Source organism: Parapedobacter tibetensis, from assembly GCF_024704835.1.
Taxonomy (GTDB): Bacteria; Bacteroidota; Bacteroidia; order Sphingobacteriales; family Sphingobacteriaceae; genus Parapedobacter; species Parapedobacter tibetensis.
In genome coordinates this window covers 456,697-514,367 of sequence record NZ_JAMXBE010000003.1, presented here as the reverse complement: position 1 = coordinate 514,367, position 57,671 = coordinate 456,697, and the positions used below count along the sequence as shown (strand labels likewise).

Here is a 57,671-nt window from a genome sequence, read left to right as displayed (position 1 = left end):
GCGCACGTCACATAGCGCGTTCACCTTTAGGCCTTCAATGAAATTGGCCCGCCGCACCGCCGATGTACCCCTGCTTCCCACACCGATGTACCCTGTCCGCACCGTTTCCAAGGGAGGGGCGCAATACCCGCTCATATTGAATTGTTGCCTGTGGTTTTTTGCCGCGTCTATCATAGAAGCAAAGCCCGAAAGGGAGGCTCCCAACATACCGGCACCGACAAGCCCGGATTGCTTCAAAAAAGTCCTTCGATCGTTGTTCATGTCTTTAGGTGGTTTCAAAATCAAAAGCGATACATCAACGCTTCCATAGCATGTAGTATCTGATGCCTTTCTGTAAGTAGATACAGTCAAGGGGCAGGCAGGGGGTAAAACAAAATAAAAAAACTTTTTAACCTAAAATATGCGACCATCATATTCGTTTTTCCAATGTTGGAGCGTTCCGGATCGCATCGATTCATTGGCCATGTGTACACTTATCGCAGTTTCTTTTCCTGATTTGGCACCGGAAAAGGGATTTTTTCCCTGTACGATGGAATCCACAAAAGCCTGTAAAGCATGGTAGGTTGGTTCCCTCCCATCATCAGCGTATTCCAGTTTCTCACCCTCTTTAAAGTCCATATCCGTGGACATCGTCGCTCCGGTTACGCCATCTACGGTACCCAGTTTGCGCTGTACAGGCTCCCGGAATATCTTGGCACCTTCTCTTTCTACTACTATGGTGCCTTTTGTACCTAATATACGGATCGTATAGCCATTGAATTGGTTGCTCAATATGCTACTCACACTTGATTTAACGCCTCCAGGATATTCAAATATAACCCTTACGTTATCATAGGTTTCCCGTCCATCTTTCCAGTAATCGATACCGCCCAACCCTGTTACCTTCAGCGGATGCGAATCCTCCATCCAGTTGACCACGTCAATTTGATGCGCACAAAGCTCCGCCATCAACCCTCCCGAATATTCACGGTACATCCTCCAGTTAATTTGTCTTTCTGTCTCTGTTGATGCCTGTTTTCTCCAATCCGAATTCCGGTGGTACTGACACTCATAATGATATACCCTTCCGATCCATCCTTTATCGATCGCCTCTTTGATTTTACGGTACATTTCGTAGTGCCTATACTGGTGCCCTACCTGAAAAACCTGCCGGGGTCGTTGATTAACCTTGGATTCCAATTCAATGGCCTGGGGAATATCATAAGTCATCGTTTTCTCCAGATAAATATGCTTCCCGGCATCCAGGGCATCCACAGCCATTTGGTAATGCCAGTTTAACGGCGTGGCAATGAATACAGCTTTTATATCATTTCTTTCCAATAATTTCAGGTAATCGGTATAGCCTTTGCCTTTAATGGACTGACTTGCCAAACTAAGATGGTCTGTATTGATATCACAATAAGCCACTAATGCTGTTGATTTCACCTCTTTTAATACGTTGGCTAACCCCATACCCCTACTGCCGCAGCCAATCAATGCGGACCTAATCGGTTCTATCCCGACGTTGTTTTCCATAAAAAAAGTATATGGAACCACTGTTATTCCGGCCAAAGCCATCCCGCCTTTCACAACAAATTTTCTTCTATTCATTATTCATACTGATTTTAAAATTTCATTTCCCAGCCGTTTTCATAATCCCTGCGCCAGAGCGCAGCGGCCGTCTGGTTGCCTATGATATGCCCGTTTTCCGGATCGCAATGCAGTGCCGAACCTGTCCGCTGGGCAATGTTGGCAAGGTGGCAAAGCAATACGCTTTTGTGCGCTTCTTCTATAGGCGCGGTCACGTTGGCGTCACCCCGGATACCTTCCACAAAGTTTTTCAGGTGGTACGTATCCGCTTCACCGCTGGCACTTACCGGATCGTTTGGATCGATCTCAAGACCGGGTTTTATTTCCTTTACCAATTTGTTGGTAGTATCGTAGACCTTATAATCGCCGCCGCCGAGGTTCACCAGGGTGCCCTTGGTGCCATACACGATGAAGCCCCTGCCGCTCCCCTCCACTCCGAAAGAATTACAGCTACGCCCTTCCCAAGTAATGACCTTTTTATCGCCGAACTCGAAGGAAGCGATCTGCGTATCGGGTGTCTCCCAATCGTCGGTATAGGCGTACCTGCCTCCAGCCGAAGTGACTTTTGTCGGAAAGTCCACCCCCAGAAACCAGCGGCAGCAATCGATCTCATGGTTGCCGTTATTGCATGATTCGCCTGTTCCCCAGTGCCAGAACCAGTGCCAGTTGTAATGTACCAGGTTATCCCGGTACGCTTTCCGCGGGGCCGGTCCCTGCCACAGCTCAAAGTTAAGGGTAGACGGAATGGGAACAGATTTACCGTTTCCTATCGGTTTTCGGGCATTCGTATACCACGATTTGGCCATGTATGGATCACCGATGAGTCCGGCTCGCACTTCCTTTACAGCTTGGATCAGCGTAGGGAAGGACCGGCGCTGACTGCCAACCTGGATGATCCTTCCATACCGGGCCTGCGCCTCGATCAATAACTCGCTTTCGTAGGGATTATGGCTGCACGGTTTTTCAACATATACATGCTTGCCATTCGCCAGTCCAAGCAGCGTAGCAGGTGCATGCCAATGGTCCGGAGCGGCGATCACCAAAGCGTCGAAATCGGTCCGCGTCACCAGCTTGCGGATATCTTTTTCCACTGTGGGCTTCCGCGGCCTTCCTTTCAGGGCATCCTGCCCTTTCTTGAGCGCTCCTTCCTCCACGTCGCACAGATAAGCCACTTCGACACCCTCGATCCCGGCAAATTTGGCGGCATGGTAGCCCCCCCGGCCGTTCAACCCCATTACGGCGATAACGACCTTGTTGCTGGGCGCATTTTTCCCGGAAAGGGGGAAGTCGAGGATCGTCAATCCGGCCGCTGCCGTGGAAGTTCGTTTGATAAAATCTCTCCGGTTCATGCTATATCAGATTTAATTTCAGTGATTTGTCGTTTTTTCCAGTTTTTCCGCCGTCTCATTCCACGCAGCCCGGAGCTCCTCAAATACGGCGGTGTCTGTTCCTGAAAGGTCGGTCTGTTCCGAAATATCCCGCGAAAGATCATACAGCTCATCATTCTTCATCTTCCAGTTACCGCGCCGGAAGGCCTTCTGGTCATGGTATTTCCAGAAGATATCCCTTTCCGGTTTTTTATCGTTCAAAAGGACCTGAGCCAGCGATATGCCGTCGAGGGAAGTTTCTTTCGGCCCCGTACCCGCAATATCGAGCAGCGTGGGTAACAGGTCTATATTGGCGTACGGCTGTGAAACCACCTGCCCTGGCTTGATTTTGTCTTTCCAGCAGACCAGAGCGGGAACCCGGATACCGCCCTCGTCGAGCTGTCCCTTTTGGCCTTTAAGCATTCCATTGCTTGCATGCCGGAACAGCGTTTCGGAATAGCCTCCGTTGTCAGAAATGAACCAGATGATGGTATTTTCCAGCTGGCCAGATTCCTCCAGAAAATCGAGCAACCGCCCGATGTTGTCGTCCAGGCTGGAAACCATAGCCGAATAATACTTCCGATAGGGATCTGCTACATGTGCAAACCGATCTATGTATGCCTCAGGTGCCTGAAGGGTATTGGCGTAGGAAACTCCCTGACGGACGCCCTCCTGGAGTACAAGGGTATTGCCCGGGAGGTTGGACGGGTCCGATTTTCCATAATGCGGAGCATTATAGGCCATAAACACAAAGAACGGAGCATCGTCCCTGCCGGAAAGATATTCAATGGCATGATTGGTAATCAGATCGGTTGTGTAGCCATCTTCGTAAAGTGGTTCGCTGCCCCGGTACCAGTCATTTCCCAGGGAACCGTACACGTGGCTAAAGAAATCGATGCAGCCATGAGTATGCCCAATAAACTCATCAAAGCCGTAAAAATTGGGAAAATACTCGGGCCGGCTGTTGCCAAGATGCCACTTCCCGAAGAGCGCGGTCCTGTAGCCGACGTCTTTCAAATAGGCCGGCATGATTTTTTCGGTTTTGTCCAAATGGCCTGTCTGTTCGGGCATTAACGCACTGGTAAGTCCGTGAAGGGAGCGCTGCGGATAGTTGCCCGTCAGCAGGCCGTACCTCGATACGGTACAGACAGGTCCCGATACATAGAAATCAGTAAACTTGATACCGGCATCGGCTATCCGCTGGATATTTGGGCTGGGGATATCGCCGCAGTAGGTAGAAAGATCGCCGTAACCAAGATCATCGGCATAGATGATGATGATATTAGGTTTGCCCGAATGCTCCTGCGAACCGTTGCAGGTAACGCCCAATAAGACAACCGGAAGAATGAAGAATACAATCGGTTTCAATTTTATTGCTTTTTTTAGAATCCAAGACTGGCTGCCAGTTCTTCGGCGATCCGAAGATGGTCGGCATGCGTTCGCATTTCAAATTCACGGAGAATATCCGCCACTTTCACCTCCGGCGTCAAGCTTTCGAGGATGGTGTAATGTTCTTCTCCCATGGTGTGCAATGCTATTTTCGTTCCGTACTTTTTACGGATTTCAGGGAATTTCACAGCCACGGTTCCCGCCCCGTGGGTATGCAAAACAGCCCGCTCCAGGTTGACGGACGCGAAGACTCCCCATTCATTTGACGGATGACCTCCGCTCACCGCCAGTTCGCCCGTCACGTCGCAGATCCTGGAACATGTGTCGCGGATACTCGAAACCACGTAGTATTTGTTGTCAAGCGCCTTTGCACGGATGCGCTTGCCGCCTGAAAAAGCGGAGGGGAAGAATACGATCTCAGCCCCTTTTTCCCCGAGTTGATTCCAACCATCCGGCCATTCGATGTCAAAGCATATTTGGACACCGATCCGGCCGAAATCGGTATCGAACACCGGGATGTCTGATGGTCCGGGTGTGAGCCCTTTTCGAAGTTCCCCTTCTGTAAGCCTTACTTTTCGGTATTCTCCGAGGTATTCCCCCCGCCGGTCGATCAGTACAGCGGCGTTGTAATATTTTCCGTCTGCCGTCGTGTAAATGGGACATACGATGTAACAGTTGTTGGCCTTTGCAAACGCCTGAAACGGGGCAATGATGTTTCCCGAACCGTCTTCCGCCGAAACAGGCAAAGGCGGTCTGCCGCCTTTCACAGCGGCCGCGTGGAACACTTCCGGCAGGCAATAGATATCGGGCGACATGGGTAAGGCTATCTCCATACGCTTCAAGGCAGCGGCGACGACCTGTTCGATGGTTTCCCTGCTGATGCCGCCCATAGTCAGCGTAGCAATATTGACGTGTCGCGGATGCCGACCGGTCTGCGGTGCATGTACCTGCTCCTGCCCGATTCCTTGGGGCATCAGCCCTACACCGGCTAAACCTACCGATGCACGTTTAACGAAATTTCTTCTGGAAAGATGACTCATCATGGTGATTTTTAAATCAAAACCTCATAAAAAACCGTTCAGGTCTGCAACGAAAACCTGCCTGACACCACCTGGGGCACCGTTAAAGCAAACCCTTTTGTAATCCCTGCTCCATACCGGGTGGGGGTCTATCCGGAACGTGCTCTCGCGGATGTCCAGATCGGTGAAAACCTCGCAGATAGCCACTTCCTCACCCGTGCTGAGATGGATTAACCGGATCGGGCAATCCTTGTAACCAAGCTTCCGGTATTCTCCGACATAATAGTCCGAGAGGAGGTAAGAGGAGGTGGCATCGACACTGGGATGCCCGCTTCCGGTGTACTTGGTTGACAGGATCTTGAAATCGGCGCCTGTGTAATGGAAGCTGCAGAAACGCATCTGTTTTTCACCCAGCCAGGCGGGCGTCACGTTCATGATAATCCGTTCGCCGTCCGGATGCCAGTTGGGGTGGTTGCCTCCATGTGCCCATTGTTCCCGGCTCAGCGGCTTGTGCAGGTCCGTTCCATCGGATGTAAACGACAGGAGCGTGGGGTGATATTTGGCCGATCCCGGAAAAACACCGCGGAACACCTGAAATATCCGCGTGCCCTGCATGTTGTATTTGGAATGAAAGAAATAACAGTTTGCCCCTTGGTAAAACGGATCATCGATAAAACTAAACGCTTCTTTCAGGTTGAGCAGCAGCCCAGTTTGGTTGGTTGCCAGGTCCGTTTGCCAAAGGCCCTGGTCGGCCGGAGCCCCGGTTATATCCTTGCGGTCGCCGAATGGCGGGACGCCATATCCCACTTGCGTCGCGTTGCCGTCCTGGTATCCATCGATCATTTCCAGCGGGAAGCCGATGACTGCCGACTCATCGGGCGCCATGTGATACATGGGGCCGGCGAAAGCTTTGATCGCTTTTGTCTCCAAATCGATCCGGACACAAACGGCCTGATTAGCTATGATGTCGTTTGTATACAGGTACCGGTCAGTACTTCCCCAGTTTATATTGGCACCAAGCTGGTACCCCCATCCCTTCGTCGAATAGACCGTTTCGATGGTCTCGTTCTCCAGGTCAATGATACAGACATCAGCGGTATCGCCATAGGTTGCATGCCTATCCTGATAGGGAAGCTTGTTTACCGCGAGGAATTTCTGGCTGGGGCTGAACGGGCAGACGTCGAAAAAGGTGTGAATGTAATAGCCATCGTCCGGGGTGACTATCTTTACGTTGCCAACGCTGGCTTTCTCCTGGTAATTCCGGAAAGCGAATTTGCGCGGGGAAGCCTGCATTCTCTGGATTGAAAAGCCCTTCGCGAATGTCCCCACCGCCAGCAGTCCGGCAGATGTTCTCAGAAAATTCCTTCGTTTCATATCGCCTGCTGATCGGTTTAATTATCCCCCGGATTCTGTACCAGGCTGCCGCTCACATTCATCCGGTGTGGAATCGGCCGTTCTTCTTCCGTACCAGTTACCAACCAGGTATTTTTCAGGAGTTCTTTTGCCTTGTGCGCTTCCACAGTATGTAGCATCTGATGTCCTTTTGTAAGTAAATACAGTCAAGGGGCAGGCAGGGGGTAAAAGAAAAATGAAAAAATTTTTTAGAGCCTCGTCAGGAAATAGAATAAGAGGTAAAGACCCAACCTGAAACGCAGGATTTTTAGTGCATGCTGGATATGTTTACGAACGGTTTGCTCGGAAATATCCAGTGTTTCGGAGATTTCTTTATGGCTTAGGTTTTCCTTTCGACTCAGCTGGAAGACTTTACGCATTTTGGGTGGCATAGACGCAAGCTCGTATTCAATCATTTCCACCAGCTGTCTTTCCCTGACGAGATGGTCGGTCATGCATTCACCCTGATTGATAAAACCACCGAGGGAGATAAGATATTCGGATTCAATGCGTTTTCGGGACAGAAGGTTGAATATCATGTTTCTTACCGAGGTATATAAATAGCCGGGAAGACCGTGTTCAAGGGAGAGAAACTCCCGTTTTTCCCATAATCTTAGAAATATTTCATGAATGACATCCCTGGTTTCTTCACGGTTGCGCAACCATTTATAAGCGTGGGTATGTAATAGCCGGAAATATCTGTCGTAAATCGCAGTGAACGCTTCGCGGTCCCCCTCTTTTAACAAGGAAGTTAATTCGCCATCGCTCAAATCGCTATATTTAGCCATCGATTTATTACAATCCAAACCAAAAGTAATAAATTTAACATAAATTCAAAATTTAGTTAATAAAAAGCTGTATAGTCCAGTTAATTTACAGGTACGTATCCCGTAATTGTAAAAAAACAGACTCGCCAGACTACTGCAAATGCCCAATAATTCGTGATTAGAATTGTTAACTAAGTAACGTACCCGCTAATTACTTCCGTCAGTTCTTGTAAAAAAGGTAGTTCTCCTTGGTGATGATGTCCATCGGCATAAACTGTTCCTTTTCCACACTACTTCCGGTCACTACATGCCGGAACAGCGCCATGATGCCCTTATATCCCTGTTCTTCCGGTCGTTAAGCCTAGTGTTTCGATGGCCCATTCCATCGAAACACAGATTTTCGGGATACATCTAACCAATAATTTTACTTTTTTCTTCAATGCTTTTCAAAAAGCGTCTTCAATAATGGCTGAAAACATCGATAAAGTACACTATTTTGTCGATAACGGACAAGAGCTTATATGAAAATATATGTAGTTTTGAACAATGCTGTGAAGCCAAATTATAAGCCACTAACACGCAAAGTTTTAGATTGATTTCATCTCCATGCTAATTCAAATAAGTTAAGAAGAAAATTAATGGAAAGAAGAACCGTAATAAAAGCCCTAGGAATGGCTATCCCGTCGCTTTGGTTAAGTAACTCGATAGCGGGCTCAAAGATGCTCGCCAATGCGCCTATCGCTAAAGTGGACTTTAAGCCCGACTGGAAATCGTTGGAGCAATACCAAGTTCCCAAGTGGTTCCGCGATGCAAAATTTGGCCTTTGGGCACATTGGGGGCCTCAATGTCAACCAGAAAGAGGTGACTGGTACGCAAGAGGGATGTATCAGGAAGGGAGCGACCAGTACAACTACCATGTGCAGAAGTACGGTCACCCCTCCAAATTTGGTTTCAAAGATGTGATCAATGAGTGGGAAGCGGATAAATGGGATGCGGAAGCACTGTTGGATCTATACAAACGGGCAGGCGCTCAATATTTTGTTGCGCTGGCCAATCACCACGATAATTTGGATCTCTACGACAGTAGTCATCAGCCATGGAACTCCACGAAGGTAGGGCCAAAAAAAGATTTAATGGCTGGCTGGGCAGAAGCCGCGAAGAGGCGTGGACTGCGTTTCGGTGTGAGTGTACATGCCGCCCACGCATGGACTTGGTATGAAACGGCTCAACGTGCAGATAAAAAAGGACCATTGCAAGGAATTCCCTATGATGGAAAAATTACAAAGGCGGATGGAAAGGGCAAATGGTGGGATGGGCTTGATCCCCAAGACCTTTATGCACAAAACCATCCGTTGAGCGAAAATAGTGAAGACGATGGCATGATACATCGCCAATGGCATTGGGGCAACGGAGTTAATGTGCCTACCAAGAAATATTGCAACAATTTTCACGACCGGACGATCGAACTTATTGATAAGTATGAACCGGATTTAGTTTATTTCGATGACACAGCGCTTCCTTTATGGCCAATTGATGATGCCGGATTACAGATAGCAGCACATTATTATAACGTTAATCAGCAAAAACGTAACGGCAGTTTAGAAGCGGTCATTAATGGGAAGATCTTGGATGAGCAGCAGCGAAAATGCATGGTTTGGGATATAGAACGAGGGCAAAGTAATCAGATAGAAAAAGAACCTTGGCAAACGTGCACCTGCATCGGTTCCTGGCATTACGACCGGCGAATCTATGAAAATAAAAGCTATAAAAGCGCAAAGACGGTTATTCATATGTTAGCCGATGTTGTAAGTAAAAATGGCAATCTATTGCTAAGCGTACCGCTTCGTGGGGATGGGTCTATTGATTCGGAGGCACTGAAGACGGTTGAGGGGATTGCCTCCTGGATGAGTGTAAATAGCGAGAGCATAATTGGTACAAGACCCTGGGAGGTGTTTGGCGAGGGGCCTGCGATGGAAGGTGCCGCTCCTTTATCTGCTCAAGGCTTTAATGAGGGGAAAAATAAACCCTTTACCGCCGAAGATATTCGATTTACAAGGAAGGGAAAAGATTTGTACGCCATCGTTATGGGTTGGCCGGTAAATGGAAGGGTTACGATTAAAAGCGTTACACCAAATGCTGTTACTGTTAAGCGAGTGGTTTTATTGGGACAAAAGAAAAAGGTTGAATTCATACAATCAGACGAAGGGCTGCAGCTTAGTTTGCCGGCCGGCAATGATGAAAACCAACCAGCCTATGTATTCAAGATCAACTAAAAACTAACAAGGAGCATGTTCCTTGTTTCAAGGAATGTTTTTGTGGAAATATAATTGGTTTTATTAGTGAAAGGGCACTATTTAATCAACGTCAACCTTGCTTTTTAGTTGAAGGTTCTTTCATCGCTAACATTTTACGCTGCATCTTGCCAGGGTTTTCGCCCGATATTTTCTTGAAGAGGCGGTTAAAATAGGATATGTTTTCAAAACCTAATCTGTAAGCCAGTTCCTTGATGGTCACATTTTTGACAAGCATCATCAATTGTGCCTGCTCGATTTTTTTTTGGTTGATGTATTTGCCTGGAGTACATTGCATCTGCTTTTTGAAAAGGCGGATAAAATGGTCCTCCGTTAGACAAGATGTTTGTGCTAATTCCTCAATTTTTATAGGCTTATCGATATTACTATGAATGTAGTGAATGGCCTGCAATATGCGTTCATCAAGCCCTAAATTTTTGTCGGAAGCCTGTGCTAAAAAGCGTGAAATAATCAGTTTCAGGATGCCTTCATTTTCCATGTCCATGGCAGGACGCGCATGCTTATGCTGGCTGATATTCTTGATTAAAGTTGGCGAGTTATCGTAGTCTTTTGGATCGTAGAATTGTAATTCAAGCTCAGGATTGACAGCAACAAGGCGTTTGATAAGTGCTTCAACAATTTCATCAGCTTTTATCTCTACTGGAAAATCGAGAATATCGAAGATACTTAACTGCTTACCCAGCGCCTCGTAAATATGGATGTAATACAGTGATAGGTCTCCCGTACATGCATAGCTATGTTTTGTGTAAGGTGGTGTTAGGTATAAGTAGCCCTTTTTCAATGGATATCGAAGATCGTCATGAACGATTTCGGCGAATCCACTTTCTACTAAATGAATACGGGCGAAAGGACTATATATGTTCTTCCAATTCCAATCCGCGTGATGAACTGCACGGCCAACATTCAATAAGATGAATTCCCGCTTGACTCTGTTTTCGTTCATATCACAACTACTCTTGGTTAAAAGTAGAAAGAAAAGTTGATAATGGAAAAGCATACAACGTTTAAATGTCGGCTATATTGACCTCATCAATGTCCATGATATCGAGTTTGCTGACCTCGATCAGATAGTTATATTTACCGATACCCATTCCCTTACTCCGTTAAGCCAATTATAGCTTTCGTTAAGCCCGCCATACCTTTCATTAAGTCACGTATCCAAAGCTTGTCTTTGATCATCATCTTTACACCATAATCAATTCATTTAATTCTTAAAACAACGATTATGAGAACTATTGAAAGCCAGTTAGTGCAACCGATCGAATTTCTTCAAAAGATAGTTAGCAAAGGTGGCCCTGAGCCACATGAGTATGATCAGCTTACTAGGATCGCGGATAAGTTGGGCAGGGAGTATAAGGCAGGTAATATTGCTGATATTGATTTGAAACTAATGCAAAACAGTTTTGGGGAGGAATGTCTTCAGGCCACCCTTCATGGCCATTCCATTACAAAACCTTATGGTTACGCTGGAGACTTTATGATTATCGACAAGATATATAGAAAATATACAACGTCGGATAAGCGCTTTGAAAAATGGGATAGATTCTGGCAAAGCAGTGCCGCTACTCAGGCAGTGCGTAATCGGAAGACCTATTTTATCAAAACAATCACAAACCGACTTGAAGGAAAAGAGAAACTTAATTTGCTAAATGTGGCCAGCGGTCCTGCTAGAGACCTGACAGATTTATATGCAAGGATAGGTAAGGGGCGGGTAAGCACCTTATGCATTGAAGCCGATAGCCGCGCCATCGCCTACGCAAATGAGTTGAACAAAGCATACAGCGAAGAAATCAATTTCATGGAAAAGAATATATTCCGGTATGAAGCGGACAGAATGTTTGATATAGTTTGGAGTGCGGGCTTATTCGATTATTTTAATGATAGTGTGTTCGTAAAGATTGTCAGAAGATTTGTGAGCTGGACGAACCCAGGCGGAGAAGTTATTATTGGTAACTTCAGCACCCACAATCCTACACGTGCTTTTATGGAACTTTTCGGCGATTGGTATTTGCATCACCGCTCAGAAGAGCACCTAATTAAACTTGCGATGCAGGCAGGCTTAAGAAAAGAGAACATTAAGGTCGAAAGGGAGCCCGAAGGAGTTAATTTATTTCTGCATATACTTGTATAGTCAAACGCCTCAGGCCACCCATAAAATGGGGTCTGATCGTCTGGGGCTATTTAGGCGTGAAGTTTGTCACGATTTGCTATAAACATGTACATCGCGCTGCGGGAAAGGTATTTCGATACCTGCCTTATCCAGGGCTTCTTTACAGTCGATGATCAGCTGCTCATGCATGACCCAAAAATTCTCGTTGCTTGTAGTGACTCGTACAGATAAGTTTACCGCGCTATCGCCCAATTCAGTAACCATGATCTGCGGCGCCGGTTCTTTGAAAGCAAATTCATTGTTTGTAACGACTTTGGTCAATATTTCCTTTGCCTCCTTCAAATTAGCACCATAGGAAACTCCTATATCAAACCAAGTTCTACGTGTTCCCAATGCCGTGAAATTGGTGATGCTGCTATTGGATAGCTCGCCGTTTGGTATAACAATTCGTTGGTTTTGGGGGGTATTTAATTTCGTGCTGAAAATATCAATCGCGACGACCGAGCCGGAGGTTCCGCTGCTCGTGGAAATAAAATCACCAACCCTAAATGGTCTCAGTGTTAATATCAATACACCGCCAGCAAAATTTGCAAGGGAGCCCTGTAATGCCAAGCCAATGGCCAATCCACCGGCGCCGATAAGGGCAATAAAAGCAGAGGTTTGTACCCCTAGTTGGGAGACAACGACTATAAACAATAATATCTTAAGGGTCCAATTAATCAGGTTGCTTAAAAACGTTCGTAGGGAACGATCTAGATTTCGCTTTTCGAATATTTTGTTAGTCAACCGGCGAATCAAACTAATTACCCAAAGGCCAATTAGAAGAATGATAATAGCTGAGAGAACGGCGGTAGCAATTCTAGGGGCAAATTCAATGGCTGCTTCGGCAAATTTGTTCCAATGCCCTTGTAGGTTGTCTATGTTTGTGCTTGATAAATCTTGCATAACTAAAAAACTTTTGGGGAGTAAATATTGTGATTCATCCAAAAATATAGTTAATATGAGATTAATCAAAATAATTCTTCATGAATCTCGCTTGCGTAGCCCATGGCCTGACTCAATGTTTGGGTTGAGCTACGGAGCCTCTTGCTCTATCGTATCCTTTTTTATCGTTACGAAAGAAGAAGGCGATAATCATGGTTAGCACGGTGGAACCTATCGCCAGAACGCCCAAGGTCTTCAACGATTTGCTCATGTGCTCGGGGGCAATGACATCAATATCCCAAATCCTCAAAACAACGTATGTCAAAAGAGCAAGCACAATCAGCATGGCTAGGAAACCTATAATGAATTTCATTTTAATTGATTTTAAAGGTTAGACAATAGTTCCTTCTTTTTAGCTTCAAACTCCTCCGGTGTGATGATATTTTCATTGAGCAGAAGTTGGAGCTTCCGAAGTTTTTCTACCGTATCGGCGTTTCCTGATTGGAGTACTTCATCCGTTTTCTCGTTGAACTTTTTGCCAAGTTCCATCCCTACCCCCATTTGTAGTCCGGCTCCTGCCAGACCACCTTCGTTTCGGGCGGCATCGCGCAGGGCACGGAGTTTTTCCAAATCGGCATAATCAAGGCCAGCCTGTTTTGCGGCCGTCACATCCGCCGTGATGTCAGCCACCTTGGCGATACGTGCTTTTGTTGCCTCGTCAAACTGGTTGCCGATGATCTTAAAATCAGAGAGTGTGAGTCCCAGTTGGGCAAACTCATCATTCAGCCCTTGCATCACCTCCCGAGCAATATTCGTCAGATTCGCATCGATTTCCTGAAATGAATACTTCTTTTCTGCCAAATGTGTGGCAATGAACTGTGGAATCCTATTGATGATGACATGCTGCATATCCAGTATAGTATAATGCTCCTTGCTTCCCATGATGTTGGTAAAAAGGAATGCAATATCACTGATGTGATAGGAGAAATTGCCGTTGGCGCCCATTTCCACGGGAATGTTGTAAACCGCATCGACATACTTGATAGGTGTTGCCGTGCCCCAACCCTGGTTAAGCACCTCGGCCTTGCGGTAGAAATACACAAACAGCTTATGCTCACTCTCAAAGTTCTTCCGGATGTTGATCAGCGAGGTGATAAAGGGATGGTTATCCGTCTTGAGGTTGAAGATGCCTTCCCCCTCGATGATGTCTACCACCTTGCCCTCATACACGAGCACACATCCTTGTCCGGGTGCAACGATGAGCTTACTGGCATTTTTTATCTCGTTCCTTTTCGATGGGAATTTATACCAAAGCAGGTTCGGATCCTGGTTTTCCCATTGGATGACTTGGGAAAGCTGAGTTTTAAAGATATTGAGTATGCTCATAACCTTATCATTTTGGGTTTATTTAATCGGGTGCTTTAAACCGGTGTTTTAACTTTCCATCAAGCCCCAGTAGAAACTCCTTTACAAAGTAGCCGGCACTCACTATCCGGCCGGAAGCGATGTACTTCTCTTCAGTAGGATATGTCCACCGTATCGTACCTGTTTTGGCATCCATCAATTGGACGGAATAGGTAGCATCATCAGCCGGGGTAGGTTTAAATGCGATGAGCACCGACTCCTCATTATAGTCAAGCACTTCAGGCTTGAAATAAAGCCTGTCTGGCGTGAAATCCTCATAAGAAAGCACCCGTGCGTCGTTCATATTCCGTTTGCTGATAAATTCCTTTTTATAAGGATCTGCTCCAGTAAAGACTCCTGCACCACCATAATTCCGCGACCAACTGAAGCGCGGGCTAGTTTTGGGATAGCCAATGGGTATTTTATATTGATATTTGACCAGCTGGATTTTTTCATCGGGATAAAATATACTCTCAGATGAAAAGGCAAAACCCGTCCGTACCGGTGTGTTGGCCGGAATATTGTCAAATCCTCGCTGGGATTTATATAGGTCGTCTTTGGTGTAGACTTTTTGAATGATGGGGTAGTAAAATACCTGCTTACCTTCATTGGTCATAACTCTAAATCCGTCGCCATCACTATTATAAATAAACTCGATTTTGGCGAATCCGGCCTGTAGTTCAGGTAGGTTGCTGTATGTATCGGGCGAAACTTCTGCCACCGCCTTATCTCGCTTATCCACCTGAAAAAGTTTGGTGTCGTCAATGATAAAATAAAGCTTGCCATTTTCAAATTCACGGAATCTGACACTGATGGAGCCAGGATTAGCGGGCAATTCGGTCCGCGTCACTTCCTTATTGTTTAGAGCATCATAAAAAACAGCCATTACCTTGCCTTCTTCGATGCCCCCTCCCCTTTTGCGTTGGGATCCCACTAGCATGAATAGGGGCTTCTTTACGGTATCTTCAAAAAATGAAATAGATTTGCTATACCAATAATATTGTTCCATTTGTCCGGCGGCAGAAGCGATGTGTCCCGTTGTATGCTTGCCGTTTGATTTTTTTGAAAAGACCGAACTCAGGATGTTGATCAATATAACGAGGCCAAATACGATTCCTACCCCGATAAATATAATCCGGTTAACGCCTCCTGTACTCGCCGGTTGAAGGGTGTCATAGCGGTAATTATGGTTGATGTTTACATCATCGCTATCCAAAAAATATTCGGTACCACAGCTATTGCATTTATAATAGTCTGCCTTGAGCAGTGTGTTTTCCACACTGCCACACTGCGGACATTTAATCGCCTTTATTCTTTTCGCCATCTAGTTCTTAAATGGAAACCGTAGGTAAGCGTCCGTGCCGTCAATCTTTCTCATAGACGGGCCTTTTCCGTTTACTAGCTGTTCGGCTTCAATAATGACATCGTCTAAGTCAAACCCCTGGATGGTTCTGCCTAACAGGAAGGATACCGTGTAATCCGTCCAGTTTTCGCCCAGTTCACTCCCCTTGTCCGCGGCTTGGTTGATATAATCCCAAGCCTCCTGCTCGGTGATATGCCCAACCCAATAGCACCATTTGGCGAGTGATACCGCCCTGCAGGTATCCCAGGCATAGGCAGACTTCGTTTGCGCCACCGTGGATAAATCCAGTTTTAGTCCCTTGGCTATCCTTTCTTGGATTTGGCTAAGCTCCGGCGAAGAAAGTCTCAGTACGACTTCAAATTCCATGCTTCTCTTCAGGTTAAGCAGGTTGGCAATGGTCTGTTTTGCCTCCTCAGTATTGGTAACCTCCCATTGCCGGCTCAGTCCATATGCATACTCATCGAGCCTCCTATCGGGAATGGTGTCTAATATCTTTTCGCCCCGCGTATAAGATAATATGGCCCCAAATACCAATGCTCTTTTCTGCTCATCCGTTAAAGGTGTTTTTGAACTGAATTTTGCCAACTGTTGTTGTTTTCTTTTTTTCATCATTGACTGTAAAACAATCATATACACAATGAAAACAACGGCTATCGCGCCAATAATAAAATAAATATTAATGTTCATTATAAAATTAAATTAGTTAATTATTCGTCGTCGTATATACTTCTCAATAGCATTTATAAGCTCACTTTGCAGGATTAATTTTCAATAGTCAACGGCAGCATAAACAAAAATACTAGGATGGATCTACCAATCTATACGTCTTTTTTATTTGTTGGCGCTTTTTAAATATCCGTGCATATAATCTTTGTAAATGTTTTTTTAGCTAGGATCTAGGAAAACAAGTGTTTTCAACCCTGTGCTACAAGACAACAAGATGCACGAAGACAATAAGAAAAGGAAACAACGGCATAGACTTGCCCATGAACTGTACATTATTCTATTTTTCTGGTGCCCCCCTTTACATACTCTGTGGGAAAGCCTGCATCAATATAATCACCAGTATGAAGAGGCTAATGCCTCCTATATAAATCCGCTTCATCGTCATGTATTTTTTATGTTTGCCCAAACAGCAGGCCATATAAGCTATACAGGTACAGTAAGCCCGTAAGCGGGAACATCACCAAGGAAAAAAACATCAGCCATCGAAAATTGGCCTCATCGTAATTGCGATCATACAATTTTCACTGAAAACATGTTATTCTACCAAAATCATAATGCTGACAACCAAAAGATGAATTTAGAATGTACAACCACTAAAAAAATACTTGTCATTTTTTCGGTTGCAGACCGAGCGCTTCATCCCTACTTTTGTTTTACATAATTTTTCAGGTACGCTGATATGCAACTCACCATAGACATCATGTATAAAGCCATTGTAGCGAAAGACACCTTTTTTGAAGGCGTTTTCTTTACGGCAGTAAAAACAACGGGTATTTTTTGTAGACCCTCATGTACAGCCCGAAAACCAAAAAAAGAAAATGTTGAATTCTTTCGAACCGCTAAAGAAGCTATCTTAACAGGGTATCGGCCTTGCAAAATCTGCCGTCCGCTGGAAAAATTAAACGAAACCCCTGGATATATCAGCAGCATTCTCAAAGAATTAACCGACAATCCATCTTTAAAGTTCAAAAATCAGGACCTGATACAGAAAGGAATAGATCCCACTAAAGTAAGGAGATGGTTTATGAAAAACCATGGCATCACGTTTCATGCGTATCAAAGAATGTTTCGGATTAATACCGCATTTAAAAAAATACAGACGGGGGAGTCCATTTCTTCCATTGCGTTTGATTCTGGTTACGAATCATTAAGTGGTTTTACAGAATCGTTTAAAAACATTTTCGGTGTTTCACCCCAACATAGTAAATCACAGCGAGTAATCGACCTGAAAAGAATAGAAACGCCGTTAGGTACGATGTATGCCTGCGCAGTGAAAGAAGGGGTCTGTTTGCTTGAATTTACGGATCGAAAGATGTTAGAGACCGAATTGAAGACCTTGGCTAAAAAACTAAATGCGACCATTATTCAGGGCGACAATGAACACTTCCTGGTATTGGAACAACAATTAATCGAATATTTTGAAGGTAGGCGTAAAACTTTTTCAGTAAAACTTTTTACGATAGGTTCTGACTTTCAAAACGCCGTGTGGGAAACATTGCAGAGTATTCCGTATGGGCAAACCAAAAGTTATAAAGAGCAAGCCATTTCGATCGGAAAACCCGAATCTGTCAGGGCGGTGGCCAATGCGAATGGAATGAACCGTATAGCTATCCTTGTTCCTTGCCATCGCGTGATTGGATCCAATGGCAATCTGACAGGATATGGGGGTGGGATATGGCGAAAGCAACGTCTGCTTGAAATGGAAAAATCTAATGTACGACCTTAAAATGTATTAACTATTAAACCCGCCGTCTGTGGTTATGGTGGTTCCCGTAATAAACTGGCTTTCTTCACTTGCAAGGTATGCGACTAAGCCGGCTATTTCTCCTACTGTTCCATAACGGAAAATTGCCATCGCGTTTGTTATGAATCCTGCTATTTCGCTATCGGCTGGATTCATCTCGGTATCTACCGGACTAGGTTGTACCAAATTTACGTGATATTCCGAGAACCAAGCTCTCGCGCCATGCCTTTATTTAGCCCAATCAATGCTGATTTGCTCATTCCGTATAAACCCATGTTGCCATCGGAAACACGATCTGCTACGTTGCTTCCTATGGTAATGATCCTACCTCCCTCTGGCATCTGCTGGGCAACTTCCTGCATCGCAACAAAAACTGCCCGAACATTTACTGCTATCATTCTATCAAAATCTCCCAGTGTGCTCTCCTGAGTGGATTTGTATGAAAAGACTCCTGCATTGTTTATTAAAAGATCAATTTTCCCATAATCAGCAACTACTTGCCGGATTGCCCTGGTGATGTCTTCCGGGCGTTCATTGTTTGCTACAATAGCGGCTCCCTTACCTCCAAATTTTTCAACTTCGGCAATGACGAGTGCCGCCTTTTCAGGATTATTTCCGGAATGTGTAAAAATTGCATTCGCTCCTTCAGCAGCCAACCGCTTTACAATGGCGGCGCCCATTCCCCTGCTGCCCCCTGTTACAAATGCCACTTTACCTGTTAGGTGTCCATTTTGATTTTCCATGCGTAATTTATTCTTTTGATTATTTCTTTGCAAAAATAGCCAAGCAACTGTACTTTTGTAAGTACTGACAGAATTCTTAAGTACTAACAGAAAAGTAAGTTATGAGAAAAGAAGCCTCTTCTAACGCTTTGAACGAGAAAAAAATCAATGCTTCCTGTGGCATGGGTTATGCGCTATCCCTGATAGGAGGAAGATGGAAATCCAATATTCTATGGCGATTGCTGATTGATGGAAAATTGCGTTATAATGAATTGCGAAGATTGATTCCGGGCATCTCCGAGCGTATGCTGGTATCTCAGTTGAGGGAAATGGAAGCCGACAAACTGGTGCTGCGCATTGTATACCCTGAAGTGCCACCCAGAGTGGAATACGAATTAACGGAGCTCGGACAATCTATGCGTTCCATGCTCCAAAGCATTTCGGATTGGGGGGAAATGCATAGGCAAGTTACACGGGAAAACTAATAATTTGCTCGAAACTCCAAAGAAGGACTTCACAGCCATTATTGAACGTGTTATTTTTGTATTGACAGAACATATTACCTACGATTGTAAACCAACGCATCTAAAAAAAAGAGGCTACTTGTCCCCTTTCTATATGTTCAATCGTCATTAAGACAAAACATAAAATCTTATTAACAATGAAAGACTTCGTATTAATTTTCAGGTTGAGCAATAGCTCAGACACGAAACCGTCCCCTGAACAAATGCAAGAAAGAATGAATTGGTTGGCAGGTATTGCTGCGCAAAACAAATTGGCCGACAAGGGAAACACACTATCCCCAATTAGTGCAAAGACTGTGAAGCCGGACAATGTGGTAACTGATGGGCCATACACGGAAATCAAGGAATTTATCAGCGGTTATGTGATTGTAAAAGCCGATAGCATTGACGAGGCTGTTGAATTGGCAAAAGGTAATCCCATCTTTAAAATTGGCGGAAATATTGAAGTAAGAGAAGTGGTAAAACGTGACTAATGGAAGAAAAGGCTACAGCACATCAAGAGCTTTTGCCTCACTTATTCAGATTAGAGTATACTAAAATGACGGCTATACTATGCCGTCATTTTGGCCTTAAGCACATCGAAACAGCTGAAGACATTGCCAGCGAAACATTTTTGAAAGCGACAGAATTATGGGGTACCAATGGCATACCTGAAAACCCGACTGCCTGGCTTTATACCGTTGCCAAAAACAAAACAAAAGACCACCTCAGGCGACTTAATATTTTTGAAACACAAATTAAAGGAACAATTAGCGCGGACGGATTTCAAGCTGAACAGAACATTGATTTTACGCAGCAAACCATTGTTGACAGCCAATTGGCCATGATTTTTGCCGTTTGCAATCCAACAAACTCCATGGAGGCACAAATCTGTTTGTCACTTCAAATTCTCTGCGGTTTTAGTGTAGAAGAAATTGCCAATGCCTTCCTCACGAAGACAGAAACGATAAAAAAACGGTTGTTTAGGGCAAGGGCAAATCTTCGCAATGACAATTTTCAAATTAAGAAATTGCAGAAGGTAACTATACAATCAAGACTTGATACCGTTTTAAAGACCTTATATCTTTTGTTTAATGAAGGATACTTTTCTAAGTCAAATAATCAGTTAATCCGAAGGGACCTTTGTTCGGAAGCGATCAGACTTACGCTTATTTTGACCGAAAACCCATTGACAAATACACCCCAAACCAATGCGCTACTTTCTTTAATGTGTTTCCAAAGTTCAAGGCTCGATGCAAGAGTTAGCGACACAGGCGAGGCCATTTTATTTGAACAGCAGGATAAAAACTTATGGGATAAAGAGTTGATTGAAAAAGGGAATTATTACTTAATCAATGCCTGTGCAGGTTCCACCAACTGGCGGACAAAATACCATTTAGAGGCGGGCATTGCATACTGGCATACTACCCCTACAGACGAAAATAAATGGCAGTATATTTTACAATTATATGATCAGCTTATCCTCATAGCGTATTCACCCATAACAGCGCTAAACAGGGCATTTGCTTACGCGAAGGTTCACGGAAATAAACAGGCAATTAAGGAAACGGAAAACCTGAATCTCATTGAAAACAGCTATTACCATTCCTTATTGGGCTATTTGTATACAGATACGGACATTGATAAAGCCAATAAGCATTACAACAGGGCTATCGACCTGACAAAATCTAAAACTGAAAGAAAAACCCTAATAAGAGAAAGGGATCGGCTGAAAGAGTGACAGATCTAAGGTTCTTCACAATCGATGGTCTCTGTAGTGATGAATAGGTTGCCAAACTCCTTGTAGAAGGCCTCATCATGTTCCAAACGTTCAATGAGCCCATTGGAATGATTCCACCATCCAAATGTCAGCACATAGACTTTGGCGTACATTAGTCTATTTGTTGACTCGTATTGGCTGCGATACTCCTGCCAAACATATTCCGGATTTGCATTATTCGGTGCCCGTTGTGCAATCAAATCGTGCCATACTTCCAGTAAATCATCCCCTCCTGTGATGAGCGCATCGGCATACCTTGTCAGCACGCTATCCGGCTTGTCAAACTGCCTCAATGCGTTAGGCACACCGTCCATATAGGCCTGATAAGCGATGCGAGATTTGGTATAGTACTGATCTAGTTCATTCAATTTTGTTCGCTTTATCTGCTGCCATACTGCTGTTGGAGGCAAATCCAAGTCAACCAGTTTTGTTTTTAGCCGCATGTAATCATCCTCCAATTTGCTCAGGTCAAGCCGCTCGATATCTTCTGGCTTGAATACCGATACCGTATTGAGATGATACGAGTCTATCCACAAAAAGGCATGGGCGTTTTCAATCTGCGCACGGCTGTATGCCGCACTGTCATAAACGCTTTCATATGCGCACAATTCATCCTCCCATTTGAATACAGCTTCCTGGGTGAAGGACATACCCGGGATGAGAAAACAGGGTACAAATGCTTTTATTACTGAAGCATGCATGGCTCAAGATACGATATAAAAACATTTGCCGCAAATTAATTACCAACCATGTTGCCTATATAGACACATTGTGGAAGAAGATATTATCCAATACCATTACTTCCACAAACATTTATATCCGTTGGGATGTTATCTTTATATGTTTAATTACCATGTATCTTTAAGAAGTTTGTCATGCCATAACGTCGAATGAAACCGCTTATAATCTTATTGCTTACCCTTTGGATAGCCCCGCCGGTTATATCGCAAAATTATGGCGCATTGCGCAACAATATGGTACGTACCCAACTTGAAACACGCGGCATTAACCATCGCGCCACGCTTGAGGCCATGAGTAAGGTGGAGCGACATTTGTTTGTCCCGTCAGCGTACCAAAAACATGCTTATGACGATGCTCCTCTGCCAATAGGGTATGACCAGACCATCTCCCAGCCTTATATCGTGGCCTATATGACTCAGTTGCTTGCACCTAAGGCCGGCGATCGCGTGTTAGAAATTGGTACAGGGTCGGGGTATCAGGCAGCCATATTAGCCGAAATAGTAGACGAGGTTTATACCATTGAGATTGTTAAAGAATTGGGCGAGCGGAGCAAGAAACTAATGGGCAAGTTAGGCTATGACAACGTAGAGGTCATCATTGGTGATGGTTACAAGGGGCTTGCGGCAAAAGCGCCTTTCGATGGCATCATTGTCACAGCCGCTGCTGAAGAAATTCCACCTCCACTTATCGAACAATTGAGAGACGGAGGAAAAATGGTCATGCCTGTAGGTCCTTCAGCCTCGGTACAAACCTTGATGTTAGTCGAAAAACAGGATGGTAAAATTATCAAGACCAACCTGACACCCGTACGTTTTGTACCCTTTACACGGCAAAAAAAATAATTACAAACCACACATTATATAGATCATGGGCCACCACCATGTTGTTTTGTCAATAAAGGATGGTGAATTTGAAATCCAGCGGATTGAAATGGTGTATTAGCTCACTTATTAATTTATCCCCGTGTTTCACATAAAGCAATCCCATGTTTTCTGATCGTTCCTGCAACACACCTCCTGGGAAAAGTTTTTCCTTTATACGGTCAATCTGAATCAACGCATCCTCGTGGTTTCGTTTGTCTGCCTTAAGCAGTTTCTTCTCCAGGTTATTGATGGCTTTCTTAAGCCGAGCTTTTACTGCATCTGTACTTGGTCCCAAACTGGGATCTATTTTATGCGCACGCAACCTTAGCTTGCCGAATATGGCCTTCAGTTCCATCCATTCGTCATTAAGATTAAGCTTATGCTTAGTGTGTCGACGTACGTATTCTTTCTTCAGGTCATCGCTGTCCTTGAAAATGCTTTTGAATGTAAGGTCGAGTCGAAGAATCTTCACCGCCATAGTATCATCGGTCACCATAGCTGAGTTGCGTGGCACCAATATCGGAAATTCCACGCCATAATGTTGAAAGCTTCCTTTCAACTGAAGCCAATACACGATTTCTGCACCGCCTCCGATATAGGCTAGGTTCGGCAAGACCATTTCCTGGTATAGTGGACGCATGACCACATTGGGGCTAAACCTTTCGGGATGCTGGTGTATTTCGGCTTTCAATTCGCCTTCCGTGAAATAAATTCCTTGATGTAGCACCTCATACCGTCCATCGTCAAGCTTCACGATACGCTCCCTGAATACATCAGTGAGGTAGAAGAAATTGATTTCTCGGGCATGCACTTGGGTTGAAAACCCCGCAGCTTTAAGGGCTGCAGAGGTACGATCAATCTGCCTATGGCTGTATTCCCCGATAATATCTTGTTCGATAAGTGGGGCGAAGTGTTTCTTGAGCGAGGGGTCGTCTGCATCCATTATTACCAATCCGTATTGGCCAAACAGGCCATTGACCAAATACCTTGTGGCTGCCGCTAAGTTGTCTTGCCCGAGATAAGCCTCTTCCATCAGTTTTGCCAATTTGGAAGAGTTGCCGGAGAGACCAAGGAAATTCTGGTATTGACGTACGGCATCTCCTATACTTGCTGTTTTCATCCTGCCCGTAGCACCCTGAGTCTCTGCTTCCCAACTTATTTTCTTTCCCTGTAGTCGGGTATGATTGATTTCGGCAAAGTCGTGGTCCTCTGTAGCCATCCAGTACACGGGCACAAAGTTGTATCCTGGAAAAGCCTCCTTGAGATCTTGGGCAAGCCGGATAGCCGTTGCGATCTTAAAAATGAAATATAGCGGCCCGGTAAAGATGTTAAGCTGGTGGCCAGTGGTAACGGTGAATGTCTGTTCATGGTGTAGGGCGGTGATGTTAGCCGCTACTTCCGGTTGGCGTTCCAGCAAGTTGCCATACTGATGTTTTAGGCGCTCGACTAATAGCCCTCGATCGGTTTTCCCCGTCTTGCTTCGTAGTTGTTTCGCAAAGCCCTCCAAATCCGGCCTATTACCCGCAAAGGGAGCAAGTAAGGGATCATTGTCCACATACGCCAACAGCGTCTTCGAAAATCCGTTTGTGTCCTTGTAATCTATATAGGTTGCCTTCATCGATAAAACATGTTTGTCAGTCTCCCATCTGTCCTTGTGAGCTTACAATTATAGATGAAAAATAGCAGTTACAGGTAAAAGCGACGACGGATAACAATTATTTGACAATCTTTCCATATAAATCGAAGTCTTCCGCCCGTTCAATATACACTTGTGCAAAACGGCCTGTGGTAAGATACTTGTCGGAAGCAGGAATTAGCACCTCATTATCTACTTCGGGTGAATCGTATTCTGTACGTCCAATGAAATACGCTCCTTCCATCTTATCTACCAACACCTTGTAGGTGTTTCCTACCCGGGTTTGATTAATATCATACGAAATGTGTTGCTGAATTTCCATCAGCCGCTCCACACGTGAGGCTTTTTCTTCTTCAGGCACATCGTCTACTAAACTATGGGCATGGGTTTTTTCCTCATGGGAATAGGTGAAGCACCCCAACCGGTCAAAGCGTGTATCGGCTACCCATTGTTGTAATTCATCGAAGTCCCGTTCGGTTTCGCCGGGATACCCACAAATTAGCGTGGTCCGTAACGCAATTTCCGGTACCCGCGCGCGGATGGTGTCGACCAAATCCATCGTTTTCTGCTTGTTGATACCGCGACGCATGGATTTGAGCATGTTGTCGCTGATGTGCTGTAAGGGCATATCGAGGTAATTGCAGATATTGCTTCGCTCGTTCATCACATCGAGAATATCCAGCGGGAATCCAGCGGGGTATGCATATTGCAACCGAATCCATTCAATCCCTTCCACGTCCGAAAGCCGACGGAGCAAATCGGATAGGTTGCGCTTACCATATAGGTCGAGCCCATAATATGTAAGGTCTTGTGCAATAAGTATGATTTCTTTGGTGCCGTTTTTGGCCAAATGTTGGGCTTCCTTCACCAAATCTTCCATCGGCTTGGATACATGTTTGCCGCGCATGAGGGGGATGGCGCAGAATGAGCATGGCCGATTGCACCCTTCCGCGATTTTGAAATACGCGAAGTGGGAAGGTGTCGTGAGCATCCGCTCGCCCAGCAATTCATACTTATAGTCGGCACCGATGGTGCTCAATAAATCTTGTAAGTCGTTGGTGCCGAAATAAGCATCCACATTGGGTATTTCGGTTTGTAATTCGGGTTTATAGCGTTCGGAAAGGCAACCGGTCACGATGACTTTGCCCACCTTACCTTCATCTTTGAGTGCACTATATTGCAAGATGGTATCGATGGACTCCTGCTTGGCATTATCGATAAAACCGCAAGTATTGATAACCACGATGTCATCCGCCTGCACATTTTCTGCTTCGTGTACCACCTGCATGCTATTGCCTCGCAGTTGCCCCATTAACACCTCACTATCATGGATGTTTTTCGAGCAACCCAATGTCACTACATTGACTCGCGGACTCCGTTGGATAGGGGTCGGTTTTACTTGCTTCGTTTTCATAACACAATTCCATCACTTAAACAGCGAATCCACAAATTCTCTTTTGTTGAATAGCTGTAGGTCCCCCACTTTTTCGCCCACACCAATATATTTCACGGGGATTTTGAATTGGTCAGAGATGCCAATAACTACACCCCCCTTGGCCGTACCATCGAGTTTGGTCAATGCCAAGGCATTCACATCCGTCGCTTGGGTGAACTGCTTGCACTGCTCAATGGCATTCTGTCCTGTGGAAGCATCGAGCACCAGTAGGATTTCATGTGGTGCATCGGGGACGACTTTTTGCATCACATTCTTGATTTTGCTGAGTTCATTCATCAGGGCGACCTTGTTGTGCAATCTTCCGGCTGTATCGATGATGGCCACATCATCGCCATTGGCCACGGCAGATTTTATGGTATCGAAAGCCACAGATGCTGGATCAGAGCCCATAGCCTGCGCCACTACACGCACGCCCACCCGTTCACCCCAAAGTTTGATTTGATCTACGGCAGCGGCTCTGAATGTATCGGCAGCTCCCAACACCACCTTATTGCCGGCCTCCCTGAGTTGATAAGCCAATTTGCCTATGGTCGTAGTTTTACCCACACCGTTTACACCTACCACCATGATGACGTAAGGCTTGTGGTCGCCATATTCAAAATGCTCAAAATCCGAGCTGTTGTTTTCGGCAAGGAGTGCTTGGATTTCGTCTCTCAGGATCGCATTGAGTTCGGAAGTATTCACGTATTTATCGCGAGATACACGTGCTTCGATCCGCGCTATAATTTTAAGGGTAGTGTTTACACCCACGTCAGATGTAACCAATATTTCCTCCAAATCATCGAGAACCTCATCATCCACACTAGATTTACCTACAACGGCCTTGGTGATTTTGGAGAAAAATCCTTCCTTAGTTTTCTCAAGCCCTTTATCAAGCGCTTGCTGCGCTTCAGGAGTTTCTTGCTTCTTTTTGAAAAGATCAAACAATCCCATAGTTCATGCTGCTAAATTAATCACAACAAAAAAGCCCTTCCGGTTGACCTCCGAAACGGCTTCTAGCAATATCGTAACACACAAAAGCTATTGTGCGGCCGATTCTATAACGGCTTCTTTGGCCACTTCTATAGCGTCTTTGATATGGTCGTTGTGTGCAATCATTGCCTTAAAGGTGTATGCGCCGGTCTTCGGAGACCTTACGGCGGTGATTACCTTCGTGTAATCTTTCCCTTTACCGGTTTTGAGTGATGCTACTGCTTTCTTTGCCATGTCTTTCTAATTAGTTATGCAATTGCCCTTGAAAGCCAATCGCTGGATTTATTTAATTTCTTTGTGAACCGTCACACGCCTCAATACGGGATTGAATTTTTTCAACTCCAATCGTTCGGTGGTGTTTTTCTTGTTTTTGGTCGTGATGTAACGCGACATCCCTGGAAGACCACTCTCTTTGTGCTCAGTACATTCCAAGATAACCTGTACCCTATTTCCTTTTTTAGCCATTGTTGTAGTGTATTGTAATCCGTCGAATCGAACGGGTAAAATTCAAACTAAGTCGCTCAGCGAGCGCGCACTCCTTAAACGTATCCTTTTTTGATAAACTTATCGATGACAGCAGTGATGCCGTTTTTATTGATCGTTTTTATCGCCGAGGTGGATACTTTCAGGGTAATCCAACGGTTTTCTTCAGGTATGAAGAACCGCTTGGTCTGCAAATTGGGATAAAATTTACGTTTGGTTTTCGCATTGGAATTCGAAACGTTGAATCCGTTCATTGCCGTTTTTCCTGTTAAATCACAAACTCTTGACATGATTGTATGCTGTTTTTATCGTGTTAAATGCCTTTTTCGCAAAGAGCTTGCAAATATCAGCATTTGTTTTTTATTATACAATTATTTTTTTCTTTATCTTCGGGTGGTCTACCCATTTGTTTTTTCTATCATGCCCAGCTGCCACCGCTCAACAACTCATGGGTCTGGACTAAGCAACGGTCTCATACTTATTCGTCGGGAAAAATCATTACCTTTGCATTACAAGCAAAGGCTATACCCATCTCCTATACTTTGGTGCAAGACTTTGAAGACGACCTCGATTGTTCATCCAGATTTTGTGCTTTTGGTGATAACCTTGCTTTGAACGCATATTTTCAATTACTAAAGGCAATATCATGAGCAGCAAAGAAAGCAAGAGGCAACAACGATTTGCTGGGGTCATACAGCAGGATTTGGGCGAACTCTTCCAGCGAGAGGGCAACACATGGGCTCCGGGGGCGTTTATAACGGTGACCCGTGTAAGGGTTACCCCTGACCTAGCCATTGCACGTGTATACCTCAGTTTCCTTAACACGAAACAAGCCAAGGACGACATAATCAATATCAAATCGCATGCAGGCGAAATTCGCTATAAACTGGGTGCCCGCATAAAAAACCAAGCCCGGGTTGTACCACAACTGGAATTTTTTCTGGATGACACCAACGAATATGTTGAACATATGGATAAGCTCTTTGATGAAATCAGTAAAGAACCCAGGCAACCGGAATAAACATAGATGATCTTCCAACTGGACGATGACGATATCGGTTTCCCCAATCCGACGTTGGCCGAATCTGATGGACTACTCGCCATTGGGGGTGATTTACGCCCCGATAGACTCATTGCAGCTTACCAAAATGGTATTTTCCCATGGTATAGTGATGAAACTCCTATCCTCTGGTATTCACCGCATGAACGATTTGTCCTTTTTCCTGAAGAACTAAAAATAAGCAAGAGCATGCGGCGGATGAGGCGCTCTGGCGCGTTCGAAGTCACCCTTGACAAGGCTTTTGCCGAAGTCATCACCGCTTGCGCCCTCCAACCCCGCCGTGGACAGGAGGGCACGTGGATTACGGCCGACATGCAAAAAGCCTATACCAGCCTACATGTATTGGAGATAGCCCATTCCGTGGAAGTATGGCAAGAAGGGCAGTTGGTCGGTGGGCTATATGGTATAGCCCTTGGCGATGTGTTTTGTGGCGAGAGTATGTTCAGCCAAACCCCCAACGCATCCAAGGCAGCCTTGATCGGGTTGTGCCAAACCCAGCACTATCGCCTTATCGATTGCCAAGTATATACGGAACATTTGGCATCGATGGGAGCAAGGATGATCCCGCGCGAAGTATATATGGGTTTCTTAGCAGGTTTAGGCAAATGATATCATGCTTGCGTCGATTTCCACAAGGCTACGGCACCCCGCTAAACGCGCCGTGAGTTCAAAATCATTGAGGATATTCAAGATAACATCCTCCACCCCCTGTTGATGGCCTATGGCCAACCCATAGGCATAAGGCCTTCCCAACAATACAGCATCGGCACCTAAAGCCAGAGCCTTGAATAGGTCACTGCCGCTTCGTATCCCACTATCGAGTAATAAAGGGAACGGCTTCGGAACAGCCTTTCTGATTGCTACCAAGGCATCCAATGTAGGTATAGCCCCGTCCACCTGGCGTCCACCATGGTTGGATACCACAACGCCATCGACCCCAGCATCCAGCGCCTTTAGCGCGTCGTCGGCACGCAATATACCCTTAATAAGGATGGGTAGTTTGGTTTGCCGCCTCAGCCAGGTAACCTGCTCCCAACTCAATGCCGGATTGGAGTAAATATTGATGAACAATCGCACTGCCGCCAATGGCTCCTTGCGAAAAAGGTTTTTAAAGAACCCGCCAGGATAATTTGCTTTCAGTTGCAGCAGATTGGCAATGGTTTCAAGTGTCACCTTCGGTTTGGGTGCTCCGGTAATACCTCGTCCTTCTCCATCACCAAGCATCGCCTTGAACACGTTGTCCGATGTATATTGGGCGATTCCCATCCCCTTTAGAAAGGGTAAGTATCCCAAGGCTAAGTCGCGGTTACGCCAGCCCAACAATGTCGTGTCTACGGTGAGCACAATGGCTTTGCACCCACATGCCTCAGCCCGGTGTACGAATGAACGTACTAAATCGTCCGATCTGCTCCAATACAATTGGAACCATCTTGGGGTATCGCCCATATCGTGTGCGCAGATTTCCATGGGTGTGCCTGCCTGATTGGAAAACACAAATGGCACCCCTACATTTTGGCATGCACGGGCAACTACCCGGTCCGCCTGCGGGCAAACCAAATCCAGCACGCCTATTGGCGCCAATAACAAGGGAGCCGGTAAATTCATTCCTAATAAAGACGTGGAGAAATCTGCCGACTCATTGTTGTACATCATCCGTGGAAGTATACGCACATTGGAAAAGGCCGTTGCATTGGATATGATACTTTCCTCATTTCCAGCTCCCCCATCAATGTATGCCCATGCCCTTGTCGATAGGTTTTTCTTGGCAGCCATTCGGAGTTCGGTAGCATGAAAGGGGACGGCGGGCCGCTTTCCCGACATCCCATCCAGAAAAATGTTCTTCTGCCGTTGAAGTGCGTGGATATAGGGCATAAGCTTATCTTTGGTATAACAAAGGTAAAGGTAGGGAAATTTCCATTTGCAGAAAGCCCTGTCGCATTTCTGCAAGGTTACTTTTTTCGCTTCCCTACCCAAAAATTATTGAACCCCAATCCAGTTTGCAATTCCAACAATTGCTGTTGCAACATCTCCAGTATGGCCAGAAAATTATAGACAAACTGCACCTTATTTTCAGAGTTTTTGACAATGGCGCTAAAGTCCAACTTTTGGTTGATGGCCACCAGCGACTCAATCGCCTTTTTCTGTTGCTCGATGGTGTAGGGATATCTTACCACCGTATGCCGCACTTCTTTACTACGATTGGTGTAATTATATAGCTGCTTTTCGTATACCAACATCAGCTTATAGAGGTCGAAGGTGGTCAATTCCTCGCCCATCCCCGCGTGTTCAGCCGCCAAACGCAAATCCACGGTGATATTACCCCGTTTGGCCTGTTTTAACCGCTCTTCTTCAAGGGCCCGAAGTTCCTCGGATACTTCCTTAAATTGTTTATACAGCACCAATTTCTGTATAAGATCCTGTTTGGGGTCTATTTCATTGCCATCTTCATCCAACTCGGGCCTAGGAAGCAGCATTTTGGCCTTGATACGCATCAGCGTAGCAGCCACAAAAATAAATTCACTGGCCAGTTCCATGTTCAATGCCTGCATATGTTGGATGTAATCCAGGAAATCATTGGTAATTTTGGCTATTGGGATATCATGGATATTCAATTCGTCGCGTTCGATGAAAAACAGCAACAAATCAAATGGCCCCTCAAACTGGGCGAGTTTTATTTCATATCCTTCGGGCTGCATTTGGGTCAAACTTAGATAAACTTAGTTTTTCTCACAAGTATTAATTCTTTTGAGTATCCAAACAACCTTCGCCGGGATATGCTGCCCAAAGCGCTAGAAACAATCCCTGCTATTTCTTGTTTTCTCATTAGCACAAACTATTTACTTGTCTTAAACGATACTTAAGGGAAGTTTAAAGTTTAAATGGATGATGGGGTCATTCGCTTCCACAGGATGCTTGACCTATCATTGCCCTGCCGTACTTGGCGGCCGTGAAAATTATAAGCCATGGTATCAATAATTATTAGTTACTTTGTATCGATTTTCCAAACCTGGCAACTATGGAGATTGAAGCCGGAGAACTACTTAAAAAAATAAATGCGCCTGCAGACCTGAAACAGCTTCGCAAAGCTGATCTGGTAAAACTGTGTGGTGAATTGCGCCAATACATTATAGACACCGTCTCGGTCCACGGCGGCCATTTTGCGGCAAGCCTTGGCGTGGTGGAACTTACTGTGGCCTTACATTATGTGCTCAACACACCTTATGACCAATTGGTCTGGGATGTAGGCCATCAGGCCTATGGCCACAAAATCATCACGGGCAGGCGTGAAGTATTCCACACCAATCGTGTATTGGATGGTATCAGCGGATTCCCTAAGCGAAGTGAGAGTGAATACGATACTTTTGGTGTGGGGCATTCCTCAACGTCCATTTCCGCTGCATTAGGCATGGCTGTGGCTTCGCATTACAAGGGTGAAACCGATCGTCAACATATAGCGGTTATCGGGGATGGGGCCATGACCGCCGGAATGGCTTTCGAGGCGCTCAACCATGCCGGCATTGAAAAATCCAACCTATTGGTCATCCTCAATGACAATTGCATGTCTATTGACCCCAATGTGGGGGCATTGAAGGAATACCTCACCAGCATCACCACATCCAAGTCATGGAACCGGTTCAGGGATGATATTGCACATGTACTTGCCAAAATATCGGAAATAGGCCCCGATGCGCTTGGTGTAGCGAAAAAAATTGAAAAAAGCATAAAAGGGACGTTGCTCAAGAACAGCAACCTATTCGAATCGCTTAATTTCCGTTATTTCGGGCCCGTTGACGGGCATGATGTGAAACGGCTTATCCATACATTGGACGATCTGCGTGATATCCCTGGACCTAAGCTTTTACATTGCATCACGGTAAAGGGCAAGGGTTATACATTGGCCGAAAGGGACCAAACCACGTGGCATGCTCCCGGGCTGTTCGATAAGATTACCGGGGAAATCAAAAAATCTAAAAAAGACATTCCAGTTGCCCCGAAATATCAAGATGTTTTTGGGCACACACTTGTGGAATTGGCCGAAAAGAACGATAAAATCATGGGCATCACTCCGGCGATGCCTTCTGGTTCGTCCATGAACATCATGATGAAAGCCATGCCCGATAGGGCTTTTGATGTGGGTATTGCCGAGCAACATGCCGTGACCTTTTCGGCAGGATTAGCTACCCAAGGGATGGTGCCGTTTTGCAACATTTATTCCAGCTTCATGCAACGCGCTTATGATCAGGTGATACACGATGTGGCTATCCAAAAGCTCCATGTGGTTTTCTGCCTTGATCGTGCAGGTATCGCCGGAGCGGATGGCCCCACACACCATGGGGCTTATGACATTGCCTTCATGCGGTGCATTCCCAACCTTACCGTAGCAGCGCCCATGAACGAAGAAGAGCTGCGCAATCTCATGTACACCGCCCAACAGGACGGTATGGGTCCGTTTGTAATCCGGTATCCACGAGGACAGGGTGTGATGCCCGATTGGCGGAGGCCTCTCAAGGCTTTAGAAGTGGGTAAAGGCCATAAAATATGTGATGGTGAAGAGCTGGCTTTCCTCAGCATCGGACATATCGGTAATGAGGCGGTGAAAGCTTGTATTGAGCTTAATCAAGAAGGGATATTCCCTGCACATTATGACCTACGTTTCGCCAAGCCATTGGACGAAACCCTCTTGCATGAGGTTTTCGGCAAATTCAAAAAAATCATCACCATTGAAGACGGTTGCCTACATGGAGGCATGGGAAGTGCCGTGCTGGAATTCATGGCAGACCATAGCTACCAAGCAACGGTGGTGCGCTTAGGCATACCGGATGAAGTGATAGAACATGGTGAGCAGCATGAACTTTGGGCCATGTGTGGATATAATAGTCAATCAATCGCCAACGCGGCCAGAAAAATCGCTGTCGGCCGTAAAACCGATACCTTGGCGGGATAACTTCTGCATTGCTGACCATTCACTCATGAAGCCCATTCTATTAACCATTAAATCAGGCATCCAATATTCCGTTCTTCTTTTATTGTTGGTATTGCCTGCACTGCTTTTTGCCCAATTAGACAGGACCAAGCACGCGCTTTCGATTAAGGCTAATTATGGCTTGGATGTTTCCGCCGAAAGCGCCAACCACTCTAAAAATTATTTATATGGATTGCACATAAGTTATGACAAAAACATTGCGTCAAGCTCCGACGAATGGGTAAGGTTTTTTAACGCTAAAAACCTATCTTTTGGTTTGACATGGAATAACTTGGACCACATGATGGAAATCGTTGATGGAAAAGCATACCCTGCTGGGCAAGCACTTGGTGCGCTAGCCGAAGTCGATTTTCAGCTGTTTAAAATCGGCAACGCCAAGATACTCCTTACCCCCGGCATCGGCCTTTCATACCTCACCCAAAACGTCTTCACCCAACCGGAGACCTCTACCATCGGAAGCCACATCAATTTAACCTTGACAGGCGAATTGAGTGCCGAAATCCCGATTAGCCAAAATACAAGCCTAGTAGCGGGCGCCAATATTCTGCATTATTCCAATGGCGCCGTCGTCGTGCCAAACGGAGGGATTAATGCCATGACTGGCTCAGTCGGGGTGAAAACTGCTTTGAGCAAACCAACAGACCTTACTTCCGCTCCTGAAACCTACCACCATATAGAAGGGAACAACGCCGAAGTATGGATTGGAGCTGGCGTACGAGGCAAATACCGCGACAAGCGGAAGAAATTTTATCGTTCAGGCGTATATGCAGGCTATAACTTTTACATAAACCGGGCCTTATCCTTAAAGTCAGGCACGCACATGGTCTATTATCATAGTGTATTTGATATCGACCGGTTTGATGAAACCTTCCAGTATTATGGGTCTTCTTATGATCATATTCGCTTAGGAATCGCTGCAGGCGCAGATTTTACTATGGGGCGTCTCGTAGTTAATGCCATGTATGGTAAATATTTGCATTACAACAGCTATCATGATATTGGCTGGTATTGGGTCCTTGGTTTGCGTTATTTCTTCACCCCTAATATTGGCGTCCAATCTACCCTTAATCTCCATGGCGTCCAAGCGGATTACGTGAATTGGGGATTAATTTTCAGGATTTAACTTGGCCGCTATCGTTCCATGTCCGCGATGCTTCCTGCAACCGGCTTGTTACATACACGCTTTATAATCCTGCATGGATTTACTAACTTAGCCGACCATATTAACTTAATAAATTGTCTCATTTTCATTCCAATCCTTAATCATATGAAGCTGAAAGCGGTTTTTTTATTATCCCTTGTTACCATCCTCTTTTTTATTCATGTCAGGGGTCAAGAATCCATTCCAAGGCCTAAATTGGTCGTGGGCCTGATGGTCGACCAAATGCGTTGGGACTATCTATACCGCTTTTACGATCGCTACGGGGAAAATGGGTTCAAGCGCTTATTAAGTGAGGGATTTTCCTGCGAAAACACCTATATTGATTATGTACCTACCTACACAGCCATTGGCCACAGTACAGTATATACCGGTAGTGTGCCGGCCATACACGGCATTGCTGGCAATGATTTCATGATCCAAAAGACCGGACAACGAATGTACTGCACACAGGACGATAATGTCAACGGAGTAGGAACCGATGGGAGTGAGGGTAAGCAATCGCCACGGAACCTTCTTTCTTCCACCATTACCGATCAACTCAAACTGGCTACCAATTTCCGGTCTAAGGTGATTGGCATTGCGATCAAAGACCGCGGGGGCATTTTGCCCGCTGGGCATTTCGCCGATGCGGCCTATTGGTTTGAAGGGAAGTCTGGCAACTGGATTTCAAGCACGTTCTATATGCAGGAGTTACCCGATTGGGTGCAGGCATTCAATGCGCAAAAGCTTGCTGAAAAATACCTCCAACAGGATTGGAATACATTATATCCCATAGAAACCTATACGCAGAGTATCGAGGATGACAACCACTATGAAGGAAAATTCAGGGGGGAAGATCGCCCTGTACTGCCTAAAAAACTTTCCGAATTGGTAAAAAATGAAGGGCTAGGTTTAATCCGTACCACCCCATTTGGCAACTCGCTTACCCTTGATTTGGCCAAGGCGGCCATTTCAAATGAGCAGCTAGGGCACAATCCCAGCGGGTTTACTGATTTTCTGTGCGTAAGCCTCTCCTCCGCAGATTACGTAGGCCACCAATTCTCCGTGGATGGTGTTGAAACAGAAGACATGTATTTACGATTAGATGCTGAATTGGAAGCGTTTTTCAATTATTTGGATGAAACCGTGGGAAAAGGGGAATACACCTTGTTTCTTACAGCCGATCATGGTGCCGCCCACAATCCGCTTTTCTTTATGGACAAAAAGGGTAATGCAGGGTACTTTGATGAACGAAATACGCTTTCGGATCTCAATACATTATTGGCTGAAAAATTCGGACAGGAAAAAATTGTGCGTAGCCTGATGAACTATCAGGTACATTTGAACTATGACCTTATCCAGACCAATGACTTGGATGAAGATGACATTAAGAAGGAAGCCATTAGATACCTTCGCCAGGTGGAGGGTGTTGCATTTGTGACCGACATGTTTGAAGCGGGGCAGGCCAGCATCCCATCAAGGATCCGCGAGCGCATCGTCAATGGGTTTAACTCAAAACGTAGTGGTGCCATCCAAATCATATTGGATCCGCAATGGTACAGTGGCTCGCCGCGTTCCATTGGCACCACACACGGCACTTGGGCTTCGTACGACGCCCATATTCCCATGATATGGATGGGCTGGGGAATCAAACAAGGAAAGACCCATCGTGAATTGCATATGACAGATATCGCCTCCACCATTGCTGCCCTACTCCATATTGAGGAACCAAATGGTAATATTGGTAGCCCCATTGTGGAGGTGTTGGGCCAGTAGTCCTTTGAGAACCCATTGGGTCTAAAATGCAAAGAAATATCCGTATTTTTGCCCTCCGCTCCGCAGGATGTCGAAACATAGGGCTGTGGATCGCTTATCCATATGAATGAAGTAACAACACCCAATCCAAAGACTCATATCATCATCAAGGGCGCACGTGTGCACAACCTGAAAAATGTGGATGTGGCCATACCCAAAAACAAACTCGTAGTCATCACAGGCATGTCGGGTTCTGGCAAATCCTCACTCGCCTTTGACACACTCTATGCCGAGGGGCAGCGCCGCTACGTGGAAAGCCTCTCGTCCTATGCCCGGCAGTTTATGGGGCGGATGAGCAAACCCGAGGTGGATTACATCAAGGGTATCGCTCCTGCCATAGCCATCGAGCAACGGGTCATCACCAGCAACCCACGCTCTACGGTAGGCACTTCCACCGAAATCTACGATTACCTCAAGCTGCTTTATGCGCGTATTGGCAAAACATATTCGCCTGTTTCCGGAGAGGAGGTGAAGAAAGATACCGTGAGCACCGTGACCCGCTTCATTACCGGGTTGCCCCAAGGTACCGTGGCCACCATTAGCGCCCCCCTGCATCCCAGCAACAATAGGAAACTGAAGGAAGAACTAGCTATCTTGCTGCAAAAGGGATTTGTGCGTGTGATCTACGAGGAAACCATATGGAAAATCGAATCCATTTTGGAAGACAACACCGTTGAAAATCGTACTGCCAAAGCCGGTAGCCTATATATTGTCGTAGACCGCATTGCTGTAGACGGGGAGGAAGATACTGAAGCCCGTATAGCTGATTCCATCCAAACGGCCTTTTTTGAGGGCAAAGGCGACTGCTATATTGGGGTAAATGAGCAGATGCATGCATTTTCAGACCGCTTCGAGCTCGATGGCATCACCTTTGAAGAGCCAAGCCCCAATTTCTTCAGTTTCAACAATCCTTACGGGGCCTGCAAACGCTGCGAGGGGTATGGCCGCATCATTGGTATAGACCCAGATCTAGTCATCCCTGACAAAAGCCGCTCGGTATACGACGGAGCCATTGCCCCTTGGCGGGGCGAAAAAATGGGCGATTGGCTGCAACAATTAGTGCGTAATTCCATTAAATTTGATTTCCCTATCCACCGCTCCTATGCCGACCTGACCACGGCGCAGCAAGAATTACTCTGGACAGGCAATCAATATTTTAATGGGCTAAATAAATTTTTTGAGGAACTCGAAGAACAGACTTACAAAATCCAATACCGGGTGATGCTCTCGCGTTACCGAGGCAAAACGGATTGTCCCGAATGCAAAGGTACACGTCTCCGCAAGGATGCCTCCTATGTGAAGGTAAATGACAAGGCCATCGCTGACGTGGTATTGATGCCATTGGACACTGCTTTGGCGTTTTTTCAAAGTCTCCAATTATCGGAGAATGATGCAAAAATTGCCAAACGTCTCCTTACCGAAATCTGCAACCGCCTACAATTCCTCACCGATGTGGGTTTGGGTTACCTCACACTGAACCGCCTCTCCAACACATTATCTGGTGGGGAATCCCAACGTATCAATTTGGCCACTTCCCTTGGCAGCTCGCTGGTTGGCTCCATCTATGTCCTTGATGAACCGAGTATCGGCTTGCATCCTCGCGATACCCAACGCCTTATTGGTGTGTTGAAAGCCCTACGCAACGTGGGCAATACCGTGCTGGTGGTGGAGCATGAACAGGAAATGATGCAAGCAGCCGACTACTTGATAGACATTGGACCCGAGGCGGGAATAAATGGCGGTCAGTTGGTATTTGATGGTACTTATGATGAAATCTTGCGTGATACCAATAGCCTTACCGGCAAATACCTAAGTGGCAAAGACCGTATCCATGTGCCAACAAGCCGTCGTAAATGGCACGATACAATAATCATCAAGGGAGCCCGTGAAAACAACTTGAAAGGCATTGATGTACATTTTCCCCTGAACGTATTCACCGTCATAACTGGCGTTTCTGGTTCCGGTAAAACATCGTTGGTGAAACGCATCTTATACCCAGCCTTACAGAAAGCCATCGGCAACTATTCCGGTGAGCAAACCGGTCTCTATGATGGTATCGATGGCGATATCCAACGTGTGGAGCAGATCGAGCTGGTGGACCAGAACCCCATTGGCCGCTCATCGCGCTCCAACCCTGTAACTTATGTGAAAGCCTGGGATGAAATCAGGGCATTGTACAGTGCTCAATCCGCTGCCAAAGCTGCCGGGTTGAAACCCGCAGCCTTTTCCTTCAACGTGGAAGGTGGCCGCTGTGATGTATGCCAAGGTGAAGGAGAGGTGAAAATCGAGATGCAATTCATGGCTGACATCATACTTCCTTGTGAAGCATGTGGAGGCAAGCGCTTCAAGCAGCATGTGCTTGACATCACTTGGGGCGAAAAAAATGTCGCGGATATCTTGGCGCTAAGCGTGGATGAAGCGTTAGGCTTTTTTGCCAGCCAACCTAAAATCATGGCTAAGCTGCAACCACTGGCCGATGTTGGCCTCGGATATGTGAAGTTGGGTCAATCATCGAGCACCTTATCTGGTGGAGAAGCCCAGCGCATCAAACTTGCTTCTTTCCTTATAAAAGGGAACAACAGCAAAAACACCCTGTTTATCTTTGACGAGCCAACCACCGGATTACATTTTCACGACATCAAGAAATTACTTAAATCATTTGACGCCCTCATTGCACAAGGCAACAGTATCATCGTTATCGAGCATAACATGGACATGATTAAGAGTGCTGATTGGGTCATCGACATTGGCCCTGAAGGTGGCGAAAAGGGCGGTAATTTAGTCTTTGCCGGAACCCCTGAGGAAATGATAAAAAAATCAGATATGCATACCGCCAAATTTTTAAAAGGATACCTGTCGTCGTAGGAACTATTTATGGAGATCGAAGCTTGAAAGTGGGGTGAAGCCTAAGTACCTACTTAGCCTAAACATTAACTAACAATTTACAAACGCAGCGCGTTGATTTTCACAGATAAACTTTACCTTTATCCATAAGGACTGTTTTCACAACATGCCCCTCTTTCTTTTGCCAACTATCCATTAGTATAACTATCCATTGAAAAAATGAAACGTTATTTGATTCCATCTGTATTGTGCTTGGTATTAAGCATGCATACTATTGCTCAACCCACCCAAAAACCACCCCTCCATGGCAAGCATTGGATGGCTATCACAGGCAAGCCCTTGGCAGCAACTGCCGGAGCCTTGGTGTTTGAGCGGGGAGGCAATGCTGTGGATGCCGCCTGCGCCATGTTGGCCGCCACCTGTACCATGTGGGATGTGCTGAGTTGGGGTGGCGAAACCCAAGCACTCATTTACAACCCCAATACTGGAAAGGTCATCGCTATCAATGCATTGGGTGTGGCCCCCACGGGAGCCACACCTTCGTTTTTTAAGGAAAAAGGTTTTGCATTTCCTCCAGAATATGGCCCACTGGCCGCTGTAACACCCGGCACTCCCGGCGGGATCTGCTACATGTTGGCTGAATACGGCAAACTGAGCCTCAAAGAAGTCCTTAGTCCTGCTATGGAGCTGGCTGCTGGATACCCCATCGATGCACAAACGGCCAATAGCATGGAACGCGGCAAAGATCGCATCAAACAGTGGCCCTATAGTAAGGCGGTGTTCCTCCCCCATGAAGGTGAAGAGCGGGAGGCTCCGGTGCCGGGCGAAATCTTCGTACAAAAAGACCTGCTGGCCACGCTTGAAAAAATGGTGGCAGCCGAACAACATGCCCTTAAACAAGGCAAAACCCGCAAGGAAGCCATTATGGCCGCCTATGACCGATTCTATAAAGGAGACATTGCCGAAGAAATTGTAAGGAGCAGTAGCGAACAAGGAGGGCTATTCACGATGGAGGATCTGGCCAATTGGAAGCCCATCGAAGAAGAACCACTGATGACCAACTATAAAGGGATAGACGTATACAAATTACAGGAGTGGACACAGGGGCCAGCAATGTTACAGGCGCTTAACCTCCTTGAGGATTTCGACCTGAAAGCCATGGGTTATAATTCTGCCGAATATATCCATACGGTATACCAAAGCATGAACTTGGCTTTTGCTGACCGCGACTTTTACTATGGCGACCCTTATTTTTCACCCCGGCCACCCATAAAGGGATTGCTGAGCAAGGGATATGCCAAGGAACGGGCCAAACTGATTGACCCCAACCGTAACGACCCCAATCCGCAACCCGGTGACCCGTATCCCTATGAAGGTAAAACTAACCCGTTCAAAGCCCTGTTGACTCAACGCCAGAAACTGTTGGCCGATACCTCCGGCCTGGAAGAACTGGAAAATTTTGTGCCCAAGCACGATGCTGCCGGAGCGCTGAGTGGCGAGCTCGAATTTGACTATGCATCATCTGTCAATGCAGATAGTCTATATAACGACCGACTATTACGCGGTACGACCAGCGTGGAAGCGGCGGATGCCGAAGGATGGGTGGTATCCATTACGCCGAGTGGCGGGTGGCTCCCCGCCTGTATTGCCGGTCGCACGGGCATTGGTTTAAGCCAACGTATGCAAAGTTTTGTGCTCGACTCCATCATCGATCCATTCAATGTGGTGGCTCCGGGTAAGCGGCCTCGGGTGACCTTGACGCCGTCCATGGCCCTCAAGGAAGGCAAACCATATTTGTCCTTTGCCGTTCAAGGAGGCGATACACAAGATCAAAACCTCCTGCAATTCTTCCTCAATATGGTGGAGTTTGATATGACCGTACAACAGGCCACGGAGGCGGCCAACATCAACAGCAACCAATTATGGTTGTCTCTTGGTGGCACACAATTCAAGGATAGAATGCCGCGACCCGGAAGCATCTTAGTAGGCAGAGACACTCCGCAGGAAATAGTAGATAAACTGAAAACTATGGGCTATCAGGTAAGGCTCGGCAATCGCACAAGCGGACCAATCAATGCGATTTTCATTGATCATAAACATGGCTCACTGTGGGGCGGAAGCAGCAATAATGGAGAGGATTATGGGATTGGATGGTAACCGAAAGCGATTCATCCAAGCATACGATAACATTAAATTTTATGTAGCTTTGTAATAGGGTTATATTATCCTTTAGTGGCATTTAAAGCGCTCAAAAAAAGATATTTTTTTAATTTAGCGTTATCATAAGATTGGAGAAGAAATCGATTCGATGGACAAACGAATAAATAGACGGACAGCACTTCGCAACTTACTCATCATTGCTGGTGGTGCCATGGTGTTGCCGGCTTGCTATCGGCAGTCGGGTAGCGCCACAGTTGCCCTGAATAACTTGGATATCAGTGAGGCCGATGAAAATTTGTTGGCCGAATTAGTGGAAGCGCTCATTCCGGCGACGGACACACCTGGGGGCAAAGAACTGCTCCTTCACCTGTTTGTGCTGAAGATGGTAGACGATTGCCATAGTCCGGAAGACCAGCAAGCATTTTCCGCTGGGCTCAATGCGTTTGCCAAGTGGGCGCCGAATGAGCTAGGCAGCTCCTTTGCTGATGCCGACCCTGCCAAAAAGGAAGCTCTATTGCAATCCGTACAGGATGGCAACGCTCCAGATGAATCCATCGGTAAATTTTATGGTATAACGAAAAGAAGAGCCATCCAAGGGTATATGAACTCTGAGTATGTGATGACCAATCTGGTGAAGTACGAGCTGGTGCCGGGGCGGTATGATGGATATGCTAAGGCATGATTGAACTCATAAAAAAACAACAATGTCAAACATAACGATAGACAGCATTAAAGAACGCACCTTTGATGCCATCGTAATCGGATCGGGAATCAGCGGAGGCTGGGCGGCCAAGGAACTGACGGAAAAAGGACTCAAAACACTGGTACTGGAGCGAGGTAGGGACGTGAAACACGTAAAAGACTATCCCACTACCAATATGTATCCCTATGAGTTCGAACACCGCAACGAAATACCACTTGAAGATCGGAAGAAGAACCCTGTCATCAACCGCTGTTATGCCTACCATGAAGATTCCCAACATTTTTTTGTGAAGGATGTAGATCATCCGTATGTGCAACAGAAACCGTTTGACTGGATACGTGGGTATCAAGTGGGGGGCAAGTCGCTCACTTGGGCCCGTCAAACACAACGTTGGAGCGACTTCGATTTCGAGGGCCCTGCCCGTGATGGCTTTGCGGTCGACTGGCCCATCCGTTACCGGGACATTGCACCTTGGTATAGCCATGTGGAGCGATTTGCCGGTATCTCTGGTAATAAGGACGGTGTGGCGGCACTGCCCGATGGGGAATTTCTACCCGGATATCAACTCAACGCTGTAGAAGATCACTTTAAACAGGTATTGGGAAAGCAATACCCCGATAGGCACCTTATCAGTGCACGTTGCGCGCACCTCTCCAGCCCCCAGCCTATCCATATCGAGCAGGGCCGGGTAAAATGCCAACACCGGACGCTATGCCAGCGTGGGTGCCCATTCGGTGGTTATTTCAGCAGCAATGCTTCCACTTTACCTTGGGCCGAAAAAACAGGGAACCTTACATTGCGGCCTTTTTCGGTGGTACACTCCATTATTTATGATGAGGGAAAAGGGAAAGCCACAGGGGTAAAAGTAATCGACGCCAATACCAAGGAAGAAATCGATTTTTTCGCTCCGGTGATCTTTGTCAATGCCTCGGCGCTCAATACCAACCTGATCCTGCTCAATTCCAAATCCAACCGCTTTCCGGAGGGGTTGGGCAATGACTACGGACTGATGGGCAAGTATGTGGCTTTCCACAACTATAGCGCGGTCATCAGTGCGGATTATGAAGGCTTACTGGAATACAAAACCGACGGGCGGAATCCGGCAGGAGGGGGATACATTCCCCGTTTCCGAAATCTCCATAAACAAGAAACCGATTTTTTGCGCGGCTGGGCCGCGGCTTTCGGTGCCCGCAGGGGAGAAGTGCGCGATACCGGAAAGGTTGGCGGGACGTTAAAGGATCAATTGATCAAGCCTCAGCTTGGCAACTGGCAGGTTCATTCGCACATGATGGGCGAGACTGTGCCACGGGAAAGCAACTATGTGCGCCTCGACCCTGACAAAAAAGATACGTGGGAAATACCGCAGCTTAGCATATCGGTAGATTATCAGGAAGACGACCGGAAAATGCGGCAGGATTACTTTGACCGGATGAGCGAAATGTTTGACGCAGCAGGATTCAAAAACATTAGCCCACGCAATGATGACCGTATACCAGGGCTAGACATCCACGAAATGGGTGGAGTACGTATGGGTCATGATCCGAAGACTTCGCTCCTGAACAAGTGGAATCAATTGCATGCCTGTAAAAACGTATTTGTGACTGATGGAGCCTGCATGACCTCTACAGCCACACAAAATCCTTCACTAACTTACATGGCGTTAGCGGCAAGGGCAGTGGATTACGCTACTGGGGAATTAAGGAAAGGCAACTTATAGGCGAAATTACTGCTATTCATATCGAAGTGCCTCCACTGGGTCGAGCTTTGATGCCTTGGAGGCTGGGTAGTACCCCGATATCATTCCAACCCCCACGCATACGACCACACCCAAAATCATCCAGTTCCAAGGGATAATGAAACTGGCTCCCATCACCACGGCCAATATATTGCCAATCAATATCCCCAAAAATATGCCTGCGAAACCACCCATGAGGCAGATTACTACCGCCTCTGTGAGAAATTGCCTGCGGATTACCGTTGGGGTGGCACCAATGGCCTTGCGGATACCGATTTCGCGGGTACGTTCGGTAACGGACACCAGCATAATGTTCATTAATCCAATAGAAGCGCCAATGAGGGTAATCAAGGCGATAACAATGGCGCCTATCGTAACATAGGTAAGGCTTTCAATAAGTATTTGAGCCACTGCGTCGCTCTTGGTAATTTCAAAATTCGATTCCTGCCCAACCCTTACCCCGCGGACATTGCGGAATATGGCCGTGGCCTCCCCAATAGCCGCATCGGTTTGCTGCGGATTGGCTGCCATCACCGTGATGGTGTAGGAAGGGCGTCCCAACGCCATTACAGCCCGAGCCTTCAGCAGGGGAATGATACAGGCCTTGTCTCCGCCAAACCCAGCGCTTGACCCTTTGTCTTCCAATACGCCGATGATGGTATAACGATTGTTTCCGATGGTGACAAATTGATTGATCGGTTCTTCGTTGCCTTTGAACAACCGCTTGATAACCTCGGATCCAACGATAACCACATTGCTGCCATATTCGATTTCACGCTGTGAGAAATTGCGACCAATGGAAAGCTTATATCCCGCAGTTTCCAAGTAGTTCTCATCAGCCCCAAGCACGTTGATATTTGGATTGGTTTGTTCACTTTTATACTTCGCCGTCGCGCCAAATGAAGCATACGTGCTTAAGGACACCACCGCCGGATAATCATACTGGTCCTTAAAGGCCTTTGCTTGGTAATAGGTGATTTGTGGAAACTGTTTTGCTCTTGTCCCGCCGCCTCCAATCTGTACATTCAATCCCCTATTGCGGATATTGAACGAATTGGAGCCCATGGCTGAAAACGAGTCTGTGAGGGAATTTTTGATCGCATCAATGGAAGTAAGGATGCCTACCAAAGCGGTGATGCCAATAGCAATAATTAGTGCCGTCAAAAATGTACGTAGCTTGTTGCTGCTGATCGATTGCAACGACAGCTTCACATTCTCTTTGTAGGACATTTTGACAGACATACCAACGTAGTTTTATTAACCGATTAGACCCTGCGGATAAGCTGGTGTTACAGCCAAGCGCTCATTTCTTTACATGACCGAACAACCAAGGAAGCAAGTCCGGTTCGGCGAAAGCAGCATCCCAGCTATTATGGTTGGCCTCCGGATAAAACGTATATTTCGGGGTGCCTCCCAATCGTTGCAATTCGTACACAATGACCCGGGAATGTGTGGGCGGTACAACATCATCTTGTTCCCCATGGAAAATCCATAACGGCATATGGGCATATTTCGCAACATTGGATGTATGGTCGCCCCCGCAAATGGCAAATGCTGCAGCAAACAATTGAGGTTTGCGACGTAAGGTTTCATAGGTGCCCATTCCTCCCATCGATAGCCCCCCGATATATACTCGCTGCTGATCTACCGCTTCCTTTTTCATGATATAGTCTACTAAACTCAAAAACAGCTGCATCGCCACCGTAGGGGTTCCGCCTGTACTGAACTGAAATTCGCGGCTTCCATTGGGCTGCGGCAGTATGTCTACATTGCTCCAATACGAATTTGATGGGCACTGTGGGAAGATCACAATGGCTGGGAAGCCCTGCCTTGTCTCTTCATTCAAAAACAGCTGTCCGCCGTGGGTAAGTTGTTTCTCGTTGTCATTCCCTCGCTCACCTGCCCCATGTAGAAAAAACAGCACCGGATAACTCCCTTCGGGATCATAGCCCTCAGGATATAGTATTCGGTAGGGAAGGGTATCGCCTTGGTGGATATGGCGTTTGGCCTCAAAAGCCGAGAAATCCTGCGCCGTCACCAAGGTCATCATACTTAAACATAAGGTAAACAAAAAGACATGCTTCATAAATAGTACTAGGTCAATCTACTTTTCAAAGATTACATGATTAACAATTATAAAAGTAGCATTTAATTCCCTTCCAACAAAAATATTCGGGCATCTTCTATAATTATACCGTCATTTATTCAAAATACTCGCAATGTTTTGCAAAAATTCTAAATCGAATGGAGCCTTAAACCGTTTATATTTGTTTCCATTATATTTTTCTTTCCCATGTTCAGCGAGCGGATGGGCAAGGGGGAGATAATGCCAGTAACTAAAGGGAAATCGTTGAAACAAATCGGAGAGAGCATAATGCATTGAGTCGGCCGCTAGCGGTTGGCGAATGAGGGCCAATTGACATTTTTAACTATAAAACTAAAACATGATAAACGGCAAAAACAAAAAAGTCATTTGCTTTGGCGAGGTACTTTGGGATATCCTCCCGACGGGCAAAAAACCGGGCGGGGCTCCCATGAATGTTGCCTATCACCTCAATCGGCTGGGGATTCACAGTACCGTCATCAGCCGAATGGGTAATGACAAAGAGGGAGAAAAACTCATTTCGTTTTTGGATCACATTGGTATACCCATCGCATTTGTACAGATTGACCACGAACACCAAACAAGCAAAGTAATAGCCAACATTGGTGACGACAATGAAGTGAACTATGATATCGTGGCTCCCGTGGCTTGGGATTTCATCAAATACGAAGATTCCTTTTCCGCATTATTGCTGGAGTCAGACGTGCTGGTATATGGCAGCTTGGTGGCTCGAAACGAGACCAGTAGAAATACGTTGTTGAAACTTTTGGATAAGGCAAAGTACCGATTATTTGACATCAACCTGAGAGCGCCGTATTATACGCCAGACACCATCGATACACTTCTGAAAAAGGCTGATGCAGTCAAGCTAAACATTCATGAGCTGGCAGAGGTGTCGAGCTGGCTGGGTAACCGGTCGGGCAATGAGTATACAGGAATTGGGATGTTGCAAGACCACTATGGATTGCAGGAGATCATCGTGACCAAAGGGGCGCAAGGAGCGTCGTTCTATACGCCACTATCACGCCATGACTATCCTGCGGTGCCCGTACAAGTTAAAGATACCGTGGGGAGTGGAGATTCCTTTCTGGCGGCATTTCTGGCTCAAAAGCTCCGTGGCCAAACCCGCGAAAACATGCTGGAATTTGCCACCACATTAAGCGCCTACGTGACCACACAGTCCGGAGCTTGCCCGCCCTATTCCCAAACCGACCTGAATCGGTTCGTGTGGGAAAAATACTTGGAGATAAACCATTGGAAGTAATATTGATAAATTAATACGTGTTTAACCAATTAAGAAGATGAATCAACTAATCACACAAATACATTTTCCTAAGATTATTTCAGTCGTATTAGCCGCCATGCTTGGTATAACCACTTGAACAGTATTTGGTAAGCGAATGGTTCCCTGCGATTTTATACTTCAAGTAAACAAGACACCGCCCATGATTGTTGCTCATCTATAAAATCCAAGAAACCACCATGTACCATTATCTGCTACCGTTATTACACCTGTTTTCCTTTCAGCAGGAGGAACCTTGGTTTGAACACCAAGTCATCGATGACCAAGTATCCATCGGTTATGGTATCGCCATCGGCGACGTAGATGGCGATGGGAAACCCGATATTCTGCTGGCAGATAAGAAGCAGTTCGTGGCGGGAGAGCGACACACAACCTGAAAATATATTGGAATAGGAGCGAATAACCGTGTTACATGCTATCCCCGTTTCGGCTTCTCTCCTCTTATCAATTCAAATACCGTAATCTCAGGTAAGATACCCACCCTTCCCGGGTAGCCTAAGAATCCAAACCCGGTATTCACATAAAGCTGTTGGTGCTCTTGCTGGTATAGTCCGGCCCATTCCTTATAAATATATTGCACGGGGCTCCACTTGAAATACTTGGTGCGTACGCCGAATTGCATACCGTGGGTATGACCACTGAACATCACATCCACATCGGGCCGAGACAACACCTCGGCACGCCAATGCGAAGGGTCGTGTGACAGGAGCAGCTTCACGGGCACGTCATCCGTGCCTTCGAGCGCTTGTTGCAACCGTCCATGTCTGGGAAAACGGCCTGTGCCCCAGTTTTCTACGCCAATGATGCCGATTTCATCATTGCCCACCTTGAGTTTCCGGTTTTCATTGAGCAAGAGGTCCCAGCCCATTACCTTGTGGGTATCCTTTACGCGCTGCAAATTTCGAGTCTTTTCGGCAGAGGATCCAGGACCGTAATGGTAATCGCCATAGTCGTGGTTGCCTAAGATGGAATAAACACCAAGCGGGGCTTGCACTTTGGCAAAGATATCTTGATAATCCCGCATTTCATTGGCAAGATTATTTACCAAATCACCCGTGAAAAAAATAGCCTCCGGTTTTTCGGCCAACAGCATTTCCACGCCACCTATCACGGCTTTTTTGTTATAGAAGCTTCCCGAGTGGATGTCTGATAATTGCCCGATTTTCATCCCATGGAACTCCTGAGGAAGATTCGGCAAATAAAGCTTCTGCCGGCGTATCTGGTAATCATATGCGCCAGATATCACACCCCAAGCCATCGGCGCCAAAGGTGCAGAGGCAACAAGGATTCCTGCTTTGGTCAAAAAATCAGACCTTGAAATCCCATTTACCGGTTGCTCGGGCAGCATTGTGGTTGCTTCTTCATGCCGCTTTTTCTGCGGAACAAACAGGCGCTTCAACCAGAGTCCTCCGCGCCGGATGTCATCGGCAAGCAATACCAGTATAAAAATAAACTTGGTACAGAATGTGATGAAAAAGATTACCAAGATGATGGAGCGAAAAATTAACGGTGTACTGAAATAAACACTGATGAAAATCCCCAAAACGAGCAATATGCTATACCCCCACCATACTTTAGGGAATAGCGGAGAGGCAACCCATTTCATCGAGGTTGCTCGCAATGCCTTGTAGATGTAAAAATCTAACAAAAGCAAGATTATTGTATTGAAAATGACCATTCTAAATTGTCTGTCCTAGTTCGCTGTGTTGTCGGTAGGGAAGGTAATCTCCAGCTGTGGCTAATTGCTGTAATGCCATTATCCATTTGGGATGGGTGTTGAGGCTTTCCACCAGTTGCACCTTCTCTCCTCCCAATGCCTTAAATTCATCTGCATATTCTGTGCCAACCTCGTAAATGGTCTCCAGGCAGTCCGACACAAAAGCTGGGCAAAAGACGAGCAATCGCTTTTTGCCTTTCTGGGCTACGTCCTTAAGTACATCGGTGGTATAAGGTTGCACCCACGGGGTTTTGCCAAGGCGGGATTGAAAACACACCGTATGGTCTTCTGATTTTATGCCAAGGCGTGTGGTAATCAGGCGTGTGGTGGCATAGCATTGTGCCAAATAGCACCATTTGTTTTTTTCTGTTATCCGTTCGCGGCATCCCGCTTCATCGCAGTCATGTGTTCCTGTGTTGTCAATATGGCGTAATTGCCTTACGGGCAAGCCATGGTAGCTAAACAGGAAGTGATCATAGTCTTCGGGGCGGTGCTTTTGGGCATGCTCGGCAAAGACCTCCACCATCAATTCGTTTTCATAGAAATCATTGACGATAGCTAGTTCAGGGAACGTATGCCAGGTACGGATGAGCTCCATCACCTTATCAATGACAGATCCCGTGCTTGCCGAGGCATATTGCGGAAACAGCGGGATAATTCGGATCCGATCGACCATCATTTGCTTGAAGTTGGCCAAAGCGGATTCGATGGACGGATTTTGGTAGCGCATGGCCAGCTCCACATGGTATTCGTCGCCCAATTGCTCTTGCAACATCCGCTGCTGGAGGCGGCTATAATGCAACAAAGGCGACCCCGTTTTTTCACCCCAGATTGCTTGGTATAGCTTGGCTGATTTGGGTGCGCGGAACGGCACAATAATACCCCTTACTAACATCGTGCGCCGCCAAGCTGGGATGTCGATGACCCGGCCATCCAGCAAAAACTCTGTGAGATAACGCCTCACGTCCGGTACTGACGGGCTGTCTGGCGTACCAAGGTTGACTAGCAACACTCCCTTTTTCGGTTTACTCATACCGTGCAAAGTTACGGATTTGAGAAAGCATGCATGATAACGTGGTAATAATTTGATGTTTAGATGACGTGATTGACCGCTGATGACACAGATATTGCAGATTTACTCCGCGTCCAATTGTGCTAATAGCTTTCCAACGCAACTTTCACCTGCTCCATTAACCACATGGGCGTAGAAGTGGCCCCACATATACCCACGGTATCCCCGGGATTGAAATGTTCGGGATTCAGTTCGGAAGCGTCCGAGACAAAATAGCTATTAGGGTTGCTTTTGAGGCATACGTCATACAGTACACGCCCGTTTGATGATTTTTTGCCGGATACAAACACCACCTTGTCATGCTTGCTAGCGAAATCGCCCAGCTCTTCATAGCGGTTGGAAACCTGGCGGCATATTGTATCATTGGCTTTCACATCATACCCCCTGTTGAGCAGTTCCGACTTGATGGCGTAAAAGTTATCAGTACTTTTGGTGGTCTGGCTATATAAGGTAAAACTATCGGGCAGTTCTACATCCGCTAGTTCGGCAATGTCTTGGAATACGATGGCTTCGCCGTTTGTCTGCCCCTGTAGCCCGATGACCTCCGCATGGCCATGTTTGCCATAGATGAGGATTTTTTCCTGCTGGTCGTGAGAGGTCTTCACCCGATTTTGCAACTTGAGCACCACCGGACACGAGGCATCGATGAGTGTGATGTTATTTTCGAGTGCGATGCGGTAGGTTTCAGGGGCCTCGCCATGGGCCCGGATGAGCACCTTTTCGTTTTGGAGTTCCGGAAGCTTATCGTGGCTGATGATGCGAAGCCCTTTGGCCTTGAGCCGGGCCACTTCCTCATCGTTGTGCACAATGTCACCTAGGCAATACAAGTAGCCGTCCTGTTCAAGTATTTCCTCCGCCATGTCTATGGCATAGACCACCCCGAAGCAGAATCCGGAATCCTTGTCAATCGTTACCTTCAACGCATAACCCATAGTAAGACAAAGTTACACATAAAATCTTACTGCACGATGTTTTGATAAATACTGTTATACATTGCATGGAGGAAGTCGTTGATAACATCGCCATTCGAAAAACCCGTATTGCAGCCATTCGTGATCACCACGATACCAAACCGTTCCTCGGGTTGAAAAAACATCGCGCTGTACAGGCCATAGGCAATCCCTTCATGGCCAATAAGCTTTTTCCCGGGTATCAGATTGTCTACCGTGCGCAACGCCATGCCATAGCCCGATTCCGCGCTCCGCACGCGCTGCATCTCGCGGCTGTTCGCTTCGGACATGATACGCACGCCGTTGGCTTCGCCATAATTCATATGCATGATCATGTATTTTGCCAGATCTTCCGCCGACATTTTCATCCCTCCCGTGGGAGAAAATATGGGTGTACTGTATCCCATCTGATAATCCTTGAGGCCATCGGCGCGCGATTGGTAAGCCGCCGGGGAGGCAGTAAACTGTTTGGTGTTGCCGCTGTACGCGTATAAGGTGGCAAACCGGGAGCTATCCAAATCATCCACATTGTATCCGCCGTACAATCCCAGTGGTTGCAGGATGCGGGTACGGATATGATGGTCGAAGCGTTCGCCCGCATATTTCTCCAGTATTGCTCCGGCGAGGTTGAAATTGAGGTTGCAATACTGGTAGCCGGCATCGGGCGCGTAATCATTATAGGCCTTTTCCCAATCCGGGTTCTTGTCCGGATTGAATGCATCGAGCGTGAAGTAGCCGTTTTTGTCGCTGATGCTGGAGCGATGCGACAGTACCATGCGCAAGGTGATCACCGAGTTGGGAAAATTCGGGTTGCGGATCCGGAAGCCAATCAGCTCACCCACATCATCATCCAGAGAGAGCTTACCCACCTCCACGAGCTGCATGATGCCCGTCACCGTAAACGACTTGGAGATAGAGGCGATGCGGAATAGGTCGGTAGGCTTAAGCGGCTCGCGCGTTGTCGTGTCCTTCAATCCGAACGACTTGCTGTAAGCGATATGGTTGTCTTTCACCACCATCACTGATGCGCCTATGGCGTGGTACTTGGCCATGATGGCGGCGATTTCCGCTTCCGTGCGAGTGGAAGGTTGCGCATTGACGCCAGCAGCTGTCAGCAGCAACGCCACCGTACTCAGTGTTGCTTGGTATAGCAAGGGGAGTCTCTTCATATGGGCAAACTTAGATAAATTTGCCTTTTTTGCAAACATAATTGGTTGTATAAAAAAGCAAATTACTCGTTGTTTGTCTTCAGTGGCTCTCGTGAATGCTTTGCAGTTTATCGATCTCTCCTCTGCCGCTGAGAAACAGCTTTTATAGAGGAAATATATTGTTTTTTGGGCACCAGTGCTGTACCAAACTACAAAGGCAGTAAGCAAGCTCATTTTATCCGTATGGTGTGCTTCACCCGAGCATCCGGATTTTCTTCCCAATACTTCCGGAAGCGTTCGATGACGTTGAGGAAACCGGTGTTGAAGCGATGCTCCATGTTTTTGATTTCATCGAGACCCACGAGGTCATAAATGTTCTTCCAGCCATTGCCCACGGGCAGTTCCATGTTGGGATGGGGCAGGTAGTAGCCATGCTGTGCCCGCACAAATAGTTGTCTATCGTGCGGGTCATCGCGGCCGATTTCGTTTTTGGCCAGGATGCTGCTGATGTATGGCCGTTGGGTACGGTATTCGGGAACAACCTGCTCGCCAAGCCCCTCGTAGAAGTCGATGAAATCCTGCGCCTGGAACGCCGGCCGGGGGTTGTTTGCCCTCCAGGGGCCGTATTGGGTGCCCAAAATCAACTGTTCTTTCAGTGAGGCGAGCATGAAGTTGAGCATCAGGTATTCCGCTTGGTGGCTTTCCAGCTTGACGAGCCTTTTTTCCACACGAATCCGCAAGGGGGCAGTTTTGAGCGAAGCGTAGTGCCGCCCAAGGAGGTCGACCGGCCCATGTTCACCCTGTCGCCGGTTACGCAGCAGCCACCGCAGGGGGTTGATGCCATCATTGTCCGTCGTGTCGACCTTTGCACCCTGCTTCAACAGGTGGTCCATGATGTTCGCGGCGTTGAATCGCGCCGATATCAGTAGCGGAGTGAGGTTAAACTCATCACGGAAGTCGACCCCATAGCGTTGGAATATGGGCTGGACAGCCTTGAGGTTGTCGGCCAAATAAGGTTGGAAAAGCCGCTTGAGGAGTGTTTTTTCCCCTTGTTCCCATCGGTCGGCGGGACGGTATTTCAGGGCCGACAGTTGCCGGAGCGGTTCCGCCAAGCGGTAGTAAACCGCATACTGGAATAACCGGTCTTTGGCTTTCTTGTTGAAATGGTCGGGGTGCAGTGCCTGTTCCAGCAATTTGCCATACGTTTCAGGGGTAATCACCTCCCATTCGATGGGCTTGATTTGGAGGATCTGCTCGCGGATGGCGTCTGCCTGTTCTTGCTTACCCTGCATTTCCAGCTTGCGCGCCTCCTTCTGCCATTCCGACTTGGAGGAAGCCTGGTTTTTGAGCGAGGTCTGCTGCCTTACATCGATGAGGTCAAGGAGTTTCAGCAGTTCATGCTTACTGTTAGACTCCACGAGAAACAGGTTTTTGATGGCGCGGGTCATCCCCACATAGAGCGCATTGATGTAAAACTTGAATTCATCCAACGAGCGATTGGTTTTGTCCCTTGCGCGCGCGAAGTGGATAGCTGCGCTTTGCAGATCGGCAGCAGTTACCCCATCGGTAATCTCATGGAACGTTTTGTCGTGGCCGGATATCATGTTAAACAGGACGATGTTTTCATATTCCAGGCCCTTAGCCTCATGGATGGAAAAGAGCAGGGGTGTTTGGAAAAACTTGCGCGCCGCAGCTTTGTCTTCCTCACGCAATACCAGTACAGCAAATTTGGCCGACTGCTTCGTTTTGCTGTTGAGATCGGCGCTCACCTTCGGGGTATTTGGCAAAAGCTCCACGATGCCTTGGAAAGCCGAGTTGGCCTGTACCAAGTAGGTGCTTTCCTTATCGATGGAGCCGAAGCGAGCATTCTTGATTAGCAGCAGGCGGTTGGCAATGGCCGTCACCTCCGGCGTGTTGCGGTAGTTGGTGGCCAGCACGCGGATGATTTGCGCCGATAGATCTTGGTGGTAAAACAGCGTCTTTACCTGTGACCAGGAAAAAAAGTTAGGGTGTACGATTTGGTTGGAATCGCCGCACAGCAAAAAATTCACGGGTTCGTTGAGCGATTTCAATATGGCATAAAGCTGTACGTTGGTAATGTCCTGCACCTCGTCGACCACCACGTAGTCGTACAGCGGCGATATCCGCTCCAGCAAGTGAAAAGAGCGGATGTTGCTGTCGAAGTAGCCCCCTTGTTCCAGCCAGTGGAGGTATTTCATGAACAGTTCATGTACAGCGGGGCGATCTTGTTGCTGGAAGATGGACTGCCGAATGCCCAGCCCAAGGTAATCCTCGGCACTAAGGTGGGCCTTGTCAATGGCCGAGCCGGTAAGTACGCCCTTAAACTCCTCGTAGAGTTTATGCGTGTCCTTGATCTTGTAGCTTTGCTTGTAGCGGCTGGCCCACTCGTTGAACACCCGAAAGGTCAGCTCCTTCCCCTCGGCTACCTCCACGGTGTCGAGGAAATCGTTGAACGAGAGGAACTCCACCGTTTGCTTTGGATTATCGTAGCCGTAGGCGGCATACAAGTTTTGGGCATTCTCCACCAGATAGGGCGATAGGGAAACGTACAGGATATTGCCGGAGAGTGCCTTTATTTTTTCAAGCATAAGAGCGGTCTTTCCACTTCCCGCCGGGCCGATAACGATGATCGGCGCGGGCAGGTCGATGATGGTGTCCTGCGCATCGTCAAACGAGAGAAGCTTATCGAGGATGTGGAATTTTTTCTTGCTCGTATTCACGTAACTCACTTCCACCTCATGCCCCTCCGTTTCTTGTTCGGCGTAAACGGGCTGTAGCCTGTTCTCATCCACCTTCACACCATTGAGGAATCGACAACGGCTGTAGTTGTGGTTGAGGATGACTTCCAGCACAAACACATACTTCCGGCCCTGGTAACTGCCGATGGTGAAAAGCAGGCGGTTGGTATCATCGAGCTTAGCCCGGTAATAGCCCTGATTGGGCATTTTTTTTACGTCGGCTGCACGGAAATCCCCTTCCTTCAAGAAGCTTAGCGTCTTCTGGACTTTGTCTTTTAATTGATGGTATTCGAAGTCGTTATATAGTAAGATGTCCATCGTTTTATTACGGATTCGTGTTCATCGCTTGGCCCAATATCCGGATGCTGTCTTTCAGGGTTTGTACCTCTCTTTCCGAACAATTAAAAAATCCTTAATAGTTGCTTCGTCGATCAACTCCCCTCATCATAGACATTCTTAAGGTGCATATTACTATTCGGCACAGTGGTAGGAAAAAGGTCGACGAGCTTATTGCAAGCAGTTAGTTTTCCTTCTTCAGTTTCTTCACCTCTTCCGCTAAATCCAGCACCGCTTTGCTTAGGTTTGCAATGGATTCGGTTTTGGCTCGGTCTTCTTCCAAAAATTTGTCGAATAACTCAAGCAGTTTTTTGGGTACTTCATTGTTTATGGTTGAACGATAATGTTGGGTCGAGGCGTCGTGCAAGCTATTATTGCTTTGGATGTTGTAGACAACCTTTTCCTCTTTAAAATTCTTGACAAACTCCGGTGTTACGCCCAACCCCGCTGCTAAGATGGCAATATTGGCATCATCAATAAACTCGGATTGTTCCAGCTTGGATATCTGCTGCTGGCTCCAGCCGTTGCAGCGTTGACCCAGCTCATACTGTTTCATACCCGTTATCTCACGGATGCGTTGGACATTGTGCCCTAGATGTACTTCTTCATGTTCAAAATTTTCATTCTTCATGCTCAAATATAAATCAATCGTATCGTGGTAAAAAACAATTTGTTATGGTTTTTTACCATCGTTTACGGGGTTCATAATCTTTACCTTTGTAAAGGTATCAAATAAGTGGCAATGGTCAACTATACGGGCCACATTGTCGCTAAAAATCTAACCGTATGATAAAACGTGTACTCAAATCCAACAAGAACGCCGAAAAGTATTTTGCAGAGTTGAAGGCAGGCCATGAAGAAGGCCTCAATTATTTTTACAATGCCTATTATGGACATTATGCCTACCGCGCATACCGATTCGTGAAAGAAGATGTGGTGGCCCATGCCATGGCACAAGAAGCGTTTTTAAGGCTATGGATTATGCGCGGCATTATCCGTGATGTGCCTCATTTGCATGAATTTCTTGGCTTGCAGCTTCGGGAGGCCGGAAAAGCATATTATGGCAAAACGATAAATCGTTTCCACCGGAGCATGTTACGTTTGGACGGCATCGAGGATTTTCAGGAGTTCATGCTGGGCTACGAGTTGGAGGAAGAACAGGAGGAAGATGCCGTTTATCTCGAACAACTGGAGGAAGAAAAGCAGCGTCATTTGGAAAAGCTCAATGGTTTATTGCCCCACCTCGACAACCAGCAACAACTGTTCATCAAACTGTGCCTGAAATATGATTTCAGTTATGAACGTGTGGCGTATCACCTTGGTGGCATTTCGGACTACGAGGTAGCCCAGCGTGTGGAGCAGTGTGTTGCCAACCTGAAAGCCGCGCTCTCCGATACGGCCAAGCTGGACAGCGCAACGCGCATGAAGCCGATTGTCACCGAAGGCATGCTTACCGATGAACAGGCGCAGGTATTGGCCATGCGGTATGACCTGCAATACTCCTTCGAGGAAATCGCCGAAGCCCTGCAACTGGATGATTCCAAAGTGAAATCGCTATTTGTACAGGCATATGCCGTCATCCGGAAAACTAAAAAATCTGCATAGGCCCATGGAAAAGAAGACCATCATCCTGACACGAAAAATACAGGTGTACGTGGACTGTGATGACAAAGCGCAGAAGGACGCCTACTATAAGCAGTTGTATGAGTGGCAATTTTTATCGTTCCAAGCAGCCAACCTGATTTTCACCCACCTGTATGTACAGGATCGGGTGAAGGATTTGATTTACTTCACCGACGAGGTGAAGGTTAAGCTGGCCGATTATAAGAAAGAGGAAGACGGCATACTGAATTCCTCTCGCATGAACACGACATATCGTATCCTCTCAAGCAATTTTTTGGGCAAAATGCCCTCCAATATTTTTTCCAACCTGAACAACACGTTGCACAGCATCTATAACTCTGAACGAAGTGCATATTGGAAGGGGGAAAAGACACTACGCAATTACAAACGTAGCATCCCCATGCCTTTCGGAGCGGATAAACTCAAACTGGAAAACGATGAGAAAGGTAGGGATTTCAAATTCAAGCTGTTCAAAATCCCATTCAAGACCTATTTGGGCAAAGACAGGTCAGATAAGAAAGTCCTGTTGCAGCGGACGCTGGCCGGAACGCTGAAGCTCTGCACCAGTTCCCTAAAAATTGACAAGGGCAAGCTGTACTTGTTGGCAGCCTTCGAGATGGAGCGTGACGAACACCAGTTAAAGGATTCGGTAATTGCCGAAGCGTCACTTTCCATCGAGCACCCCGTCGTAGTGAAGGTTGGTAAGGAACAGTTCCAGATTGGCAATAAGGAGGAATTCCTGCACCGGAGGCTGGCTATACAGGCCGCGCGGCACCGCTTACAACGGGGTTCCACCTACAACCGGCCGGGCAAAGGCCGCAGGCGCAAGCTGAAAAGTTTGGAGGATTGGGATGCGAAGGAAATACGGTACGTCGATAACCGATTGCACCTGTACAGTCGTAGGCTGATTGACCTGTGCATCAAAACGCAGGCGGGTACGCTCTTGTTGGTGAACCAGCAGCAGAAAGAAGAGGT

At 46.6% G+C, this 57,671-nt stretch carries 51 protein-coding genes and 1 pseudogene (2 of these 52 only partly in view); 20 read left to right on the top strand and 32 right to left on the bottom strand.

The window, feature by feature from the left end; genetic code table 11:
- The 8 genes from NF543_RS07320 to NF543_RS07285 all read right to left on the bottom strand — a co-directional run.
- Positions 1 to 261 carry the start of a Gfo/Idh/MocA family protein gene (locus tag NF543_RS07320; RefSeq protein WP_257667455.1) on the bottom strand. Its footprint begins 1,152 nt before the window's first position, so only the first 261 of its 1,413 coding nucleotides appear in the window; the start codon lies at positions 259 to 261; the stop codon falls past the left edge of the window.
- Between the two features lie 132 nt (positions 262 to 393).
- Positions 394 to 1,590 (bottom strand): Gfo/Idh/MocA family protein, encoded by a 1,197-nt coding sequence (locus NF543_RS07315; protein WP_257667454.1) that lies wholly within the window; start codon positions 1,588 to 1,590, stop codon positions 394 to 396.
- Between the two features lie 14 nt (positions 1,591 to 1,604).
- Entirely contained in the window at positions 1,605 to 2,918 is a 1,314-nt protein-coding gene (locus NF543_RS07310) for a Gfo/Idh/MocA family protein (protein WP_257667453.1), read from the bottom strand.
- An 18-nt stretch (positions 2,919 to 2,936) separates the two neighbouring features.
- A complete protein-coding gene (locus tag NF543_RS07305) occupies positions 2,937 to 4,304 on the bottom strand; it encodes a sulfatase family protein (protein ID WP_257667452.1) in 1,368 nt (455 codons plus the stop codon).
- A gap of 14 nt (positions 4,305 to 4,318) precedes the next feature.
- Positions 4,319 to 5,368 carry a carbon-nitrogen hydrolase family protein gene (locus tag NF543_RS07300; RefSeq protein WP_257667451.1) on the bottom strand — a complete coding sequence of 350 codons (1,050 nt, stop codon included), beginning with the start codon at positions 5,366 to 5,368 and terminating at the stop codon, positions 4,319 to 4,321.
- Positions 5,369 to 5,389: 21 nt separating this feature from the next.
- Positions 5,390 to 6,718, bottom strand: coding sequence for a hypothetical protein (locus NF543_RS07295; protein WP_257667450.1), 1,329 nt, complete (start codon positions 6,716 to 6,718; stop codon positions 5,390 to 5,392).
- A 17-nt stretch (positions 6,719 to 6,735) separates the two neighbouring features.
- On the bottom strand, positions 6,736 to 6,876 hold the full coding sequence (locus NF543_RS07290; protein ID WP_257667449.1) for a hypothetical protein: 141 nt from the start codon (positions 6,874 to 6,876) through the stop codon (positions 6,736 to 6,738).
- 69 nt (positions 6,877 to 6,945) lie between these two features.
- A complete protein-coding gene (locus NF543_RS07285; protein ID WP_257667448.1) occupies positions 6,946 to 7,524 on the bottom strand; it encodes an RNA polymerase sigma factor in 579 nt (192 codons plus the stop codon).
- A gap of 617 nt (positions 7,525 to 8,141) precedes the next feature.
- Between NF543_RS07285 and NF543_RS07280 the strand changes: the two genes are divergently transcribed.
- Positions 8,142 to 9,776, top strand: coding sequence for an alpha-L-fucosidase (locus NF543_RS07280; protein WP_257667447.1), 1,635 nt, complete (start codon positions 8,142 to 8,144; stop codon positions 9,774 to 9,776).
- 91 nt (positions 9,777 to 9,867) lie between these two features.
- Here the strand turns inward: NF543_RS07280 and NF543_RS07275 are convergent, their stop codons facing one another.
- Entirely contained in the window at positions 9,868 to 10,758 is an 891-nt protein-coding gene (locus NF543_RS07275) for a helix-turn-helix domain-containing protein (protein ID WP_257667446.1), read from the bottom strand.
- Between the two features lie 282 nt (positions 10,759 to 11,040).
- On the opposite strand from NF543_RS07275, the gene NF543_RS07270 reads away from it, so the two are divergent.
- On the top strand, positions 11,041 to 11,946 hold the full coding sequence (locus tag NF543_RS07270) for a class I SAM-dependent methyltransferase (protein ID WP_257667445.1): 906 nt from the start codon (positions 11,041 to 11,043) through the stop codon (positions 11,944 to 11,946).
- Positions 11,947 to 12,012: 66 nt separating this feature from the next.
- On the opposite strand, the gene NF543_RS07265 is transcribed toward NF543_RS07270, so the two are convergent.
- The 5 genes from NF543_RS07265 to NF543_RS07245 form a co-directional block, all read right to left on the bottom strand.
- Positions 12,013 to 12,870, bottom strand: coding sequence for a mechanosensitive ion channel family protein (locus NF543_RS07265; RefSeq protein ID WP_257667444.1), 858 nt, complete (start codon positions 12,868 to 12,870; stop codon positions 12,013 to 12,015).
- Positions 12,871 to 12,982: 112 nt separating this feature from the next.
- Positions 12,983 to 13,222: a sporulation protein YqfD gene (locus NF543_RS07260; RefSeq protein WP_257667443.1), complete on the bottom strand. Its 240-nt coding sequence runs from the start codon at positions 13,220 to 13,222 to the stop codon at positions 12,983 to 12,985.
- Between the two features lie 11 nt (positions 13,223 to 13,233).
- Positions 13,234 to 14,235 carry an SPFH domain-containing protein gene (locus tag NF543_RS07255; RefSeq protein ID WP_257667442.1) on the bottom strand — a complete coding sequence of 334 codons (1,002 nt, stop codon included), beginning with the start codon at positions 14,233 to 14,235 and terminating at the stop codon, positions 13,234 to 13,236.
- 22 nt (positions 14,236 to 14,257) lie between these two features.
- Positions 14,258 to 15,577 carry a hypothetical protein gene (locus NF543_RS07250; protein ID WP_257667441.1) on the bottom strand — a complete coding sequence of 440 codons (1,320 nt, stop codon included), beginning with the start codon at positions 15,575 to 15,577 and terminating at the stop codon, positions 14,258 to 14,260.
- Positions 15,578 to 16,228 carry a DUF1266 domain-containing protein gene (locus NF543_RS07245; RefSeq protein WP_257667440.1) on the bottom strand — a complete coding sequence of 217 codons (651 nt, stop codon included), beginning with the start codon at positions 16,226 to 16,228 and terminating at the stop codon, positions 15,578 to 15,580.
- A gap of 814 nt (positions 16,229 to 17,042) precedes the next feature.
- Between NF543_RS07245 and NF543_RS25405 the strand changes: the two genes are divergently transcribed.
- A complete protein-coding gene (locus tag NF543_RS25405; RefSeq protein WP_308378570.1) occupies positions 17,043 to 18,068 on the top strand; it encodes a bifunctional transcriptional activator/DNA repair enzyme AdaA in 1,026 nt (341 codons plus the stop codon).
- 6 nt (positions 18,069 to 18,074) lie between these two features.
- Here NF543_RS25405 and NF543_RS07230 read toward each other — a convergent pair.
- Positions 18,075 to 18,766 (bottom strand): annotated as a pseudogene (locus tag NF543_RS07230) (SDR family NAD(P)-dependent oxidoreductase).
- A gap of 164 nt (positions 18,767 to 18,930) precedes the next feature.
- On the opposite strand from NF543_RS07230, the gene NF543_RS07225 reads away from it, so the two are divergent.
- The 3 genes from NF543_RS07225 to NF543_RS07215 all read left to right on the top strand — a co-directional run bounded on the left by NF543_RS07225 (position 18,931) and on the right by NF543_RS07215 (position 21,052).
- On the top strand, positions 18,931 to 19,293 hold the full coding sequence (locus NF543_RS07225) for a winged helix-turn-helix transcriptional regulator (protein ID WP_308378568.1): 363 nt from the start codon (positions 18,931 to 18,933) through the stop codon (positions 19,291 to 19,293).
- Positions 19,294 to 19,469: 176 nt separating this feature from the next.
- Positions 19,470 to 19,805 (top strand): YciI family protein, encoded by a 336-nt coding sequence (locus NF543_RS07220; protein WP_257667439.1) that lies wholly within the window; start codon positions 19,470 to 19,472, stop codon positions 19,803 to 19,805.
- A gap of 65 nt (positions 19,806 to 19,870) precedes the next feature.
- On the top strand, positions 19,871 to 21,052 hold the full coding sequence (locus NF543_RS07215; RefSeq protein ID WP_257667438.1) for an RNA polymerase sigma factor: 1,182 nt from the start codon (positions 19,871 to 19,873) through the stop codon (positions 21,050 to 21,052).
- A gap of 5 nt (positions 21,053 to 21,057) precedes the next feature.
- Here the strand turns inward: NF543_RS07215 and NF543_RS07210 are convergent, their stop codons facing one another.
- Positions 21,058 to 21,792: a hypothetical protein gene (locus NF543_RS07210; protein ID WP_257667437.1), complete on the bottom strand. Its 735-nt coding sequence runs from the start codon at positions 21,790 to 21,792 to the stop codon at positions 21,058 to 21,060.
- 189 nt (positions 21,793 to 21,981) lie between these two features.
- Here NF543_RS07210 and NF543_RS07205 point away from each other — a divergent pair, with 189 nt between their 5' ends.
- Entirely contained in the window at positions 21,982 to 22,674 is a 693-nt protein-coding gene (locus NF543_RS07205) for a protein-L-isoaspartate(D-aspartate) O-methyltransferase (protein WP_257667436.1), read from the top strand.
- A 49-nt stretch (positions 22,675 to 22,723) separates the two neighbouring features.
- Here the strand turns inward: NF543_RS07205 and bshC are convergent, their stop codons facing one another.
- The 6 genes from bshC to rpmB form a co-directional block, all read right to left on the bottom strand.
- A complete protein-coding gene (gene bshC, locus NF543_RS07200) occupies positions 22,724 to 24,313 on the bottom strand; it encodes a bacillithiol biosynthesis cysteine-adding enzyme BshC (protein ID WP_257667435.1) in 1,590 nt (529 codons plus the stop codon).
- 97 nt (positions 24,314 to 24,410) lie between these two features.
- Positions 24,411 to 25,745, bottom strand: coding sequence for a 30S ribosomal protein S12 methylthiotransferase RimO (gene rimO / locus NF543_RS07195; protein ID WP_257667434.1), 1,335 nt, complete (start codon positions 25,743 to 25,745; stop codon positions 24,411 to 24,413).
- Positions 25,746 to 25,757: 12 nt separating this feature from the next.
- Entirely contained in the window at positions 25,758 to 26,720 is a 963-nt protein-coding gene (gene ftsY, locus NF543_RS07190) for a signal recognition particle-docking protein FtsY (protein WP_257667433.1), read from the bottom strand.
- Positions 26,721 to 26,807: 87 nt separating this feature from the next.
- A complete protein-coding gene (locus NF543_RS07185) occupies positions 26,808 to 26,993 on the bottom strand; it encodes a DUF4295 domain-containing protein (protein ID WP_257667432.1) in 186 nt (61 codons plus the stop codon).
- Between the two features lie 48 nt (positions 26,994 to 27,041).
- Entirely contained in the window at positions 27,042 to 27,224 is a 183-nt protein-coding gene (rpmG, locus tag NF543_RS07180; protein ID WP_079718388.1) for a 50S ribosomal protein L33, read from the bottom strand.
- A 74-nt stretch (positions 27,225 to 27,298) separates the two neighbouring features.
- Positions 27,299 to 27,532: a 50S ribosomal protein L28 gene (rpmB, locus tag NF543_RS07175; RefSeq protein WP_257667431.1), complete on the bottom strand. Its 234-nt coding sequence runs from the start codon at positions 27,530 to 27,532 to the stop codon at positions 27,299 to 27,301.
- A 356-nt stretch (positions 27,533 to 27,888) separates the two neighbouring features.
- On the opposite strand from rpmB, the gene rbfA reads away from it, so the two are divergent.
- Both rbfA and aat read left to right on the top strand, forming a co-directional pair.
- Positions 27,889 to 28,263: a 30S ribosome-binding factor RbfA gene (gene rbfA, locus NF543_RS07170; protein ID WP_257667430.1), complete on the top strand. Its 375-nt coding sequence runs from the start codon at positions 27,889 to 27,891 to the stop codon at positions 28,261 to 28,263.
- A gap of 6 nt (positions 28,264 to 28,269) precedes the next feature.
- Positions 28,270 to 28,911, top strand: coding sequence for a leucyl/phenylalanyl-tRNA--protein transferase (gene aat / locus NF543_RS07165; protein ID WP_257667429.1), 642 nt, complete (start codon positions 28,270 to 28,272; stop codon positions 28,909 to 28,911).
- Here aat and NF543_RS07160 read toward each other — a convergent pair.
- Both NF543_RS07160 and NF543_RS07155 read right to left on the bottom strand, forming a co-directional pair.
- On the bottom strand, positions 28,900 to 30,174 hold the full coding sequence (locus NF543_RS07160; RefSeq protein WP_257667428.1) for an alpha-hydroxy-acid oxidizing protein: 1,275 nt from the start codon (positions 30,172 to 30,174) through the stop codon (positions 28,900 to 28,902). The two genes, aat and NF543_RS07160, sit on opposite strands and share 12 nt — an antisense overlap.
- Positions 30,175 to 30,251: 77 nt before the next feature.
- On the bottom strand, positions 30,252 to 30,998 hold the full coding sequence (locus NF543_RS07155) for a segregation and condensation protein A (RefSeq protein WP_257667427.1): 747 nt from the start codon (positions 30,996 to 30,998) through the stop codon (positions 30,252 to 30,254).
- Between the two features lie 320 nt (positions 30,999 to 31,318).
- Here NF543_RS07155 and dxs point away from each other — a divergent pair, with 320 nt between their 5' ends.
- From dxs to NF543_RS07120, 7 genes are all read left to right on the top strand, one after another.
- Positions 31,319 to 33,247 (top strand): 1-deoxy-D-xylulose-5-phosphate synthase, encoded by a 1,929-nt coding sequence (gene dxs / locus NF543_RS07150; protein ID WP_257667426.1) that lies wholly within the window; start codon positions 31,319 to 31,321, stop codon positions 33,245 to 33,247.
- A 25-nt stretch (positions 33,248 to 33,272) separates the two neighbouring features.
- On the top strand, positions 33,273 to 34,409 hold the full coding sequence (locus NF543_RS07145) for an acyloxyacyl hydrolase (protein ID WP_257667425.1): 1,137 nt from the start codon (positions 33,273 to 33,275) through the stop codon (positions 34,407 to 34,409).
- Between the two features lie 144 nt (positions 34,410 to 34,553).
- Positions 34,554 to 36,203: an alkaline phosphatase PafA gene (pafA, locus tag NF543_RS07140; RefSeq protein WP_257667424.1), complete on the top strand. Its 1,650-nt coding sequence runs from the start codon at positions 34,554 to 34,556 to the stop codon at positions 36,201 to 36,203.
- Between the two features lie 102 nt (positions 36,204 to 36,305).
- Positions 36,306 to 39,107: an excinuclease ABC subunit UvrA gene (gene uvrA / locus NF543_RS07135; protein WP_257667423.1), complete on the top strand. Its 2,802-nt coding sequence runs from the start codon at positions 36,306 to 36,308 to the stop codon at positions 39,105 to 39,107.
- Between the two features lie 198 nt (positions 39,108 to 39,305).
- On the top strand, positions 39,306 to 41,243 hold the full coding sequence (locus tag NF543_RS07130) for a gamma-glutamyltransferase family protein (protein WP_257667422.1): 1,938 nt from the start codon (positions 39,306 to 39,308) through the stop codon (positions 41,241 to 41,243).
- 151 nt (positions 41,244 to 41,394) lie between these two features.
- Entirely contained in the window at positions 41,395 to 41,928 is a 534-nt protein-coding gene (locus tag NF543_RS07125) for a gluconate 2-dehydrogenase subunit 3 family protein (RefSeq protein ID WP_257667421.1), read from the top strand.
- 22 nt (positions 41,929 to 41,950) lie between these two features.
- On the top strand, positions 41,951 to 43,666 hold the full coding sequence (locus NF543_RS07120) for a GMC oxidoreductase (RefSeq protein WP_257667420.1): 1,716 nt from the start codon (positions 41,951 to 41,953) through the stop codon (positions 43,664 to 43,666).
- A gap of 12 nt (positions 43,667 to 43,678) precedes the next feature.
- Here the strand turns inward: NF543_RS07120 and NF543_RS07115 are convergent, their stop codons facing one another.
- Together NF543_RS07115 and NF543_RS07110 are read right to left on the bottom strand one after the other, a co-directional pair.
- A complete protein-coding gene (locus NF543_RS07115) occupies positions 43,679 to 44,926 on the bottom strand; it encodes an ABC transporter permease (RefSeq protein WP_257667419.1) in 1,248 nt (415 codons plus the stop codon).
- Positions 44,927 to 44,987: 61 nt separating this feature from the next.
- The gene (locus tag NF543_RS07110) at positions 44,988 to 45,770 is read right to left on the bottom strand and encodes a carboxylesterase family protein (RefSeq protein ID WP_257667418.1); all 783 of its coding nucleotides are present in this window, start codon (positions 45,768 to 45,770) and stop codon (positions 44,988 to 44,990) included.
- A 358-nt stretch (positions 45,771 to 46,128) separates the two neighbouring features.
- Between NF543_RS07110 and NF543_RS07105 the strand changes: the two genes are divergently transcribed.
- Positions 46,129 to 47,052 (top strand): carbohydrate kinase family protein, encoded by a 924-nt coding sequence (locus tag NF543_RS07105; RefSeq protein WP_257667417.1) that lies wholly within the window; start codon positions 46,129 to 46,131, stop codon positions 47,050 to 47,052.
- A gap of 218 nt (positions 47,053 to 47,270) precedes the next feature.
- Positions 47,271 to 47,468, top strand: a complete 198-nt coding sequence (locus tag NF543_RS07100; RefSeq protein ID WP_257667416.1) for an FG-GAP repeat protein — start codon at positions 47,271 to 47,273, stop codon at positions 47,466 to 47,468.
- Positions 47,469 to 47,506: 38 nt separating this feature from the next.
- Here NF543_RS07100 and NF543_RS07095 read toward each other — a convergent pair whose 3' ends face one another.
- The 6 genes from NF543_RS07095 to NF543_RS07070 all read right to left on the bottom strand — a co-directional run bounded on the left by NF543_RS07095 (position 47,507) and on the right by NF543_RS07070 (position 55,704).
- A complete protein-coding gene (locus tag NF543_RS07095) occupies positions 47,507 to 48,769 on the bottom strand; it encodes a metallophosphoesterase (protein WP_257667415.1) in 1,263 nt (420 codons plus the stop codon).
- A gap of 1 nt (position 48,770) precedes the next feature.
- Positions 48,771 to 49,841: a ferrochelatase gene (gene hemH, locus NF543_RS07090; RefSeq protein WP_257667414.1), complete on the bottom strand. Its 1,071-nt coding sequence runs from the start codon at positions 49,839 to 49,841 to the stop codon at positions 48,771 to 48,773.
- Between the two features lie 122 nt (positions 49,842 to 49,963).
- Positions 49,964 to 50,812, bottom strand: a complete 849-nt coding sequence (locus NF543_RS07085; protein ID WP_257667413.1) for a 4-hydroxy-3-methylbut-2-enyl diphosphate reductase — start codon at positions 50,810 to 50,812, stop codon at positions 49,964 to 49,966.
- Between the two features lie 26 nt (positions 50,813 to 50,838).
- Complete coding sequence (locus tag NF543_RS07080; RefSeq protein WP_257667412.1) at positions 50,839 to 51,999, bottom strand: serine hydrolase domain-containing protein; 1,161 nt, start codon at positions 51,997 to 51,999, stop codon at positions 50,839 to 50,841.
- A 209-nt stretch (positions 52,000 to 52,208) separates the two neighbouring features.
- The gene (locus NF543_RS07075) at positions 52,209 to 55,055 is read right to left on the bottom strand and encodes a UvrD-helicase domain-containing protein (RefSeq protein ID WP_257667411.1); all 2,847 of its coding nucleotides are present in this window, start codon (positions 55,053 to 55,055) and stop codon (positions 52,209 to 52,211) included.
- Positions 55,056 to 55,257: 202 nt separating this feature from the next.
- Complete coding sequence (locus NF543_RS07070; protein ID WP_257667410.1) at positions 55,258 to 55,704, bottom strand: helix-turn-helix domain-containing protein; 447 nt, start codon at positions 55,702 to 55,704, stop codon at positions 55,258 to 55,260.
- 155 nt (positions 55,705 to 55,859) lie between these two features.
- On the opposite strand from NF543_RS07070, the gene NF543_RS07065 reads away from it, so the two are divergent.
- Both NF543_RS07065 and NF543_RS07060 read left to right on the top strand, forming a co-directional pair.
- A complete protein-coding gene (locus tag NF543_RS07065) occupies positions 55,860 to 56,678 on the top strand; it encodes a sigma factor-like helix-turn-helix DNA-binding protein (protein ID WP_257667409.1) in 819 nt (272 codons plus the stop codon).
- Between the two features lie 4 nt (positions 56,679 to 56,682).
- A protein-coding gene (locus NF543_RS07060) for a hypothetical protein (RefSeq protein ID WP_257667408.1) crosses the window boundary here: on the top strand, positions 56,683 to 57,671 show its 5' portion. The gene runs 106 nt beyond the window's last position; only the first 989 of its 1,095 coding nucleotides appear in the window; the start codon lies at positions 56,683 to 56,685; its stop codon lies off the right edge, out of view.

Excerpts from the sequence above, each read along its gene's own strand:
- NF543_RS07315 (WP_257667454.1), bottom strand. The coding sequence starts at position 1,590 with ATGAATAGAAGAAAATTTGTTGTGAAAGGCGGGATGGCTTTGGCCGGA.
- NF543_RS07310 (WP_257667453.1), bottom strand. The coding sequence starts at position 2,918 with ATGAACCGGAGAGATTTTATCAAACGAACTTCCACGGCAGCGGCCGGA.
- NF543_RS07300 (WP_257667451.1), bottom strand. The coding sequence starts at position 5,368 with ATGATGAGTCATCTTTCCAGAAGAAATTTCGTTAAACGTGCATCGGTA.
- NF543_RS07295 (WP_257667450.1), bottom strand. The coding sequence starts at position 6,718 with ATGAAACGAAGGAATTTTCTGAGAACATCTGCCGGACTGCTGGCGGTG.
- NF543_RS07290 (WP_257667449.1), bottom strand. The coding sequence starts at position 6,876 with ATGCTACATACTGTGGAAGCGCACAAGGCAAAAGAACTCCTGAAAAAT.
- NF543_RS07285 (WP_257667448.1), bottom strand. The coding sequence starts at position 7,524 with ATGGCTAAATATAGCGATTTGAGCGATGGCGAATTAACTTCCTTGTTA.
- NF543_RS07280 (WP_257667447.1), top strand. The coding sequence starts at position 8,142 with ATGGAAAGAAGAACCGTAATAAAAGCCCTAGGAATGGCTATCCCGTCG.
- NF543_RS07275 (WP_257667446.1), bottom strand. The coding sequence starts at position 10,758 with ATGAACGAAAACAGAGTCAAGCGGGAATTCATCTTATTGAATGTTGGC.
- NF543_RS07270 (WP_257667445.1), top strand. The coding sequence starts at position 11,041 with ATGAGAACTATTGAAAGCCAGTTAGTGCAACCGATCGAATTTCTTCAA.
- NF543_RS07265 (WP_257667444.1), bottom strand. The coding sequence starts at position 12,870 with ATGCAAGATTTATCAAGCACAAACATAGACAACCTACAAGGGCATTGG.
- NF543_RS07260 (WP_257667443.1), bottom strand. The coding sequence starts at position 13,222 with ATGAAATTCATTATAGGTTTCCTAGCCATGCTGATTGTGCTTGCTCTT.
- NF543_RS07255 (WP_257667442.1), bottom strand. The coding sequence starts at position 14,235 with ATGAGCATACTCAATATCTTTAAAACTCAGCTTTCCCAAGTCATCCAA.
- NF543_RS07250 (WP_257667441.1), bottom strand. The coding sequence starts at position 15,577 with ATGGCGAAAAGAATAAAGGCGATTAAATGTCCGCAGTGTGGCAGTGTG.
- NF543_RS07245 (WP_257667440.1), bottom strand. The coding sequence starts at position 16,228 with ATGATGAAAAAAAGAAAACAACAACAGTTGGCAAAATTCAGTTCAAAA.
- NF543_RS25405 (WP_308378570.1), top strand. The coding sequence starts at position 17,043 with ATGTATAAAGCCATTGTAGCGAAAGACACCTTTTTTGAAGGCGTTTTC.
- NF543_RS07225 (WP_308378568.1), top strand. The coding sequence starts at position 18,931 with ATGAGAAAAGAAGCCTCTTCTAACGCTTTGAACGAGAAAAAAATCAAT.
- NF543_RS07220 (WP_257667439.1), top strand. The coding sequence starts at position 19,470 with ATGAAAGACTTCGTATTAATTTTCAGGTTGAGCAATAGCTCAGACACG.
- NF543_RS07215 (WP_257667438.1), top strand. The coding sequence starts at position 19,871 with ATGACGGCTATACTATGCCGTCATTTTGGCCTTAAGCACATCGAAACA.
- NF543_RS07210 (WP_257667437.1), bottom strand. The coding sequence starts at position 21,792 with ATGCATGCTTCAGTAATAAAAGCATTTGTACCCTGTTTTCTCATCCCG.
- NF543_RS07205 (WP_257667436.1), top strand. The coding sequence starts at position 21,982 with ATGAAACCGCTTATAATCTTATTGCTTACCCTTTGGATAGCCCCGCCG.
- bshC (WP_257667435.1), bottom strand. The coding sequence starts at position 24,313 with ATGAAGGCAACCTATATAGATTACAAGGACACAAACGGATTTTCGAAG.
- rimO (WP_257667434.1), bottom strand. The coding sequence starts at position 25,745 with ATGAAAACGAAGCAAGTAAAACCGACCCCTATCCAACGGAGTCCGCGA.
- ftsY (WP_257667433.1), bottom strand. The coding sequence starts at position 26,720 with ATGGGATTGTTTGATCTTTTCAAAAAGAAGCAAGAAACTCCTGAAGCG.
- NF543_RS07185 (WP_257667432.1), bottom strand. The coding sequence starts at position 26,993 with ATGGCAAAGAAAGCAGTAGCATCACTCAAAACCGGTAAAGGGAAAGAT.
- rpmG (WP_079718388.1), bottom strand. The coding sequence starts at position 27,224 with ATGGCTAAAAAAGGAAATAGGGTACAGGTTATCTTGGAATGTACTGAG.
- rpmB (WP_257667431.1), bottom strand. The coding sequence starts at position 27,532 with ATGTCAAGAGTTTGTGATTTAACAGGAAAAACGGCAATGAACGGATTC.
- rbfA (WP_257667430.1), top strand. The coding sequence starts at position 27,889 with ATGAGCAGCAAAGAAAGCAAGAGGCAACAACGATTTGCTGGGGTCATA.
- aat (WP_257667429.1), top strand. The coding sequence starts at position 28,270 with ATGATCTTCCAACTGGACGATGACGATATCGGTTTCCCCAATCCGACG.
- NF543_RS07160 (WP_257667428.1), bottom strand. The coding sequence starts at position 30,174 with ATGCCCTATATCCACGCACTTCAACGGCAGAAGAACATTTTTCTGGAT.
- NF543_RS07155 (WP_257667427.1), bottom strand. The coding sequence starts at position 30,998 with ATGCAGCCCGAAGGATATGAAATAAAACTCGCCCAGTTTGAGGGGCCA.
- dxs (WP_257667426.1), top strand. The coding sequence starts at position 31,319 with ATGGAGATTGAAGCCGGAGAACTACTTAAAAAAATAAATGCGCCTGCA.
- NF543_RS07145 (WP_257667425.1), top strand. The coding sequence starts at position 33,273 with ATGAAGCCCATTCTATTAACCATTAAATCAGGCATCCAATATTCCGTT.
- pafA (WP_257667424.1), top strand. The coding sequence starts at position 34,554 with ATGAAGCTGAAAGCGGTTTTTTTATTATCCCTTGTTACCATCCTCTTT.
- uvrA (WP_257667423.1), top strand. The coding sequence starts at position 36,306 with ATGAATGAAGTAACAACACCCAATCCAAAGACTCATATCATCATCAAG.
- NF543_RS07130 (WP_257667422.1), top strand. The coding sequence starts at position 39,306 with ATGAAACGTTATTTGATTCCATCTGTATTGTGCTTGGTATTAAGCATG.
- NF543_RS07125 (WP_257667421.1), top strand. The coding sequence starts at position 41,395 with ATGGACAAACGAATAAATAGACGGACAGCACTTCGCAACTTACTCATC.
- NF543_RS07120 (WP_257667420.1), top strand. The coding sequence starts at position 41,951 with ATGTCAAACATAACGATAGACAGCATTAAAGAACGCACCTTTGATGCC.
- NF543_RS07115 (WP_257667419.1), bottom strand. The coding sequence starts at position 44,926 with ATGTCTGTCAAAATGTCCTACAAAGAGAATGTGAAGCTGTCGTTGCAA.
- NF543_RS07110 (WP_257667418.1), bottom strand. The coding sequence starts at position 45,770 with ATGAAGCATGTCTTTTTGTTTACCTTATGTTTAAGTATGATGACCTTG.
- NF543_RS07105 (WP_257667417.1), top strand. The coding sequence starts at position 46,129 with ATGATAAACGGCAAAAACAAAAAAGTCATTTGCTTTGGCGAGGTACTT.
- NF543_RS07100 (WP_257667416.1), top strand. The coding sequence starts at position 47,271 with ATGTACCATTATCTGCTACCGTTATTACACCTGTTTTCCTTTCAGCAG.
- NF543_RS07095 (WP_257667415.1), bottom strand. The coding sequence starts at position 48,769 with ATGGTCATTTTCAATACAATAATCTTGCTTTTGTTAGATTTTTACATC.
- hemH (WP_257667414.1), bottom strand. The coding sequence starts at position 49,841 with ATGAGTAAACCGAAAAAGGGAGTGTTGCTAGTCAACCTTGGTACGCCA.
- NF543_RS07085 (WP_257667413.1), bottom strand. The coding sequence starts at position 50,812 with ATGGGTTATGCGTTGAAGGTAACGATTGACAAGGATTCCGGATTCTGC.
- NF543_RS07080 (WP_257667412.1), bottom strand. The coding sequence starts at position 51,999 with ATGAAGAGACTCCCCTTGCTATACCAAGCAACACTGAGTACGGTGGCG.
- NF543_RS07075 (WP_257667411.1), bottom strand. The coding sequence starts at position 55,055 with ATGGACATCTTACTATATAACGACTTCGAATACCATCAATTAAAAGAC.
- NF543_RS07070 (WP_257667410.1), bottom strand. The coding sequence starts at position 55,704 with ATGAAGAATGAAAATTTTGAACATGAAGAAGTACATCTAGGGCACAAT.
- NF543_RS07065 (WP_257667409.1), top strand. The coding sequence starts at position 55,860 with ATGATAAAACGTGTACTCAAATCCAACAAGAACGCCGAAAAGTATTTT.